This window comes from Nocardia anocheti (genome assembly GCF_029675105.1).
Taxonomy (GTDB): Bacteria; Actinomycetota; Actinomycetes; order Mycobacteriales; family Mycobacteriaceae; genus Nocardia.
The window spans coordinates 169,480-227,150 of the sequence record NZ_JAQQFV010000010.1 but is presented as its reverse complement, the minus strand read 5'-3'; the positions used below and the strand labels follow the sequence as shown (position 1 = coordinate 227,150).

The 57,671-nt window shown below is 70.2% G+C and carries 51 protein-coding genes and 1 pseudogene (1 of these 52 running past the window's edge); 21 read left to right on the top strand and 31 right to left on the bottom strand.

Features of this window, described 5'->3' with window-relative positions; genetic code table 11:
- Positions 1-1,616: the 5' portion of an ATP-binding protein gene (locus tag QC180_RS25755; RefSeq protein WP_278265397.1), read on the bottom strand. It extends 1,510 nt beyond the left edge of the window; only the first 1,616 of its 3,126 coding nucleotides appear in the window; it begins with the start codon at positions 1,614-1,616; its stop codon lies off the left edge, out of view.
- Positions 1,617-1,745: 129 nt separating this feature from the next.
- Between QC180_RS25755 and QC180_RS25750 the strand changes: the two genes are divergently transcribed.
- Positions 1,746-2,387, top strand: coding sequence for a DUF4097 family beta strand repeat-containing protein (locus tag QC180_RS25750; RefSeq protein WP_278265396.1), 642 nt, complete (start codon positions 1,746-1,748; stop codon positions 2,385-2,387).
- 14 nt (positions 2,388-2,401) lie between these two features.
- Here the strand turns inward: QC180_RS25750 and QC180_RS25745 are convergent, their stop codons facing one another.
- The 6 genes from QC180_RS25745 to QC180_RS25720 all read right to left on the bottom strand — a co-directional run bounded on the left by QC180_RS25745 (position 2,402) and on the right by QC180_RS25720 (position 7,933).
- Positions 2,402-3,922 carry a molybdopterin-dependent oxidoreductase gene (locus QC180_RS25745; RefSeq protein WP_278265395.1) on the bottom strand — a complete coding sequence of 507 codons (1,521 nt, stop codon included), beginning with the start codon at positions 3,920-3,922 and terminating at the stop codon, positions 2,402-2,404.
- Between the two features lie 30 nt (positions 3,923-3,952).
- Positions 3,953-4,684, bottom strand: a complete 732-nt coding sequence (locus tag QC180_RS25740) for an anti-sigma factor (protein WP_278265394.1) — start codon at positions 4,682-4,684, stop codon at positions 3,953-3,955.
- Positions 4,681-5,322, bottom strand: a complete 642-nt coding sequence (gene sigK / locus QC180_RS25735) for an ECF RNA polymerase sigma factor SigK (protein WP_278265393.1) — start codon at positions 5,320-5,322, stop codon at positions 4,681-4,683. The genes QC180_RS25740 and sigK overlap by 4 nt, the downstream gene beginning before the upstream one ends.
- Before the next feature lie 116 nt (positions 5,323-5,438).
- Positions 5,439-6,095, bottom strand: a complete 657-nt coding sequence (locus QC180_RS25730) for a fasciclin domain-containing protein (protein WP_474646535.1) — start codon at positions 6,093-6,095, stop codon at positions 5,439-5,441.
- Between the two features lie 111 nt (positions 6,096-6,206).
- Entirely contained in the window at positions 6,207-7,628 is a 1,422-nt protein-coding gene (locus QC180_RS25725) for an FAD-dependent monooxygenase (RefSeq protein ID WP_278265392.1), read from the bottom strand.
- 116 nt (positions 7,629-7,744) lie between these two features.
- Positions 7,745-7,933, bottom strand: coding sequence for a DUF1918 domain-containing protein (locus QC180_RS25720; RefSeq protein WP_278265391.1), 189 nt, complete (start codon positions 7,931-7,933; stop codon positions 7,745-7,747).
- Between the two features lie 193 nt (positions 7,934-8,126).
- On the opposite strand from QC180_RS25720, the gene QC180_RS25715 reads away from it, so the two are divergent.
- Positions 8,127-8,594, top strand: a complete 468-nt coding sequence (locus tag QC180_RS25715; RefSeq protein WP_278265390.1) for a DinB family protein — start codon at positions 8,127-8,129, stop codon at positions 8,592-8,594.
- 9 nt (positions 8,595-8,603) lie between these two features.
- Here QC180_RS25715 and QC180_RS25710 read toward each other — a convergent pair whose 3' ends face one another.
- The 3 genes from QC180_RS25710 to QC180_RS25700 form a co-directional block, all read right to left on the bottom strand.
- The gene (locus tag QC180_RS25710; protein ID WP_278265389.1) at positions 8,604-9,230 is read right to left on the bottom strand and encodes a hypothetical protein; all 627 of its coding nucleotides are present in this window, start codon (positions 9,228-9,230) and stop codon (positions 8,604-8,606) included.
- Positions 9,231-9,353: 123 nt separating this feature from the next.
- Positions 9,354-11,600, bottom strand: a complete 2,247-nt coding sequence (gene katG / locus QC180_RS25705) for a catalase/peroxidase HPI (protein ID WP_278265388.1) — start codon at positions 11,598-11,600, stop codon at positions 9,354-9,356.
- Positions 11,597-12,067 carry a Fur family transcriptional regulator gene (locus tag QC180_RS25700; protein WP_278265387.1) on the bottom strand — a complete coding sequence of 157 codons (471 nt, stop codon included), beginning with the start codon at positions 12,065-12,067 and terminating at the stop codon, positions 11,597-11,599. Before QC180_RS25700 ends, katG begins: the two co-directional genes overlap by 4 nt.
- Before the next feature lie 137 nt (positions 12,068-12,204).
- Here QC180_RS25700 and QC180_RS25695 point away from each other — a divergent pair, with 137 nt between their 5' ends.
- On the top strand, positions 12,205-12,474 hold the full coding sequence (locus QC180_RS25695) for a GlsB/YeaQ/YmgE family stress response membrane protein (RefSeq protein ID WP_278265386.1): 270 nt from the start codon (positions 12,205-12,207) through the stop codon (positions 12,472-12,474).
- An 11-nt stretch (positions 12,475-12,485) separates the two neighbouring features.
- Positions 12,486-12,839, top strand: a pseudogene (locus tag QC180_RS25690) (amino acid permease); the annotation flags it as partial.
- A gap of 280 nt (positions 12,840-13,119) precedes the next feature.
- On the opposite strand, the gene QC180_RS25685 reads toward QC180_RS25690, so the two are convergent.
- Positions 13,120-13,809: a phosphodiesterase gene (locus QC180_RS25685; RefSeq protein WP_278265385.1), complete on the bottom strand. Its 690-nt coding sequence runs from the start codon at positions 13,807-13,809 to the stop codon at positions 13,120-13,122.
- Between QC180_RS25685 and QC180_RS25680 the strand changes: the two genes are divergently transcribed.
- From QC180_RS25680 to QC180_RS25670, 3 genes are all read left to right on the top strand, one after another.
- Positions 13,808-15,112, top strand: a complete 1,305-nt coding sequence (locus QC180_RS25680; protein WP_474646534.1) for an AI-2E family transporter — start codon at positions 13,808-13,810, stop codon at positions 15,110-15,112. The two genes, QC180_RS25685 and QC180_RS25680, sit on opposite strands and share 2 nt — an antisense overlap.
- A gap of 141 nt (positions 15,113-15,253) precedes the next feature.
- Positions 15,254-15,805 carry a DUF2637 domain-containing protein gene (locus QC180_RS25675; RefSeq protein ID WP_278265383.1) on the top strand — a complete coding sequence of 184 codons (552 nt, stop codon included), beginning with the start codon at positions 15,254-15,256 and terminating at the stop codon, positions 15,803-15,805.
- Between the two features lie 113 nt (positions 15,806-15,918).
- Positions 15,919-16,386 (top strand): SRPBCC family protein, encoded by a 468-nt coding sequence (locus QC180_RS25670; RefSeq protein WP_278265382.1) that lies wholly within the window; start codon positions 15,919-15,921, stop codon positions 16,384-16,386.
- Positions 16,387-16,443: 57 nt separating this feature from the next.
- On the opposite strand, the gene QC180_RS25665 is transcribed toward QC180_RS25670, so the two are convergent.
- The 8 genes from QC180_RS25665 to QC180_RS25630 all read right to left on the bottom strand — a co-directional run bounded on the left by QC180_RS25665 (position 16,444) and on the right by QC180_RS25630 (position 23,967).
- The gene (locus tag QC180_RS25665) at positions 16,444-17,148 is read right to left on the bottom strand and encodes an amidase family protein (protein WP_278265381.1); all 705 of its coding nucleotides are present in this window, start codon (positions 17,146-17,148) and stop codon (positions 16,444-16,446) included.
- Between the two features lie 20 nt (positions 17,149-17,168).
- Positions 17,169-17,648, bottom strand: coding sequence for an amidase family protein (locus QC180_RS25660; protein WP_278265380.1), 480 nt, complete (start codon positions 17,646-17,648; stop codon positions 17,169-17,171).
- Positions 17,649-17,705: 57 nt separating this feature from the next.
- Positions 17,706-18,554, bottom strand: a complete 849-nt coding sequence (locus tag QC180_RS25655; protein ID WP_278265379.1) for a PucR family transcriptional regulator — start codon at positions 18,552-18,554, stop codon at positions 17,706-17,708.
- Positions 18,555-18,752: 198 nt separating this feature from the next.
- A complete protein-coding gene (locus tag QC180_RS25650; protein WP_278265378.1) occupies positions 18,753-19,055 on the bottom strand; it encodes a hypothetical protein in 303 nt (100 codons plus the stop codon).
- 29 nt (positions 19,056-19,084) lie between these two features.
- Positions 19,085-19,729: a TetR/AcrR family transcriptional regulator gene (locus tag QC180_RS25645; protein WP_278265377.1), complete on the bottom strand. Its 645-nt coding sequence runs from the start codon at positions 19,727-19,729 to the stop codon at positions 19,085-19,087.
- A 9-nt stretch (positions 19,730-19,738) separates the two neighbouring features.
- Positions 19,739-21,499, bottom strand: a complete 1,761-nt coding sequence (locus QC180_RS25640) for an ABC transporter ATP-binding protein (RefSeq protein WP_278265376.1) — start codon at positions 21,497-21,499, stop codon at positions 19,739-19,741.
- Positions 21,496-23,361, bottom strand: coding sequence for an ABC transporter ATP-binding protein (locus tag QC180_RS25635; protein WP_474646533.1), 1,866 nt, complete (start codon positions 23,359-23,361; stop codon positions 21,496-21,498). Before QC180_RS25635 ends, QC180_RS25640 begins: the two co-directional genes overlap by 4 nt.
- A gap of 132 nt (positions 23,362-23,493) precedes the next feature.
- Entirely contained in the window at positions 23,494-23,967 is a 474-nt protein-coding gene (locus QC180_RS25630) for a hypothetical protein (RefSeq protein ID WP_278265375.1), read from the bottom strand.
- 89 nt (positions 23,968-24,056) lie between these two features.
- Here QC180_RS25630 and QC180_RS25625 point away from each other — a divergent pair, with 89 nt between their 5' ends.
- Complete coding sequence (locus QC180_RS25625; protein ID WP_278265374.1) at positions 24,057-24,698, top strand: TetR/AcrR family transcriptional regulator; 642 nt, start codon at positions 24,057-24,059, stop codon at positions 24,696-24,698.
- Here the strand turns inward: QC180_RS25625 and QC180_RS25620 are convergent.
- Positions 24,686-24,982, bottom strand: coding sequence for a hypothetical protein (locus QC180_RS25620; protein WP_278265373.1), 297 nt, complete (start codon positions 24,980-24,982; stop codon positions 24,686-24,688). The genes QC180_RS25625 and QC180_RS25620 overlap by 13 nt on opposite strands.
- A 268-nt stretch (positions 24,983-25,250) precedes the next feature.
- Here QC180_RS25620 and QC180_RS25615 point away from each other — a divergent pair, with 268 nt between their 5' ends.
- Positions 25,251-26,474: a DoxX family protein gene (locus QC180_RS25615; RefSeq protein WP_278265372.1), complete on the top strand. Its 1,224-nt coding sequence runs from the start codon at positions 25,251-25,253 to the stop codon at positions 26,472-26,474.
- A 15-nt stretch (positions 26,475-26,489) separates the two neighbouring features.
- Here QC180_RS25615 and QC180_RS25610 read toward each other — a convergent pair whose 3' ends face one another.
- From QC180_RS25610 to QC180_RS25600, 3 genes are read right to left on the bottom strand one after another with little or no spacing between them, the layout of a single operon-like run.
- Positions 26,490-27,188: a DUF3108 domain-containing protein gene (locus tag QC180_RS25610; RefSeq protein ID WP_278265371.1), complete on the bottom strand. Its 699-nt coding sequence runs from the start codon at positions 27,186-27,188 to the stop codon at positions 26,490-26,492.
- Positions 27,185-28,600: a condensation domain-containing protein gene (locus tag QC180_RS25605; RefSeq protein WP_278265370.1), complete on the bottom strand. Its 1,416-nt coding sequence runs from the start codon at positions 28,598-28,600 to the stop codon at positions 27,185-27,187. Before QC180_RS25605 ends, QC180_RS25610 begins: the two co-directional genes overlap by 4 nt.
- A 25-nt stretch (positions 28,601-28,625) precedes the next feature.
- Positions 28,626-35,015 carry a type I polyketide synthase gene (locus QC180_RS25600; RefSeq protein ID WP_278265369.1) on the bottom strand — a complete coding sequence of 2,130 codons (6,390 nt, stop codon included), beginning with the start codon at positions 35,013-35,015 and terminating at the stop codon, positions 28,626-28,628.
- A 340-nt stretch (positions 35,016-35,355) separates the two neighbouring features.
- On the opposite strand from QC180_RS25600, the gene QC180_RS25595 reads away from it, so the two are divergent.
- From QC180_RS25595 to QC180_RS25585, 3 genes are all read left to right on the top strand, one after another.
- Entirely contained in the window at positions 35,356-37,584 is a 2,229-nt protein-coding gene (locus tag QC180_RS25595) for an MMPL family transporter (protein ID WP_278265368.1), read from the top strand.
- A 164-nt stretch (positions 37,585-37,748) separates the two neighbouring features.
- Positions 37,749-39,014 (top strand): PucR family transcriptional regulator, encoded by a 1,266-nt coding sequence (locus tag QC180_RS25590; protein ID WP_278265367.1) that lies wholly within the window; start codon positions 37,749-37,751, stop codon positions 39,012-39,014.
- 113 nt (positions 39,015-39,127) lie between these two features.
- The gene (locus tag QC180_RS25585) at positions 39,128-39,724 is read left to right on the top strand and encodes an Rv1733c family protein (RefSeq protein WP_278265366.1); all 597 of its coding nucleotides are present in this window, start codon (positions 39,128-39,130) and stop codon (positions 39,722-39,724) included.
- 42 nt (positions 39,725-39,766) lie between these two features.
- On the opposite strand, the gene QC180_RS25580 is transcribed toward QC180_RS25585, so the two are convergent.
- Both QC180_RS25580 and QC180_RS25575 read right to left on the bottom strand, forming a co-directional pair.
- A complete protein-coding gene (locus QC180_RS25580) occupies positions 39,767-40,744 on the bottom strand; it encodes an Acg family FMN-binding oxidoreductase (protein ID WP_278265365.1) in 978 nt (325 codons plus the stop codon).
- 57 nt (positions 40,745-40,801) lie between these two features.
- Positions 40,802-41,728 carry a universal stress protein gene (locus QC180_RS25575; protein ID WP_278265364.1) on the bottom strand — a complete coding sequence of 309 codons (927 nt, stop codon included), beginning with the start codon at positions 41,726-41,728 and terminating at the stop codon, positions 40,802-40,804.
- 167 nt (positions 41,729-41,895) lie between these two features.
- On the opposite strand from QC180_RS25575, the gene QC180_RS25570 reads away from it, so the two are divergent.
- The 3 genes from QC180_RS25570 to QC180_RS25560 all read left to right on the top strand — a co-directional run bounded on the left by QC180_RS25570 (position 41,896) and on the right by QC180_RS25560 (position 44,246).
- A complete protein-coding gene (locus QC180_RS25570) occupies positions 41,896-42,417 on the top strand; it encodes a hypothetical protein (protein WP_278265363.1) in 522 nt (173 codons plus the stop codon).
- 22 nt (positions 42,418-42,439) lie between these two features.
- The gene (locus QC180_RS25565) at positions 42,440-43,300 is read left to right on the top strand and encodes a universal stress protein (protein WP_278265362.1); all 861 of its coding nucleotides are present in this window, start codon (positions 42,440-42,442) and stop codon (positions 43,298-43,300) included.
- A gap of 121 nt (positions 43,301-43,421) precedes the next feature.
- Positions 43,422-44,246, top strand: a complete 825-nt coding sequence (locus tag QC180_RS25560; RefSeq protein ID WP_278265361.1) for a hypothetical protein — start codon at positions 43,422-43,424, stop codon at positions 44,244-44,246.
- A 52-nt stretch (positions 44,247-44,298) separates the two neighbouring features.
- Here the strand turns inward: QC180_RS25560 and QC180_RS25555 are convergent, their stop codons facing one another.
- Positions 44,299-44,436: a hypothetical protein gene (locus QC180_RS25555; RefSeq protein ID WP_278265360.1), complete on the bottom strand. Its 138-nt coding sequence runs from the start codon at positions 44,434-44,436 to the stop codon at positions 44,299-44,301.
- A gap of 148 nt (positions 44,437-44,584) precedes the next feature.
- Here QC180_RS25555 and QC180_RS25550 point away from each other — a divergent pair, with 148 nt between their 5' ends.
- The gene (locus QC180_RS25550) at positions 44,585-45,778 is read left to right on the top strand and encodes a hypothetical protein (RefSeq protein WP_278265359.1); all 1,194 of its coding nucleotides are present in this window, start codon (positions 44,585-44,587) and stop codon (positions 45,776-45,778) included.
- Entirely contained in the window at positions 45,775-47,049 is a 1,275-nt protein-coding gene (locus QC180_RS25545; protein ID WP_278265358.1) for a hypothetical protein, read from the top strand. Before QC180_RS25550 ends, QC180_RS25545 begins: the two co-directional genes overlap by 4 nt.
- A gap of 1,155 nt (positions 47,050-48,204) precedes the next feature.
- Here the strand turns inward: QC180_RS25545 and QC180_RS25540 are convergent.
- The 3 genes from QC180_RS25540 to QC180_RS25530 are packed head-to-tail and all read right to left on the bottom strand — an operon-like array spanning position 48,205 to position 51,582.
- On the bottom strand, positions 48,205-48,876 hold the full coding sequence (locus tag QC180_RS25540; protein WP_278265357.1) for a LuxR C-terminal-related transcriptional regulator: 672 nt from the start codon (positions 48,874-48,876) through the stop codon (positions 48,205-48,207).
- Between the two features lie 53 nt (positions 48,877-48,929).
- Positions 48,930-51,113, bottom strand: a complete 2,184-nt coding sequence (locus tag QC180_RS25535) for a sensor histidine kinase (protein WP_278265356.1) — start codon at positions 51,111-51,113, stop codon at positions 48,930-48,932.
- Positions 51,114-51,165: 52 nt separating this feature from the next.
- Positions 51,166-51,582: a hypothetical protein gene (locus QC180_RS25530; protein WP_278265355.1), complete on the bottom strand. Its 417-nt coding sequence runs from the start codon at positions 51,580-51,582 to the stop codon at positions 51,166-51,168.
- Positions 51,583-51,864: 282 nt separating this feature from the next.
- On the opposite strand from QC180_RS25530, the gene QC180_RS25525 reads away from it, so the two are divergent.
- Both QC180_RS25525 and QC180_RS25520 read left to right on the top strand, forming a co-directional pair.
- Positions 51,865-52,146, top strand: a complete 282-nt coding sequence (locus QC180_RS25525) for a hypothetical protein (RefSeq protein ID WP_278265354.1) — start codon at positions 51,865-51,867, stop codon at positions 52,144-52,146.
- Positions 52,143-53,828, top strand: a complete 1,686-nt coding sequence (locus tag QC180_RS25520; RefSeq protein WP_278265353.1) for an esterase/lipase family protein — start codon at positions 52,143-52,145, stop codon at positions 53,826-53,828. The genes QC180_RS25525 and QC180_RS25520 overlap by 4 nt, the downstream gene beginning before the upstream one ends.
- Positions 53,829-53,897: 69 nt before the next feature.
- On the opposite strand, the gene QC180_RS25515 is transcribed toward QC180_RS25520, so the two are convergent.
- Both QC180_RS25515 and QC180_RS25510 read right to left on the bottom strand, forming a co-directional pair.
- On the bottom strand, positions 53,898-54,530 hold the full coding sequence (locus QC180_RS25515) for an NAD(P)-dependent oxidoreductase (RefSeq protein WP_278265352.1): 633 nt from the start codon (positions 54,528-54,530) through the stop codon (positions 53,898-53,900).
- A complete protein-coding gene (locus QC180_RS25510; RefSeq protein WP_278265351.1) occupies positions 54,527-55,462 on the bottom strand; it encodes an EamA family transporter in 936 nt (311 codons plus the stop codon). The genes QC180_RS25515 and QC180_RS25510 overlap by 4 nt, the downstream gene beginning before the upstream one ends.
- 78 nt (positions 55,463-55,540) lie before the next feature.
- Between QC180_RS25510 and QC180_RS25505 the strand changes: the two genes are divergently transcribed.
- The gene (locus QC180_RS25505; protein WP_278265350.1) at positions 55,541-56,419 is read left to right on the top strand and encodes a LysR family transcriptional regulator; all 879 of its coding nucleotides are present in this window, start codon (positions 55,541-55,543) and stop codon (positions 56,417-56,419) included.
- 82 nt (positions 56,420-56,501) lie between these two features.
- Entirely contained in the window at positions 56,502-57,656 is a 1,155-nt protein-coding gene (locus tag QC180_RS25500) for a metallophosphoesterase (RefSeq protein WP_278265349.1), read from the top strand.
- The last annotated feature ends 15 nt before the right edge of the window (positions 57,657-57,671 follow it).

Here is a 57,671-nt window from a genome sequence, read left to right as displayed (position 1 = left end):
ACCCGTTCCGCCGCTTCCAGACTCGCGCCACCGGAGAACACCGCGAGCCTGCGCAGCACCCGCCGTTCCGGTTCGCCGAGCAGCTCCCAACTCCAGTCGACCACCGCGCGCAGGGTGCGGTGGTGGGCGATGGCGGTCCGGCTGCCGCCGGTGAGCAGCCGGAAGCGGTCGTCGAGGCGGTGTGCGAGCTGGTCGAGGGACAGGGTGCGCAGCCGGGCCGCGGCCAGTTCGATCGCCAGCGGAATGCCGTCGAGCGCCCGGCAGATGCGGGCCATGGTGGCCAGGCTGTCCGGATCGCCGGGGAGATCGGGGCGGACCGCGCGGGCACGGTCACCCAGCAGCGCGACGGCCGGTGCGGACTCGATCTGCGCGGGCGTGGCGCCATCGGCGGGCAGGGTCAGCGGCTCGACCTGCCACAGCGCCTCCCCGGTGATCCCGAGCGGTTCGCGACTCGTGGCGAGGATGCGCACCCGGAGGCATTCGCCGAGCACGCGATGGGCGAAGGCCGCCGCCGATTCGATGACGTGTTCGCAGTTGTCGAGGACGAGCAGGGTTTCGCGGTCGCGCAGGGCCGCGATCAGCCGGTCCATCGGGTCGGTGCGCGCGGGGCTGCCCAGCAGGGCGTCGCGCAGACCCAGCGCGGTCAGCGCCAGGTGTGCGGGGTCGGTGCCGCTGTCGGTTCCGGCCAGTTCGATCAGCCAGGCACCGTCGGGCAGGTCGTCGAGCATGGTGCGCGCGGATTCGACCGCCAGCCGGGTCTTGCCCGAGCCGCCCGGTCCGGTCAGCGTCGTGAGCCGGTGCGCGGCGAGCAGTTCGCGGACCACGGCGATCTCGGTGTGCTTGCCGACGAAACTGCTCAGTTCGGCCCGCAGGTTGGTGGTGGGCTGTTGGTCGCGGGCCCCGACCTCGCCCCGCAGCAGCGCGACGTGCAGGGCGGACAGTTCCGGGGCGGGGTCGGCGCCGAGTTCGTCGGCGAGTTCCTCACGAATGCGCTGGTAGACGGTCAACGCCTCGGCACCCCGGCCCGCTGCCGCCAGGGCGCGCATGAGCGACGCGGCGAGCCGTTCACGCAGGGGGTGCCGGGCGACCAGATCGGTGAGTTCGGTGACCAGTTCCGGGCCGCGATCCAGCCGGATCTCGGCCTCGTACAGGTCCTCCAGCGCGGCCAGGCGCATTCCCTCGAAACGGGCGATCACCGGGACGGCGGTGTCGCCGAGGTCCTGCAGTGGCGTGCCCCGCCACAGCCGGAGGGCCTCGCGCAGCAGTCGGGTCCGCTGGGTGTCGTCGCCGCCGCGGGCGCGGTCCAGGAGTCGTTCGAATCGCACGGCGTCGACCGCGTCGGGGTCCACCAGCAGGCGGTAGCCGCCCGCGTGCGCGTCGAGGGAGTCGGCGGGCAGCACGCGACGGGCTCGGGAAACCAACGCCTGCAAGGCATTCGCGGCGTCGGCGGGTGGTTGTTCGCCCCAGATCCAGTCGATCAGGGTGGTCTTGGGCACCGCGCGGCCCGGTTCGAGGGCGAGCGCGATCAGCAGTGCCTGGACGCGGGCGCCCGGTATCTGCGTCGATCCGCCGTCGTCCGTACGGACTTCCAACGGTCCGAGCATCCCGATCTGCACGGGCCCATTGTGCCCGGTCGGCCCGGCGACGGTGGATGTCGGCCGGGCGTCAGCGCGGTGTCAGGGACATGTCAGCCGGGGGCGCGACAGTGGTTCCAGCAACGAACACCGACCAGCGAGGAGCCCACCGTGTCCACCTTCCAGACCCCGCGACCCATCGATGTCACCGTCGAGCTGATGTCCGGCGATCTCATCGTCGTCGCGACCGACCGCACCGACAGCGTGGTGGTCGTCCAGCCCGCCGACCCGTCCTCCAAGGCCGACGTCCGGGCCGCCGAGAACACCACGGTCGACTGCACCGACGGCGCCCTGCGCGTGACGACCCCCAAGTCGTGGCGCACCAACACTCCGTTCGGCGGCAACCCGACCATCGTCGTGCGCGTCGAAGTACCCGCGGGCTCCACGCTGACCAGCACCACCGGTGTCGGGCGGGTGCTGGTCGCCGGGGAGATCGGGCGCTGCGATCTCACGGTGTCGCTGGGTGACATCACGATCGAACACCCGCGCGAGTCGGTGACCGCGAAGACCGCCAAGGGCGATATCCGCGTCGGCGAGGCGACCCGGGGCGAATTCCGGTTGGAGACCTCGCTCGGCGAACTGGAGGTGGGCGTCCATCCCGGCAGCGCGGTCCGGCTCGAGACCACGGCGCTGCTGGGCGCCGTGCGCAACCGGATGGTGCCCGTCGACGCCACCGAGACCGCCGACACCGTCGCGGTGTACGCGCGGAATTCCCTGGGCGACATCGTCATCCGGCACACGACCGCCGCCTGACCGCCCCGATCGGCTCAGGAGACGGTGACCACGCGGTTGTGGCGGCCGGTGGCGCCGTCGGGGAACGGGGTGGCGCGGGCCTCGGTCTGCACGGTGCCGGTGCCGTCGACCGCGCGCACCCGCAGGGTGTGGGTGCCGGGCGGGGCGTCCCAGACCCACGTCCACTGGCGCCAGGTGTCCAGGGAATAGGCGGCGGCGAGAGTGGCGGGCTGCCAGTTGCCGTCGTCGACCTGCACCTCGACACCGGTGATCCCCCGGCCCTGCGCCCAGGCGACCCCGGCGACGGTCACCTGTCCGGCGGACAGTTTCGCGAAGGCGGCGGGGACGTCGATCCGGGACGCGGTCTTGATGGGACCGCGTGCGGCCCAGCCCCGCTCGGTCCAGTACGCGCGGGCCCGATCGAACCGGGTGACCTCGAGATCGACCACCCATTTGGTGGCCGAGACGTAGCCGTAGAGGCCGGGCACGACCAGCCGGGCCGGATAGCCGTGCGCGACCGGCAGTGCCGCGCCGTTCATGGCGACGGCGAGCAGGGCGTCGGGATTGTCGACCACCGCGTCCAGCGGGGTGCCCGCGGTGAAGCCGTCCACGCTGCGCGAGAGGATCATGTCGGCGTCGGGCGCCGGTCCCGCTTCGGCGAGCAGCTCGGTGAGCCGGTAGCCGGTCCAGGTGGCCGTGCCCACCAGATCGCCGCCGACCTCGTTGGAGACGCAGGTCAGGGTGATCATCGATTCGACGGCACGGCGCGCACCCAGATCGTCGAAGTCGAGCTCGAGCTCGCGGTCCACCATGCCGTGGATGCGCAGCCGCCAGTCCGACCTGGTGAGCGCGGGCAGTCGCAGGGCGGTGTCGATGCGGTAGAACTCGTCGGCCGGGGTGACGAAGCGGGTCAGCCCGGGCACCGGGAGATCCGTCTCGGGCAGGACCGGTGGGGCCGGATCGGCGACCGCTGGCGGCACGAAAGCCGCACGGTCGGCGGCGATATCGCGCAGACGGCTGCCGAGGTACCGGCCCGCGGCGCCCGCGGCCGCGGCACCGGCCGCCACCCCCGCCACGGCGAGCAGGAACGTCCGCCGGGTCGGACCGTCGCCCGCCTCGCTGTCGACCGGGGCGCGGAACAGCAGCAGGAGCGCGGCGACGCCCGCCGCCGCCCCGACCAGCGCGGGTACCACGAACGCCGGAGTCGCGGTCGGCCGCTGCAGTGCCAGGACCGCCACCACGACTCCGAGCCCGCCCAGCAGGCCCGCCCCGAGCGCCGGACTGCGACGCGCGAGCTGGCCGATCAGCGCGGCCGCCACTACCATGACCACGGCCATGGTGATGGCCAGTGCCAGTTTGTCATTGGTGCCGAACCACCGGATCGCGCTGTCCTTCAACCATTTCGGGGTGTGGTCGACGACCGTGGCGCCCAGGACGTAGAACGGGGAGGCGTCCGGGTCGACGAGCGCGGCGACGAGATGGCCGACGCCGAGCACCACCGCCGCGGCGGCCGTCGCGGCGAGGGCGGCGCCGACGCGGCCCGGTGTGCGGAACATGCTGTCACTCCTGCTGTTTCGGGCCGATCGTCAGCCGACCACCATGCTGACGATCGGTTGCGTGGTCGGCCCCGGCGAGCCACCGGCCGGTTCGACCGTCACCGCGAGGGTGTCGGTGCTGGCGACGGGGGTGACGACTGAGCCCGTGGCGCTCGCGTCCATGACCGCCACCGACTGCGGTGAACCGCCGTCGGGGATCAGCCACAACTGGTAGGCGCGGTCGGTGGGCAGCGCGGGCATGTCCCCCAGCGACACCGCCGCGGCGCCCAGCGAGGTGGACTGGTGCACCGTCATGGCGCCACCGCCGGTGATCGGCACCGACGACGACCGGCTGTCGGGGTCTTCGAGCACCTGCTGGGCGGTGAGGGTCCCCGACGGGTCGTCGACCTGGTTCATCACCACCGCGATCCCCGCTCCGGCACCCACCGCGATGATCGCGGCGGCGGCCACGGTCAGCCAGCGCAGACGCCATCGACTGTCCCGGCGGATCAGCGGACGGACCTGCGGGTCGAGCCGGTCCAGCGCCCGCATCAGGGCCGCTTCGAGCCGGGCCGGGGGCGGCACCGAGTCGACCGCGGTCAGGGAGGCCAGGGTTTCCTGGATGCGGTGCACGGCGGTGTGGAACTGTTCGGTCTCCTCCGGGCCCGCCGCGTCGAGCCGGTGGTCGATGGCGCGGCGCTGCTCGGTGGTCAGTGCGTCCAGGGCGTACGGGTAGGCGTCGTCGAGCCAGGACCAGGGGGTCTGCCGATCTGTCTCGCTCATCGGGATGTTCCTCCGGTCAAGCAGTTCTCGAGTCGTTTCAAGCCGTCTCTGATCCGGCTCTTCACCGTCGGCAACGGCACATCCAGGGTCTCGGAGACCTCGGAATAGGTGCGGCCGCTGTAGTAGGCCAGCGCGACCGCTTCGCGTTGCAGGTCGGTCATCGTGCCCAGACAGTCCAGTACCGATTGCTCGTCGAGCCGCTGGGTGACCTCCTCGGCCACGATGTCGTGGTCACGGCCCAGATGGGCGTGGCCGAACACCAGGTCACGGGTGGTGGCCGACTGCTCGGCGCGCACCCGGTCGACCGCGCGGCGATGGGTGAGCATCATCAGCCAGCCGATCGGGCTGGCCTTGCCGGGGTCGTAGTCGGCGGCCAGGGACCAGACCTGCAGGAACACTTCCTGGGTGACGTCCTCGGCCGCGCCGTGATTGCGCACCACCCGTAACGCCAGCCCGAAGACCCGGGGGCTGGTCGCGCGGTAGAACTCGGCGAACGCGGCCCGGTCCCGGTCGGCGACCTCGCCCAGCAACCGCACCAGCTCGGCTTGCACGGCATGGTCGCGGGGCACCGCTGGACAGGCGGGTGCCGGATCGACCGCACGCAAACGGATCGGTGCGGTACCCGGCCGGTCGGTCATCGTGTCGTCCCTGACGTCGGCATGAGAGGGATTTCGGCCTGCTCCCAGGCCCGGATGGGTGACACCGGGGAATTTCTTCCCCGGTGTCCCGGCCCTCGGCGCCGCGATGGTCGTCGTCACGACGCGGGCGGCATGAGCACGCTGTCGATCATGTAGACGGTGGCGTTGGCGGTGCGGACACCACCGCAGATCACGTTCGCATCGCCGACCTTCAGTGTGTCACCCGATCCGGTGACCGTCACCTCGGCGCCCTCGACGGTCTTGTGGGTGCCGGGGATGTCGGCGGGCGCGATCTGGTTCGGCACCACGTGGTAGGTGAGGATCTTGGTGAGGGTGGCCGAGTCGGTCTTCAGCGATTCGATGGTGGCCGGGTCGATCTTCGCGAACGCCGAGTCGACGGGCGCGAACACGGTGAACTCGCCGCCGTTGAGGGTGTCGACCAGGTCGACTTCCGGGTTGAGTTTGCCCGAGACCGCCGAGACCAGCGTGGTGAGCATGGGGTTGTTGGAGGCGGCGACCGTCACCGGGTCCTGGGCCATGCCGCTCACCGAGCCGGGTCCGCTGGGCACCTGGGCGGCGTATTCCGCGCACCCGGGCCCGACGAGTCCGGCGGCGGCGTCACCGGTGGTGGCGGGCGCCGAGGTCATCGGCATGGAGGTCATCGAGGCGGAGGGGGTCGTGGTGGTGGTCGAGTCGTCGTCGGAACAGGCGGTGGCGCCGAGCACCGAGCCGACCATCGCGGCCACCAGGAGAGTACTGCGCAGGGTTCGCATGGTTTGTCCGTCACTTCCGTAGAGGCGGCGAGGTGCCGCGCCGAGGGGATGTCACGGAGTTCGGCCAGCCCGGTGCCGCGGATGGCTCGGATCGGACGGATTTCTCGACGGTCAGTCGGTGGGTGGGCCGAACCAGCGGGCGAGGTGCTCGTTCAGCGAGGTCTGGTCGTCGCCGATCCAGGCGACATGGCCGTCGGGGCGCAGCAGCAGGGCCGGAACGTCCAGTGCCGCAGTGGGCTCGGTGAGCAGATCGACGCGGTCGGACCAGCCGTCGACGGTCAGGCCCGCCGTGCGGTCGAGGACCGCGCCGCGTCCCTGACGCAGCCGGTCGAAGAGACTGCCCTCGGACAGGTCGAGGTCGGGCAGTCCGCGGCCGAGCAGGTCGGGGCCGGGGCCGAGGTCGTAGCGGATGTCGATCGCGGTGATCTTCTCGATCAGGCGGCGGTGCACCGCGTCGATGTCCATCAGTTCGGTGAGCAGGCGGCGCATGGCCTGGGCGCCCGGTTCGGGAGAAAGCAGGGCGGTCTGGGCGCGGGTGTTGTCCAGGACGGCGGCGGCGACCGGATGACGTTCGGTCTCGTAGGTGTCGAGCAGATCTTCGGGGGCGCCTCCGCGTACCTGGGCGGCCAGTTTCCAGCCGAGGTTCATCGCGTCCTGCACGCCCAGATTCAGGCCCTGCCCGCCGATGGGCGGGTGGATGTGGGCGGCGTCGCCCGCCAGCAGGACCCGGCCGACCCGGTATCGCTCGGCGAGGCGGGTGGCGTCACCGAACCGCGACAGCCAGCGCGGGGAATGCACCCCGAAATCGGTGCCCGCGATCGCGCGCAACTGCTGCCGGAAGTCCTCGAGGGTGGGCGGTCGGGTGCGATCCTCGTCCACCTCGGCGGCGGGCACGATCACGCTGTAGATCCCCTCGCCGAAGGGCCGGAGGGTGAGGCGGCGCGTGGTGCGGCTCAGCTCGGCCATGGCGGCGGAGATCTCCTCGGGCGCCACACCCACCGCCATCTCGCCCATCAGGGTGTCGTTGCGCGCGGGCTCACCCGGGAACCCGACGCCGAGCAGTTTGCGGACCGTGCTGCGCGCGCCGTCGCACCCGACGAGATACCGCGCCCGCACCCGCTCCCCGTCGGACAGTTCGACGCTCACCCCGTCGTCGTCCTGCTCGAACCCGACCACCGCACACCCCCGCCGGACCTCGGCCCCCAGCCCGACCGCGTGCTCCCTGAGCACCTCCTCGATCACCGGCTGCGGAATCCCCAGCAGATACGCCGATTCCAGCCCCTCGGGCACCGGCGCGGCGATCCCGGCGAAGATCCCCCCGACCGGCCGCCGCCGCCCTCGCGCGACCAACCGCTCCAACAGCCCCCGCATCGCCATCAACTCGAGACTGCGCACATGCAGACTCACGATCCGCGTCGACGGCCCCGACCCGGTCTCCTTCTCCACCACGAGCACCCGCACCCCGCGCAACCCCAACTCAGCCGCCAACATGGCCCCCGTCGGCCCACCCCCGGCAATGACCACCTCGACCATGAACCACCCATCCACTCGCTCATCGCCCGGATTTCCGCAGGTCCCGGCCTCGGCCGCCCAGTGTGCGGCACGCCGCGACGCCGCCGCAAGCGAAATATCCGCAGGGTGCGGGTGGGTCAGTTGTCCGGGGAGACGATGACGGCGTCGGGGCCGGGGAACATGAGGCCTTCGTGGCCGTCTTCGAAGCGGACGACGTAGGGGGGTGCGCCGTCGGCGCCGCGGATCTCGATGATCTCGCCGGACTGGTCTGTGCGGCCCACCGTGCGGCCGTGTACCACGAGTCGATCGCCGACATTGGCTCGCATCGAGCTACCTTTCTCGAGCAGTCACTGTGCGCACCCAGTATGGACCGGGTGGTGGGTGGTAGATTCGAAATCGGCTCGCCGGTCCCGCATTCTTCGCCGGGACGCACGATTCCGGGCAGCCGACCTCAAGATTCAGGATCGCGGATTCCGCGATCCCCGGTACCCGTGTCCGCGCTGTGAAAGGAATACCGCCATGCCTCGGTCCGCCGAACGAGAAGTTCTGGAAACCCTGCTCGACCGGTCCCGCGTCGACGTGATCGACACCGTGCGTGGACTGTCCGACAGCGCGGCGCGGCGACGGCTGGTCCCCTCGCTGACCACGCCGATCACCCTGGTCAAACACGCCGCGTTCGCCGAACGGATGTGGTTCCAACGCACCCTCGGACAGCTGCCCGACCACGCCTGCGACGGCCCGCTGTGGGAGCACGGCGGATTCCACGTCGAGGACACCGAAACCGTCGAGGACGTCATCGCGGAATTCGAGCGCGCGAGCGCCAGGTCGCGGGCGGTCGCCGCGGGCATCGCCCTCGACGCCACCCGCGCGCATCCCCGGATGGGGATCGTCAGTCTGCGCTGGATCTATGTGTTCATGACCGCCGAATTCGCCCGGCACGCGGGCCACGGCGACATCCTGCGCGAGCAGATCCTGGCGGGCGACTGACGTCGGTTCTCACACCGGACGGTGCCGCACATCGGGCTTGCGCAGGGGCCGCCCGGGCGTGGCCGTGTCGTCGGGGACGACCACCTGTTCCTCGACCACCCGTTCGCCACCGGCACTCGTGATCGCCTCGCGACGGGCGAACGCGATATCGCGCGCGCTGCGCACCGACAGACGTCCCAGCGAGCTCGCGGCGAAGAACACGATCAGCGCGCCGAGACCGTAGAAGAACGTCAGATTCAGCAGTGCACGTTTGAAATCACCGGTGGCCACGGGGACGCCCACGTCACCGAGACGCAACAGGTCGGCCAGGAACGGCCCGATCACGAACCACGCACCAGCGGCCACCGCGAGCCAGCCACCGAAACCGGCCACCACCCGGTTCCTGCTCATCAGCATGAGCAGACCACCCACGATCGCGACCACCCCGGGCAGTACCTCGAGCCAGCCGCGCGCCGAGGTCCACACCCAGGGGTCGTCCGGGGTGAAGGCGAAATCGAAATACGGACCGAGGAAGGGGATCAGCGCGCCCCACAGGCCCAGCAGCACAACGACCAGGCCACCCAGCGCGCCTCGGCTCCGGGGGATGCGCAAACGCCCGCCCCGGTCATCCGGGACCTTCTCGTCGATGTAGCTCATGATGCCTCCGATCATCGACAACAGCGATGTCTGGCCAATACCCCCTGGCAGCGCGGCTACGCAGCGCCCGGACAAGCAGAAGCCCGGGCCGCCGCGAAAGGCGGGCCCGGGCTCCGGTGCGGGTCAGCGCAGGTCGAAGCGATCGTTGTCGGCGACCTTCACCCAGGCCGTCACGAAATCACGGACGAACCGTTCGCGCGCGTCGGTCTGGGCGTAGACCTCGGACACGGCACGCAACTGCGAATGCGAGCCGAAGACGAGGTCGTTGGTGGTGCCGGTCCAGCGCTTCGCACCGGTGCGGCGGTCCACGCCGTCGAAGAGATTGTCGGTCGACTCCGACGGCTTCCATTCGATCGTCCGATCGAGCAGATTGACGAAGAAGTCGTTGGTCAGCACGCCGGGCCGATCCGTGAGCACGCCGTGCGCGGTGCCGCCCTGGGTGACGCCGAGGGCACGCAGGCCGCCCAGCAGCACCGTCATCTGCGGCGCGGTGAGGTCGAGCATGTAGGCACGGTCCAGCAGCAACCGCTCGAGCGGGGCCTTCTCGCCGGTGCGCGCATAGTTGCGGAACCCGTCGGCGCGCGGTTCGAGGACGGCGAAGCTCTCGACGTCGGTGTCGTCCTGGGTCGCGTCGGTGCGCCCGGGATGGAACGGCACGGTGACCTCCACGCCCGCGTCCGCGGCCGCCTTCTCCACCGCCGCCGCGCCCGCGAGCACGATCAGGTCGGCCAGCGACACCTTCTTGTCCCCGCCGTTCTTGTCCCCGCCGTTGAAATCCTGCTGGATCCGCTCTAGCGCGGACAGCACCCGCGTCAGCTCGTCGGGCTCGTTGACCTCCCAGTTCCGCTGCGGTTCGAGGCGCACCCGGGCGCCGTTGGCTCCGCCGCGCTTGTCGGTACTGCGGAAACTCGCCGCCGAGGCCCACGCGGTCCGTACCAACTCGGTGACAGACAGACCGGATTCGAGCACGGACTTCTTCAGCGCGGCGATGTCCCGCTCGTCGATCAGCGGGTGCTCGACGGCGGGCACCGGGTCCTGCCACAGCTGCGGCTCGGGAATCCACGGCCCGAGATAGCGGCTGACCGGTCCCATATCGCGGTGCAGCAGCTTGTACCAGGCCTTGGCGAACGCCTCGGCCAGCTCTTCGGGATGGTCGAGCCAGCGGCGGGTGATCGGCCCGTAGATCGGGTCCTCACGCAGGGACAGGTCGGTGGTCAACATGGTGGGCGTGCGGGCCGGACCGTCGAACGGGTCCGGGATCAGTCCTTCGCCCGCACCGTCTTTCGGCTTCCACTGCCAGGCTCCGGCCGGGCTCTGGGTGAGTTCCCAGTCGAATCCGTACAGGTTCTTCAGGAACCCGTTGCTCCACCTGGTCGGGGTCGCCGTCCAGACGACCTCGAGCCCACTGGTGATGGCGTCCTTGCCCTTTCCCGTCCCGTAGGCGCTCTTCCAGCCCAGACCCTGCTGCTCGATCGGGGCGGCCTCGGGTTCAGGGCCGACCAGTCCGGCGTCGCCCGCGCCGTGCGTCTTGCCGAAACTGTGGCCGCCGACGATGAGCGCGGCGGTCTCCTCGTCGTTCATCGCCATCCGCCCGAACGTCTCGCGGATGTCGCGGGCCGCGGCCACCGGATCCGGGCGGCCGTTGGGCCCTTCGGGATTCACATAGATCAGGCCCATCTGGACCGCGCCCAGCGGACCCGCGAGTTCGCGCTCGCCGCTGTAGCGTTCGTCGCCGAGCCAGGTGTCCTCCGGGCCCCAGAAGACCTCCTCCGGCTCCCAGATGTCGGGGCGGCCGAAGCCGAATCCGAAGGTCTGGAAACCCATTTCCTCCAGCGCGACGTTTCCGGCGAAGACCAGCAGGTCGGCCCAGGAGATCTTGTTGCCGTGCTTCTGTTTGACCGGCCAGAGCAGGCGGCGGGCCTTGTCCAGATTGGCGTTGTCGGGCCAGCTGTTGAGCGGGGCGAAGCGCTGGGCGCCCTGGCCGCCACCACCGCGACCGTCCGCGATCCGGTAGGTCCCGGCCGCGTGCCAGCTCATCCGGATGAACAGGCCGCCGTAGTTGCCGTAGTCGGCGGGCCACCAGTCCTGCGAGTCGGTGAGCACGGCGGCGACGTCGGCCTTCAGCTCGTCGACGTCGAGCTGGGCGAATTCCGCGGCGTAGTCGAAGTCCTCGCCGAGCGGATTGGATTTCGACGAGTGCGCGTGCAGTACCGAGACATCGATCTGTTCGGGCCACCAGTCCTCGATGGTGCGCGGTCGGCGGTCGGGCTGCGGGGTCGGCGACGGGATCGCCGGGTTCTCGCTCTCGCTGGTGCTCTGGGTGTGGGTGTCGGGCTCGGGTGGTCGGCTGTCGGAGGTCATGGTGGTCATTCCTTCCTGGACGGATCGAGCGGGCTGTGGGCTGGATCGTTGTCGGTGGTGGCGGCGCATTCGGCGCACAGCCCCCAGTAGAGGATTTCGGCCTCGTCGATCACGAAGCCGCGGTCGTCGGCGGCGGTCAGGCAGGGTGCCGCGCCGACCTGACAGTCGACGTCGGCGATCGCCCCGCAGGCGCGACACACGAGGTGATGGTGGTTGTCGGCGACCCGCGTCTCGTAGCGGGCCACCAGGCCGCGGGGCTGGATGCGGCGCAGCAGTCCGGCGTCGGTGAGGGTGTGCAGCGAGTCGTAGACGGCCTGGCGCGAGACCGCGGCGAGCTGGGATCGCACCGCGCGCACGATCGTGTCGGTGTCGGTGTGCGGATGCTCGTGCACCACGCTCAACACCGCCACCCGCGGGGCCGTCACACGTAACGACGCGTCCCGTAGCAGCTGCTGGAATCCCACGTCCGGGGGCACGCTCGCAGTGTTCCCCGCATTCTGGAACGAGTCAAGGATGCCGCGGGTGTGCCGCGATTGACGACCACGCACCGGGGTATGCGCACATCCAGCGGCGCACATCGGGTGCGGGCCGCCCGCACGAAGGGGAGAACACCATGCTCGGACTCGGAATTCTCGGCTGGATCATCATCGGTGGCCTCGCCGGGTGGATCGCCAGCAAGTTCATGAAGACCGACGCACAGCAGGGCATCCTGCTCAATATCGTGGTCGGCATCGTCGGCGGACTCCTCGGCGGATTCCTCCTCAAACTGTTCAACGTCGACGTCGAAGGCGGCGGCCTGTGGTTCAGCTTCTTCACCTGCCTCGGCGGCGCGGTGATCCTACTGTTCCTGGTCGGCCTGGTCACCGGCCGCCGAGGCGCATGACCGCCTGAACCGTGTCCGCCCCGACCACCGTCGCGCTGAAACGCGCGGTGACCACCCCGCTGCTGTATTTCTTCATCCTCGGCGATGTGCTCGGGGCGGGCGCCTACGTCCTGGTCGGCGATATCGCGGCCGCGTCCGGCGGAGCGGTGTGGCTGCCGCTGCTGGTCGCCCTCGGGCTGGCGGCCCTCACCGCCGGGTCGTACGCGGAGATGGCCACCAAATATCCACGTGCCGGTGGTTCGGCGCACTACGTGACCACCGCCTTCGGCCCCGCGGCCGGTTCCTTCCTCGGCTTCTGCATGCTCGCCGCCGGAATCGTGTCCGTCGGGGCCTTGGCGCGCGCGTTCGCCGGGGACTACCTGCGGTGTGGACGCGGGGGCTCCTGCTCGTCGCTTCGGGGCTCGTTCTGGCCGGAGTGAACGCGCTGCGCGTTCGCCGCCACCGTTCCCAGCCGCGGATCACCACTCACGAAGAAGGAGAGTCTCATGCCACGCACCGATGACACCCATCCCGACAAGGACGACAAACAACCTCGGGGTGGCCGCCCCGGCCGCCGACGAGGGCCGCGACGGCGGGATGGCCACGCGCGAAGTCGCTCCCGAGATCGCCGAGACCGAGCACGCGCAGGAACCACCCGACTGAGCGCTAGCTCGATTCGGCCTCGCCGCGGCCGCGGCGGCTGCCGGTGTAGGCGCGTTCGCGCAGGCGGCTCACCAGTTCCGGTAGCAGGGTGACGTCCTCGGGTCGGTTGAGCATCGGATCGAAGAAGTCGGTGCGGTGCTCGCCCGGCTCGGCCAGGCGCAGGTCGAGTTCGCCCATGGCGAGGGTGCGGCCCCAGGCGTCCGCGACCAGTTCGACGCGGATCAGGCCGTCCTCGCCGAGGGTGTGGTTCATCTCGTCGAGCGAGGTCGTGGTGGGGAGATCGGCGGCTTCCAGCGGATCGGCGAAGACCCAGACCGGCTCCGAGTCACCGAACCGGTAGGGCATCAGCGAGCCGAAGCGCGCCCTGGCCCAGCCGCGCGCGGGCGTCACCACGAAGCGGCCGAGGCCGCCGCGCCCGGTGGTGGCCAGGGCGAAATCCCAGGGGCGGTCGTCGCGGTCGAGGACGCGGATCGCCAGGCCGAGCACATCGGGCAGACCCGCCGGGGCGCCGAAGCCCTTCGACAGCCGGGCGATCACCGCCCGGTCCCCCGTCCCGAACCACGGCGAGAACTCCTCGGTCGCGTGGAACCGCCCGGCCAGGCGGATCCCGCGCGGATGGAAGACGCGCGCGTGCCGAACGCGCGCTCCGGTCTCGAAGACGCGCCGCACCACGGCGCCGGAAAGATCGGTCATGGTTGCCCTTTCGACGAACTGCACGCAGCCGCGTGGAGTGCGTGCCGCTTACCCGGTCGGGCCCGGTGGAAACGGAAAAGCCGTTGTTCCGACTCGAGTCGAGCGGCGGCGGCGGGCATGCCAGACTGGCAGCGTGACCGGGCCGGGGAAAGCGACCAGTGAGACGAAGCCGAACGGGAAACCGCGGCGCGACCGCGGGGAAGTGATCGGAGGGGGGTTGCTGTGGCTGGCCAAGTGGTCGCTGTGCATCGTCGCGATCGCGGCGGGCGCGTGGGTGCTCGGCTCGATCGCCGCCCGGTTCTGGGTGGTGCTGCTGCCCGTGGCGTTGGCCATCGTGGTGACCACCGTGCTGTGGCCGCCGACCCGCTGGCTCACCCGCCACAAATTCCCCCCGGCCCTGGCCGCGGCCGTCACCCTGCTCGGCTTCCTCGCGATCCTGGGCGGCATCGTCGCGCTCATCATCCCCTCGGTCGCTGATCAGGCCCCCGAACTCGCCGACAAGTCCACCGCCGGTATCAACCAGGTCCGCGACTGGGCCCAGGGGCCACCCTTGAAGATTCGCGACGAGCAACTCGATTCGGCCGTCGACGCCATCGTGGACCGGCTGCAATCCAGCGGCGCGCAGATCGCCAACGGTGTGTTCACCGGCGTGTCCACCGCGACCTCGGTGCTGATCACCCTGTTCCTCGTGCTGGTGCTGGTGTTCTTCTTCCTCAAGGACGGCCCGCGCTTGCTGCCCTGGATGCACTCGGTGCTGGGCCGGGGCAGTGGCCGCCACCTCGAGGCGGTGCTGGAACGGGTCTGGGCCACCCTCGGCGGATTCATCCGCACCCAGGCCGTGGTCAGCTTCGTCGACGCCGTCTGTATCGGCGCGGGCCTGTTCATCCTCCACGTGCCCCTGGCCATGGTGCTGTCGGTGATCACGTTCATCGGTGGTTTCGTGCCCATGGTCGGCGCGTTCGTGGCCGGTGCGCTCGCGGTGCTCGTGGCGCTGGTGGGCAACGGGTTCACCACGGCGATGATCGTATTGGGCATCGTGATCGCGGTGCAGCAACTCGAAGGCAATGTGCTGCAACCGGTCCTGCAGAGCCGGAGCATGGAACTGCACGCCGTGATCGTCCTGCTCTCGGTGACCGCGGGCGGCTCGCTCTACGGCATCACCGGCGCCTTCCTCGCCGTGCCGGTGGTGGCCATGATCGCGGTGGTCCTGCGCTATATCGGCGAGCAGATCGACGCCGTCACCGCCCCACCGCTCGACCCGGTGGACGACGACCCGGACCCGGAGGTGCGGGCCCCCGCCTAGTTTGGACGGTGTCCAATCCGCGCGGACCCGTACTCTGTTGGGGGCCTGCATGATTGGTGGCCGTAGCCCGTAGGATGGAGCCTGATGGACCACACGGACCCGTACCCCCGCCCTGTTCCGTTCACGGTGCCGAAGCTATTGGTGGGCTTAGGGTCGGCGCTGGTCGTCGCGGCGGCGATCGCCTCCTTCACCTTCACCGCCACCCTCGCCCGCGCGGCCGGTATCCCCGTCCACCTCACCTGGCTGTGGCCGGTGGTGGTCGGTCTCACCGTCGCGCTGCTGGCCGGTACCTTCCTCACGCTGGTCGGCATCCGCGACGATCGGGCGACCTCCCTGGTGCGGGTCTACGAGCTCCTGCTCGTCGCCGCGGTGCTGGCCAGTATCTGCGGCAATGTCCTGGCCGTCTCGCGTGATCCGATCGTGCTGAGCACCCTCGAGATCGCGACCGTGGTCTCGGTTCCCCCGCTGTGCCTGATGGTGTGTGTCGCCAACTACCTGTTGCTGACGGCGGTCGTCCCGGTGCGGATCGTGGCCTCGGTCCGCGAGGACGACTGGCGGCTGCGCGCCCTACGGGTCCCCGCCACCCCGCCACCCAAGAGCACCGACACCGCGCCGCAGGACAGCGCGGCGTGGTGGGACCAGTACCGCAGCGAGGCACGCACACCATCGACGACGCCGACGCCTCGGGCCTAGGAATCGGCGGCGTCCTGTTTGCCTCCACCGACGCCGGGTACCGCGCTCTGTGTACGACACCACCGAATCCGGTCCCGCGGCGACGCCGCGACCAGGCCGGGGAAGGAGTACCCGTGAGCACGGTAGCCGCAACTGTCGATGTGGACGTCCCGATCCGTACCGCCTACAACCAGTGGACCCAGTTCGAAACGTTTCCGCGGTTCATGGAGGGGGTGGAGCAGGTCGACCAGCTCGACGACCGGCACACCCACTGGCGCATCCACGTCGGTCCGTCGACACGGGAGTTCGACGCCACCATCACCGAACAGCATCCCGAGGAACGGGTGGCGTGGAAGTCCGACAGTGGTCCCGAGCACGCCGGGGTCATCACCTTCCACCGCCTCGACGACACCCACACCCGGATCACCGCCCAGATGGAGGTCGACTCGGAGGGCTTCGTGGAGACCGCCGCCGACAAACTCGGCGTGCTGAAGCATCGCGTGCACGGTGACATGAACCGCTTCAAGCAGTTCATCGAGAGCGAGGGCCACGAGACCGGAGCCTGGCGCGGTGACATCCCGCGTCCCGACGTCGGGATCTGACCCGCGACCGAAGGCGGCGACCGGTGCTCCGGTCGCCGCCTTCGGCTGTGTCCGTGACTATTTCGGTGACTCGAAGCCGCCGAGGTGCTGTTCGAGGAGTTCGGCCAGCCGCAACGGGGTGCGGTCCTCGAACATCGGACCGATCAGTTGCACGCCGACGGGCAGTCCCTCGGGCGATCGGCCTGTGGGGACGGCGGTCGCCGGGAGGCCGGGCATGGTGGCCAGTCCGGCCCAGATGATCTGGTCGAAGAACGGGTAGTCGACGCCGTCGATATCGAGGCGACGGCCGAGCAGGTCCGGGTCGTGGTCGTGCGGAAACGCGGGCGTCGGCGTGATCGGGCACACCACCGCGCCGAACTCACCGAACAGCTGTCGCCAGCTGTGGCGGTGGATCTCGCGGCGGTTGTAGACCTCCAGCCAGTCGCGGTGACTCAGGACCATGGCGCGCAGTCGCGTCGCGTCCAGGCCCCGGTCGTCGGGGTCCAGGTCGGCGGCGCGGGCGCGCAGTTGCTCGTAGGCGTCGACGGGGAACCGTGCCACGGAACCGGAGAACAGCAGTTGGGTGTAGAGCGTCGCGGCCTCGGCCAGGTCGGGTAGGAGCGGGCTGTGCCACTCGACGCGCGCGCCGCCCGCGACGAGTACGTCCGCCACACGATGGATGCCCGCGCGGACCGCGGTGCCGGTCGGCAGGAGCGGATGGTCGTCGAGGACCAGCACCCGGAAGTCGTCGAGTCCCTCGTGACGCGGGGGCGGGAGTGTCACCCGGTGTGCCACACCGGAGGTCAGCGGGTCGGGGCCGATCCGCCGGAGGATCCGCCCGAGGCGCGGCCGGAATCCCACGGGTTGGTGGTGGTTCCGTACATCTCGTTGAAGCTCTGCAGATCCTGCAGTCCCGGTGGCACATTGGTCTTGCCGAGGATCACCGCGCCCGCCGCCTTCACCCGCGCCACCTGCACCGCGTCCTCGGCCGGATGGAAGTCCCGGTATTGCGGCATACCCCAGGTCGTGGGCAGCCCGGCCACGTCATAGGACTCCTTGACGGTGATCGGAACACCCAGCAGCGGCCGATCCTCTCCCCGCGACACGTCGGCTTGCCGCGCCGCCGCCCGCGCCCGCGCGAAATCGGGCACCCAGATCGCGTTGATCACGCTGTCGTCCCGTTCGATCGCCGCGATCGCCGCCTCGGTCGATTCCAGCGAGGACACCTCACCGGCTCGCAATGCCAGCATGAGTTCTCGGGCCGACCGCAGATTCCATTCCATGTTTCCGACGCCAACGACACTCGGGAAAAGCCATGAAATCCCTTTTCCCGCAATGGTTCAGGCGCGGATCTCCGCGTGCGCGACGAGACGTGGGCCCGCACGATAGATCCTGCCCTCGGAGCATCCGCGCACCGGCCGCCATCCGCGCACGGCCTCGTCCGGGTGCAGGTAGTCGTGCACGATGAGTGCCGCGTGCAGCTGCCACATCGTCGCGCTGTCGAGGATGTCGAGCGCGGTCAGTTCCGCGATCCGCTTGAGCCGGTGGTCCACGGTGTTGGGGTGGATGTAGAGCGTGCGCGCGGTGACGCCGCGGTGCAGGCCGGACCGCAGGTGGGTACGCAGAGTGATGAGCAGGTCCGGCTGCGCGGCGACGGGGGCGATCACGGTCGCCAGCCGGTCGCGTCCGGGCCCCGGGCGGGTGAGTTGGTGTTCCAGGGCGAAATCCGTGAAGGGATACAGGCCGGGCGTCCCGTAGACGGTGTTCACCACCTCGAGCAGTTCGTGGGCCTGCCGTCGGGCGGTCGCGATGTCACGCCGCGACGCCGCCAGGGACACCACACTGAGCGCGGATTCCGCGACGACACCGTCGATCTCGCCCAACACCTCGGTGTCCGGGACCAGGATCGTCCCGCCCCGGCCACCCAATACCGCGGGCACCGGTCGGCGACACGACGCGGTGATCCACCGATGCAGGTCACTCGGCGACACCGGCCCGAGCTCATCCGACACAGCGGACACAGCCAGGACGACCGACCGCTCCGGCACCGTCAGCCCGTGCCGGTGGCTGACCTCGGCGACCCCGCGATCGGCGAACATCGCCCGCGCCAGTTCGGCGGGGCCGGATCGATCACGGTGATACCCGACGGTCTCGACGCCCAGGGGGCCCACATACTCGATGGCAGTCATTCGCGGTGCTTTCCGTAGAGCCACCGCCGATCGAACGACCTCCGTCGCTTCCGCCGGAGCACTCTGGTGCACGTACCAGGCGAAACGGTGACCTGCACCAGTGTGCGTGACACTGTGTAACACTGTCACTGCACGCAGCCACAGCCTTCCGCCACACTGTGTTGTCGCCCGCGCCAAGAACCTTCGGCGGCGGGGAGGTCAGCTCGACTGGCCGCTGTAGACGGCGAGGTTGATCAGCATGGCGGTCATCAGCGCGAGCAGACCCAGGAGGCCGCCCACCACCGCGTCGGCGCGGTTGGTCGCGATACCGCGGTCGACGCGGTCGACGCGGTCGTAGCCGATGTAGGCGGTGATCAGCGCGGCGACGGCGCAGGGGATCGCGACGAACTCACCGGTGAACGGGATGAACGACAGGGCGAGGCCCAGGATGCCCAGGACCAGTGCGGCCAGCCCGACACTGTTGCGCGGCGGGGGCGGGTATATCCCGGAGTCGGGTGGCACGATCGCGAGCATAGCGCCGGGAGCGGGTATCAGATCTCCGGCCAGTCGTGCTCGAGCGCGGAGATGATGAAGCGCACCTTGACGTCGGTCGCGCCGCGGTCGATCCACGATTCCCGCGGCTGCATGACAGAGGTGTTGTCGCCCAACGCTTCCCGGACGCGTTGCAGACCGCTGACACCGGCGGGGTCGACGGTGCGCATGGACTGCACCCCGAGGTGGCAGGCGAACACGGTGTCGCCGAGGAAGTCCAGCGCGAACATGGCCTGGGCCGGGGTGATGCCCTGGGCGGTCAGGTTCGCCGCGTACGCCTCGAGGATGTGGGCGATGCGGGTGAAGGCGGGGGCGAAGGAGTAGACCACGCGGGTGAGGCCGGGGTTCTCCTCGCACACCCGCCAGCATTCGTCGGACCACAGCCGCAGGGTGTCGCGCCAGTCTGCGCCGGGTTCGGGGTAGCGGATGGTGGCGGCGATGACGTCCAGGCAGCCGACGACGATGTCGTCGCGGGAGCCGAACAGCCGGTAGATCGCGGTGGTGACGACGCCGATCCGGTCGGCGACGGCGGCGAGGGTGAACTTGTCGATGCCCTCGTCCATCGCCGCCCGGATCACGTCCTGCTCGGTGAAGGCGGGCTTGCGACCCACCTTCTTGCCCGTCGCCCGTCCCGCACCGCTCATGCGGACAGGCTAATGGTTCGTCAGGCGCCACCCTCGCGTGCTGTGCAGGTGCCGCCAGAACCGCGCGTAGGTGCCGTCGGCGGCGAGCAGTTCCTCGTGGGTGCCGTGGGCCGCCACGGTGCCGTCGGTGTCGAACTGGATGATGTGGTCGGCCCGGGCGATGGTGTCGAGCCGGTGCGCGATCACGATGACCGTGGCCTGTTCCCGCAATTTCTCGACCGCCGCGACGACGTGCGCCTCGTTCTCCACGTCGAGGGCCGAGGTCGCCTCGTCGAGCAGGACGATGGGCGCGCGTTTGAGCAGCGCTCTGGCGATGGCCACCCGCTGACGTTCACCGCCCGACAGTGCCCGACCACCCTCCCCGACCCTGGTCTCCCAGCCGTCGGGCAGGCGTTCGGCGATCTCGGTGACCCCGGCGAGATCGGCCGCCTCGCGCACCTCCCGCGCGCTCGCGTCCGCGCGCCCGACCGCCACATTGGCAACCAGGGTGTCGTCGAAGAGGTAGACGTCCTGGAAGACCATCGACAGCTGACCCATCAGCTGCTCGGTGGTCTGCGCGGTGACCGGGGTGCCGCCCACCGAGACCGTGCCCGCCTCGATGTCGTAGAACCGGCTGATCACCCGCGCGACAGTGGTCTTCCCACTGCCGGACGGGCCGACCAGCGCGGTCATCGATCCGGCGGGCACTGACAGCGACACCTCGCGCAGGGCGGGTGCGGCGTCGGGGGCGTAGCGGAAGGTGACCCCCTCGAGCGTCACGCTGCCGGGCGCGGGGAGCACGGCGGGCGCGGCCGGTTCGGGCAGTGGTTCGGCGGTGAGCACCTCGTCGAGGGCGTCGAGCAGTTGGCGCCGGGATTCCAATGCCACCGCGTTCTCGGTGATCGAGGACAACGTGGAGGAGAACCGCAGGGTCAGGCCGATGAAGGCCAGCGCCGGGATCGCCTGCAGCGTGCCCGCGACGGCCAGCGACCCGGCCGCGCTGATCAGGGCGACGACCACGCCCTGGGTGACCATCCCGCCGAGCAGCAGACCCGCCGACTCGAACCACAGCCCACGCGTCTTGGTGCGGTAGGCGCGATCCAGGTCCGCCGACAGCGGCGCGAAATCCGCACTACGACCGCAGGACCGCAGCGCGCCCTGGCACTGCGCGTATTCGACGATCCGGTCGGCCAGGGCGATCTCGGCCGGTTCGTGGATCGTTCGGCCGCGACGCATGAGCCCCGTCGACACCAGCGTGATCACCACGAACACCGGCACCGCCACGGTGAGGATCACCCCGAGCAGCGGGTTCCAGAGCCAGGCCGCGACGATGATCACCGTCGCCGAGGTGACGCGGGCGACCAGCGGCCCGAACATGTGCGCGAAGATCTCGCCCGCCGACATCAGTTCCGTCGACACCATGCGCGAGAGCCGTCCCGCCACCGGCCGGGAGAACCAGCCCAGGGGCTGCTTGGCGACCTGGTCGCCCACCAGCCGATGGATGCTGACCAGGAAGTCGAGGGCGACGGCGTAGTTCTTGCCGCTCTGCAGGTAGTTCACCGCGAAGCTGGCCACGGCCAACCCGGCGAGCACCCACAGCCAGCCGCCCAGGTCGAGACCCCAGACCGGGCCGTCCTCGGCCAAGGCGCTGATGGTGGGCAGCAGCGCGGCCAGCGCCAGACCTTCGACGAGTCCGGCCAGCACGCTGACGGCCAGGGTGACGCGGATCTTCTCCGGACGCGACACCATGCGGCCCATCCGGGGCCCGATGTCGAGCAGGGGCAGGGTCATCGCCGGTCTCCTTCTGGCGTGGTGGTGGCGCGTGCGGCGCCGCTGGAGCGCCACAGCTGGGCGTAGCCGGGTTCGGCGAGCAGTTCGTCGTGGGTGCCGGTCGCGACGACGCGGCCGGAGTCGATGAGGATGATCTGGTCGACGCCGGTGATCACCTCGGGACGGTGCGCGATGAGCAGCACGGTCCGGCCGCGCGCCAGCGCCGAGAGGGCCTGCTGGATCTCGTGCTGGGATTCCGGATCGGTCAGCGCGGTGGCCTCGTCGAGGATCAGGACCGGCGCGTCGACGAGCAGGGCCCGCGCGATGGACACGCGCTGGGCCTGTCCGCCCGACAGCGCGGTGTCCTTGCCGTAGACGGTGTCGAATCCGCGGGGCAGCGCGTCGATCTCGTCGAGGATCTGGGCCGCGGCGGCGGCCGCGCGGATCTCGTCCTCGGTGGCGTCCGGGCGACCGAGGGCGATGTTGTCGCGCAGGCTGATCCGCAGCAATTGCGGGTCCTGCAGCACGAATCCCACCCGCGAGTACAGGTCCGCGATCCGCGAGACCGGGACTCCGCCGATCCGCACGGTGCCCGAGCGCGGGTCGTCGAAGCGGGCCAGCAGGGTGGCGATGGTGGACTTGCCCGAACCCGAGGGACCGACCAGCGCGGTGACGGTCCCCTCCCGCAGCGTGAAGCTCACGTCCTCGATCGCGAGACCGGAATCCGCCGCGGCCCCATAGGAATAGCTCACGTGATCGAAGACCACTTCGTGGCCCTGCGGCTGTTCGCGCTCATCCTCGTCGGCCAGCACCGGCGTGTCGAGCAACTCGACCAGCCGCAGGGCCGCGCCGCCCGCGAGTTGCTGGGCCCACATCGAGTTCATCAGCACTTCCAGCGCGTACGGGATCAGCAGCGCGATCAGGGCCGTGGCCAGCACGTCGGCGGCTGTGACCGCCCCGTTGTGGACCAGCACGGACCCGACGCCGATATTGATCAGCAGCACCAATGGCACCGCCAGGAACGAGGTGCCCAGCGCGGAGACGCGGATGAGCGGTCGCACCCAGTCCAGGTAGAAGGCGTAGAACTCGTCGGCGGCGTCCTGGTAGCTGCGGTGCGCGCGGCCGACGCGGCCGAATGCCTTCACCACCGCGATCCCCGTGACGAATTCGACCATCCTGGCCGACACGCTCGACAGCCGCTGATCCATCTCCACCGTCTTGGCGCCCATGCCGATCATCGGCAGCATCATCGCGCCGACATAGAACGGCAGTGTCGCGATCGTCAACAGGCCCAGCCGCCAGTCGATGACGAAGGCGTAGACCATCAACGCGAGCGGCATCACCACCGCGTTGGTGCCGTCGACGGGTTTGTGCGCGATGAGCTGGTGGACGGTGCCGATCTCGTCCTGCAGCGCTTTGCGCACCCGCCCGGAGTTGGTGGAGGTGAACCAGCCCAGGGGAATTCGCGCGAAGCGCTCGACCATGCGCAGCTGGACCAGGTGGCCGAAGCGCGCGTCGGCCAGGTGCGTGAGGAACAGGGCGACGAAGTAGATCACCAGGCGGAGCAGGAACGCGCCGAGCAGGATGCGCAGCCAGCGGTCCACCGCACCGCCGTCGACCGGCACGCCCGCGGCGTGCGCGTTCAGCAGCACCTCCCCGATCCGCACCAGGGCGATATAGGGCACCACCGCGACGACGCCCGAGACCACGGCGAGGAGCCTGCCGACGGTCAGCGTGGTCGACACCGGTTTCAACAGGGCGCGCAGCGCGCGGGCGCCCGCCTTCTGCTGTTGCTTCATGTCGCGGGTCGTCCGCGGTGCGCCGGTGTCCTCGGCGTCTTCCGGGGGTGCCGGACTGTCCGCCGACGAAATCACTGTGGTCATGGCCGCTCCTGGATCGGACGCAAGTTAGGTTTGCCATACTTAATAATGAATGGAGTTCACATTAAGGGAGCACAGCAGCGTCCGCAAGAGCTCGCGACTCGAAAACCCGTGCCGCAGGGCCTTTCGGGTGGGTCAACTTCCGTAGGCGGTGCCCTCGGGCAGCAGGTGACGGCGCACCAGGTGGCGCCAGCGCCGTTGGCGATACCGGAAGATGCCGGTCGCGACGACCGCGACGAGTGCGGTGGCGGGGCCCGCGTCGATCTCGATGGTGTCGGTGTAGTGGCAGGTGTGGTCGGTGCGGGCTTCCACGTGCAGCGTGTGGTTCCAGGACCGCAGCGCGCCGCCGTGTTCGTGGGTGCGGATGGTGCCACTGGCTTCGTCGACGTCGAGCACCTCGATGGTGTGCCGGTAGAGCGGCAGGACGTGGAAGGCCCACAGCCAGGCCGTCCCGTGTTCCCCGGCACGCAGCGGTTCGACCCGGCCCGCGAGCATCGGGATGCCGAATAGGCCCCGGCACACATGGAGGAAGGTCGCCGGGGCGAGCATGGCGCGCCAGACCCGGTCGGCGCTTGTCGGTAGTTCGGTTCCTATGCAGACTGTGCGCATCTACCCTCGTCTCCCGCGGTGTGGACCTCCCCTGAATCCTGGGCGCGGCGAGGGCCGATGACTACTCGCATTCGACAGCGGAGACGACCATGGCACCCACGGACCGGTTCAAGCCACGTAAACAGCCCAAACAGCGGCGCGCGGCCGAGACCCGGGAGTGGATCCTGACCGCGGCTGCTCAGGTTTTCGCCGAACACGGCTACGGGGCGGGCACGACCAATCGCATCGCCGAGCGCGCCGGAGTCTCCATCGGTTCGCTGTACCAGTACTTCCCGAACAAGGACGCCATCCTGCGCGCCCTCATGGACGGACACATCGACGCGGGCACCCGCCTCCTGGGCGAACGCCTCGCCGATGGACTCCCGGACTCACTCGACGACATCCTGCGCCTGTTCGTCCGCGCCACCATCGACAACCACCGCGACAACCCCCGCCTGCACCGCGTCCTGTTCGAGGAGGCCCCCCGCTCCCCCGCCCTGCTCGAGCGCCTGCACGACACCGAGCAGTTCGCCGTCGCCCTGGTCACCCACCTGCTGACCGACCACCCCGAGGTCACCGTCCCCGACCCCCACCTCTCGGCCCGCATCGTGGTAGCCACCGTGGAATCCCTCGTCCACCGCCTCATCGCCACCACCACCCCGGCCCGACCCGACCAGCTCGAAGACGAGATGGTCGTCCTGCTCGGCACTTACCTCCGGTGCCCCACCCGCGACCCCGGTCAGTGCCCGTGACGATGGCGGTGCCGGTACCGGTGCTGGTTCCGCTCGTGCTCACTGTCGGTGCATTCAGCGTCCTCGGTCTCGGCGCCACTCGGGCACAGCCGCTGCGGCTCGTCGTCCTCGGCCTGCGCGACCGCGGCACCCGGCGGCATCGCGGGGGCGGGTGACACTTCGGCAACCATCGAGAAAACCGCGGCGGACAACGCCACCACACCGACGAGCGCGGCCAGACGAACACGTGATCCGGGAGTTCGGGACATGCGGATCTCCTCCGTGTAGAAGTGATCGAACGGCATACCGCCTTCACATCCTGCCGTCGGCTACAGTACCGCAACCAAGATCGACAACTGTGCTCCGAGACACCTTCGAGGTGAAACGATGATGCCCCGCACGAGCAGCAGGCCGATGCCGCCCCTGTGCGAGTCGACGGCAGATCTGGACCCGCCCGCGACGCTCCCGCCCGGCCCACCGACAGGCCGAGGCACCGAAACGCCCGCCCGCCCCGTCGCGGATCCGCCGACATCCTGGAATCCGTTCACCCGCCTCGCATTCCGGTTCTGTTTCTTGTACTTCGGACTGTATTGCCTGCTGTACCCACAGTTGGTCACCGATCTCGCGGGGTGGCTCGCTCCCGACTGGCCTTCGACGTGGCAGCTGCACCTGCTGCAGCCGTTCCTCGAGGGGGTGGGACAGCGGGTGTTCGGCAGCGCCGAGGTTCCGGTGGTGACGACCGGCGGCCGGGATCACCTCATCGTGTGGCTGCTGCTGTTCTGCGTGCTGGTGGTCGCCGTCGTGGGGACCGTGGTGTGGACGCTGCTGGACCGGCGGCGGGAATACCGACGGTTGGCGGGCTGGTTCTTCGTGTTCATTCGGCTGTGCGTCGCGGGATCGCTGATGAACTACGGGCTGGCCAAACTGATTCCGACCCAGATGCCCGCGCCGCCGTTGAGCGCGTTGCTCACGCCGTACGGGGACCTCACCCCGTTGGACGTGCTCTGGTATCAGGTCGGCGTCTCACCGCCCTATCAGATGCTGCTCGGCGCCGCCGAGGTGCTGGCCGCGATCCTGTTGTTCGTTCCCAGGACCAGGACGGCCGGTGCGCTCCTGGCGGCGGTCGACATGTCCCTGGTTCTCGTGCTCGACCTGTGTTTCGGCGTGCACGTGCGGACTCTGTCCGGGCATCTGCTACTGATGTCGCTGCTCCTGCTGGCACCGGAGGCCCGGCGGCTGGTGGCCGTGCTGTTCCTCGACCGGCCGGTCGGCGCGTCGACCGCTCCGTACCCGTTCCACACCCGGCGATCCCGACGCATCGCCGCCGCTGCGCAGATCCTGCTGGGGATCTGGATGGCGACGGCGTTCCTGCCGTTGAGCGTCGACTACTGGCGTGAGCAGCATCCGCCGCGATCGCCGGTCTACGGCATCTGGACCGTCACGACATTCGTTCGTGACGGTGTCGATGTCGTGCCGTCGACCACCGACCGGACCCGCTGGCGCAGGCTGGTTTTCGATGAGCCCGACTGGGCCACCTACCAGCGCATGGACGACCGACTCGTCGACGTGCGGGCCACGATCGATGCCGCCACGCACCGCATCGACCTGTACCCGTCGCGTGGGACCCGGCGGGATCCGCTGGCGAGCTTCACCTTCCGGAGCCCGGGTGCCGACCGGCTGACGCTAGACGGCACCATCGATGGTCACGCGGTGACGATGACTCTCGATCGCGTCGACGTGGATCGCCTGCCCTTGCGCGACAACACTTTCCGATGGGTCGATCCAGCCGGGTCGTGAACCAGGCGCGGTCGGTCAGGCCGTCAGTTCCAACACTGCTCTGGGTGAGGACAGGGAGAGTTGGGTGGGGAAGCTCATGCGGATCAGGCGGTGGGGTGGGGTGGTTTCGAAGTGGGCGACGAAGGGTGGGAGGAGGCCGCCGATGATCTTGTCCAGCAGGGAGTTCACCTGGGCGAAGCCCGGGCGCATGCGGACCTGCCAGCAGGGCACGGTGCCCGCGGGGACCTCGATGGTGGTCTCCTTCTCGACCCGCACGAGCAGCGGCCAGTGCACCGAGAAGGCCAGCCAGACGTCCAGGGTCTCCACCGCGCCCGCGGTGAAGTCGAGGCCGCGCAGCAGGGTCAGGCCACCGGCGATGGGCATGAGGTTGAGGGGGAACGGTGCCGGGCCCGCGCCGAGTTGCAGGTGCACGGTGTCGGTGAAGTTGGCTTCCTCGCGCGAGACCATCGCCGAACCCGAGCGGGTCTCGGCCCGGTAGTGCTCGGCGAGCAGGCGTCCGCCCGCGCGGCTGAACCGCTGCTCGATGCTCATCGTGAGGTCGGGGACGGTGGGGCGGCCGCTGTCCAGGCGCGCGTCGAGGGTGGTGCGGTAGCCGCCGCGTTCACGCGCGACGACATGGACCAGTTCGACATCCTGGGCTTTCCCCTCCACTCCCACGGTGTAGGTGGATTTCTCGCCGTCGGGGATGAACGGGTCGCGAAACACGGGGATCACTGCGGTTCCTGCTCTCGGCTCGGGTCACCGGACGCGGCGATGGTGTGGAACATCGAGCGCAGCGCCGCGAGATAGCGGCCCACCGAGTCGTGGGCGATCTCGGTGTCGGGATAGATGACACTCAGCGTGGTCGCGGTGGGCAGCCGGTTGATCCACATCAGCACCTCCTCGGAGGAGGCCCGGTTGGCATACACGCCCGCGGTGATGTCGTCGAAGAACTCGTGACCGACGAAATCCCTGGCGTCGATGAACGAGATCATCGGCGTCACCCAGCCGGGCTCGACCTGGATCTCGGAGTCGGCGGGCAGCAGTTCCAGCACCCGATGGAAGGAGGTGGGTGCCAACAGCAGCCCGGTCTCATAGGCGCGCTGCGCCATCGCCACCGCGCGCGCCACGGTGGTGCGGTGTCCGAGCGGGAACGCCACCGGCACCAGGGTGACATACCAGCCCACCGACGCGTTCTGGGCGGCGCTGGCCCGTGTGCTGATCGGGGTCATCCCGAAGTAGTAGTCGCCGCCGGTGAGTTCCCGTTCGGCCATGGCCGCCGCCGCGAACACGCCGCCGGTGAATTCCGCGCCCGCCGCGCGGCAGGCTCGTTCGAACCGCTGCCCGTTCGCGGTGTCGAGCAGTTCGATGGTGCGGTGCGCGCTGCGCGTGTAGCCGTCGGCGTGTTTGCCCAGGTCGAGAGGGAAGGCGGGCAGGCGGTTGTCGTTGCCGCCGAGCAGGGCCAGCCAGCGTTTGACGCCCGGCGAGGCGAGGGTGAGTTGGTCGCTGTGGGCCCGCTCGGCGACGCAGTAGTCCAGGTAGCTCGCCGCGGGGGGCAGCGGCGGGGCGCCCCAGGCCCGTGCGGCGTACATCTGGACGAAGTCCGAGGCCGACAGATACTGCCCCAGACCGTCGCTGTGCAGGTGGTCGACCGCGAGGTAGACCGTGGTCGCGTCACCGTGTTCGATGGCACCGAAGGTGAAGCAGTCCCACTGGAACGGGCCGGGGGTCGTCTTCTCCACGTGGCGGCGGATCGCGTCGGGTTCGTCGATCCAGCCGTATTCGCCGGGAACGAACTCCACCGCCTCCTCGGGCACCAGGTGTCTGCGCAACTCGCCGTCCTGGAGGTCGAACCAGGTGCGAAAGGTGTCGTGGCGCAGCAGGAACTCGTTGATGACGGCGGTCATGACCTCGCGGTCGAGGTCGCCGGTGGGAATCCGGGCGGTCACCAGCAGCAGCCCCGAGAAGCGGAAGTCCGCGCCGGAGTGCCGCGCGGCCTGGCGCAGATACTGTTGCTGCTGCAGTGACGGCGGCGCGGGATGCACCGGCGCCCGCGCGGCGGCCCGCACCGAGTCCGCTGACGCGGTCCAGGTGACCAGCCTGCCCGGCGGCGGTGCCCATTCGTCGATCAATCCGAAATCGACCACGTCGACTACCTCGTTTCCTGGGACATCACCGCGACCCGACCAGGGTCCGGTCGTCGGGGGCGGTCTCCGGCAGCGCCGCGCCCGGCTCCGGAAGGGGTGGCGCGACAGTGGGTTCGGCGGCCAGCACCAGTTCGGCGACCTTCGGACCCGCCTGTTCCAGGCTGAACGAGCGCCCCATCTGCAGCGACATCAGGTCGATGCCGAGGGTCTTGGTGACGCGGGCGCCCAGTTCCACCGCCATCAGCGAATCGAGGCCCAGTTCGGGGACGGGGACCGTCATGTCGATCGTCTCGACCGCCACCCCCATCACCACGGCCAGTTCCTCGGCCATCTTGCGGGCGATGAACGGCCCGCGCTTGTTCTCCTCCATGGCGGCCAGTTCCTCACGCAGCTGGGCCAGCTCCGAGGTGTCCTTGGCCGAGGCCTGGGCCAGCGCGATGGTGCGGCCGGTGCGAGCCAACTGGGGGAAGGTGCCGGTGAGCTTGGCCCAGTCGGTCGGGATGATCGCGGCGCGGGTGGCGCCCAGGCGCAGGGTCTGCTCCAGGTAGGCGGTCGCGTCGGCCATGTCGATCGGCCCGAAACCGACGAGATCGAGGTACTTCTCGGCGGTCTCGTCGGCGGCCATGCCGCCGGTGGCGCCGGACAGATGTCCCCAGCCGACGCACAGCGCCCGCTCCCCGGCGCGCGCCCACCGCTCGGCCAGCGCCTCCACGGCGACATTGGCCGCGCAGTAGTTGTACTGACCGTAGATGCCGTACATCGACCCGCCGGAGGAGCACAGCACGAACATGTCCAGGTCGATGCCCGCCGCGGCGACCGCGTCGTGCACGACCAGCGCGCCGTGCACCTTGGGGCGGTACACCCGGTCGAGTTCGTCGAATGCCATTCTGTCGAGCCGATTGTCGGCCACGGCGCCCGCGGTGTGGAACACCCCGCGCAGCGGGTACCCGGCGGTGTGCGCGCGGGCCACCACGGCCGCGACGGCCTCGGCATCGGTGACGTCGGCGAGTTCCTCGACGATCTCCACGCCCATGGTGCGCCACGCCTCGATCTGTCGTCGGGCCTGCGCGGTGGTGGCCCCGCGCCGTCCGAGCAGCACCAGTCGACGCGCGCCGCGCAGCGTGAGCCAGCGGCCGATCGCGAGACCGAAGCCGCCGAAGCCACCGGTGATCAGATAGGTGGCGCTGTCGTCGATGTCGAGGGTGGGCAGGTGGGGGCGGACCGAGGGCACGGGTGCGTCGATGCGCAGGGCGATGCGGGCGGGCCGGGTCGAGCGCAAGGTTTCCTCGAAGGCCCTGCTCACGTCGTCGGTGTCGAACATCTGATACGGCAGCGGCTGATAGGTCCCGTCGGAGACCTTCTCGAACACCCGCTCGAGCAACCTGGCCAGTCGACGCGGATCCACCGCGACCAGCCGGTCGAGATCCATCGAGAAGTAGGACAGATTCTTGTCGAATCCGGCGAGTTCGAGCAGTCCGCCGGTGTAGATGTCGGCCTTGCCGACCTCGACGATGCGCCCGAATTCGGCCGCGGCGTTGAAGTTCTGGCGCAGGATCTCCCCCGGCGCGCTGCTGACGATCACATCCGCGCCGCGACCGTCGGTGAGGGCGAGCACGTCGTCGACGAAGTCGAGCGAACGCGAGTTCACCGCGTGATCGGCGCCCGAGGTCAGCACGTGCGCGCGCCGTTCCGGCGTGCTCGCGGCCCCGATGATGCGGGCGCCGATCGCCTTCGCGACCTGGATCGCCGCCGTGCCGACACCGCCCGCGGCGCCGTGGATCAACACCGTCTCCCCGGGTTCGAGGCGGGCCAGATCGCGCAGCGCGTACTCGGCCGTGCCGAAAGCGATGGTGCTGGTGCAGTATCCGGGATCGGTGCCCGCGGGCAGCACCACCACCAGCTGCCGGTCGACCACCGCGAACCGGCGCATCATCCCCTTCGACGCCACCGCGACCAGATCACCGACCGCGACGTCGTCGACCCCGTCGCCGACCCGCACCACGGTGCCGACCCCCTCCATGCCCGGCACCGTGCCGAAATAGGTGGGGGCGAGCTCGCGTTCGCCGAGCAGGCCGATGATCTTGAGCGGGTCCTTGTAGTTCAGTCCGATCACGTGCATCCGCAGCTCGACCTCGCCGGGCCCGGGTTCCTGGCGCGGGCACTGCCGCCAGGCCAGCTGCGAGAGCAGTCGGGTGCGCGGGATGTCGAGGCCGAAGTCGGCTTCCGGGTCGGTGAGCGGCGCGGCGGTGTCGAGCGCGTCGAGGCGATCGGGCAGCGGCTTGGTCACCACCGGCGCCCAGCGGGTGCCGCCGCGCAGCACGATCTCGTCGCAGTTGTCGTGCGAGAACGCGCCGGGTACCGCGAGTTCGGCGAGCAGGTCCGTGGCCGGGGTGGTGGGTTCGATGTCGACCAGGCGCCAGCGCAGCGAGGTCTGCTCGTTGAGCAGCACGCGACGCGCACCGGCCAGGGCGGCGTGACGCGGGTCGGGGGCGACGGTGGAATCGGGCAGGGTGAAGGCGCGTTCGGTGACCAGGGTGCAGTGCGTCGTGCCGTCACCGAAGACCGACCGCGGGCCCCGATCGTCCTCGTGCGGGTCGGCGTGTTCGGCCACCGCGACCGCGATCCGTTTGAGCGCCCACAGGAACGCCAGATCGTCGGTCACGTCCCCGATCACGACACACACGTGCAACCGCTCGGTGGGTTCGGTCGACGCCGCACGCAACCGGATCCCCAGTCCCTGTTCGAGATTCGGGTCCTCGGGATGGGCGACATAGACCTGCGCGGACGGGATCGCGGCGGCGAGTTCGGTGCTGCGACGGGTGTCCCCCAGTTCGACGATCAGCATCGAGGCGGGCGCGGAGGGCAGTGTCGCCGGGTCGATCGGCGCCCGTTCCTCCATCGTGTCCGCGTAGTAGAAGTCGGCCATCCGGTGCAGCGGGTCGTCGCCGGGCTTGAGCGCGCCGATCTGCAGCCCGCTCAGGCGCACGATCAGATTGCGGTCGGCGTCGAGCAGGTCGACATCGGCGCGCAGCCGGGCGCGCGGGTCCCGCCGCGCCACCACGGTCACCTCCTCGGGGATCTCGGCGAGCAGCCGCACCGCCGACACCCCGACCGGCACCATGACGCCTTCGTTGATGCGCTCGTCGGCGAAGAGCATGGCCGCGCACTGCATGGCCGCGTCGACCACCGCCGGGTGCGCCGGATGGCCGGACGCGGCGGCGATACTCCCGTCGACCGTGGCCACGACGACGTCCTTGCCGACCCGCACCGAGGTCACCCGCCGGAAGCTCGGACCGTACTGCAGACCGGCCGAGGCCAGGCCCGCGTAGAACATCTCGGGGTCGACGTCGACACCCACCTCCACCTCGGGGACCACCCCGCGCCGCTGTTCGTGACTGCCGGTCAGCGTGCGGCCCGAGGCGTGCACCGTCCACGCCGTGCCGGTGGCGCTGCGCGAGCGGATCAGGAACCGACCGCTGGCCTCCTCAACGCTCACCGACACCAGCGGCACGTCGGGCGCGCCCATGATGAGCGGGGCGACGAAGCGGACCTGTTCCAGCGCGACCTGTTTCGATCCGGTCCGCACCGCGGTGGCGCTGAGCGCGGCGTCGAGATAGGCCGCGCCGGGCATGATCTTCACCCCGTTGACGACGTGGTCGGCCAACCACGGCAGCAGCGCCGCCCCGACCTGGAGCAGCCACTGCGACCGACCCTCGAGATCGGGGTCACCGAGCATCGGGTAGCCGTCGGGGGTGCCCAGGCGCGCCTGCTCGAACAGCGGCAGCGGCGCGTGCAGGCGGGTCCGCTGCCAGGGATACCGAGGCAGCGGAACGTGCGCGACGGGGGCACCACCCGCCGGGAACAGGACGGTGCGGTCCAGCACGCCCGCGGCGTGCAGGCCGAGCAGGGTGCGGCGCAGACTCACGTCGTCGGCCCGTTCGCGGTCCAGGGTGGCGACGGTCGTGCCGTTGACATCCGCGTCGAGCAGCGCCTCGCGGATATTGGCCGACAGCACCGGATGCGGACCGACCTCGAGGAACACCCGACTGCCCGCCGCGATGGCGCGCGCGACGGCGTCGAAGAAACGCACGGGCTCACGGACATTCGACCACCAGTACCGCGCGTCCCAGTCGCCCGTGGTGACCTGCTCACCGGTCACCGTCGAGTACACCGGCACGGTGGGTGGTTGCGGATCCAGATCGTCCAGGCACCGGCGCAGTTCGGCTTCGATCGGTGCCATCAACCGGCTGTGATAGGGCACCTCCACGCGCAGTCTGCGCGCGAAAACGCCTTCCTCGGTGACCTGTTCGGCCAGTTCGTCGAGGCGGTCCTCGTCACCGGAGAGGGTGACGGCGCTGGGACTGTTGATCGCGGCGATGTCGACACTGTCGTCGTCACCGAGCAGTTCCAGCGCCTTGTCCCTGGTCAGGCCGACGGCGAGCATGCCGCCGGTGCCCGCGGTGGTGGCCTGCAGGCGGGAGCGGTGATAGGCGACGCGGACCGCCTCGGGCAGCGAGAGCATGCCGCTCACATAGGCCGCCGACACCTCACCGACACTGTGCCCGATGATGGCCGCGGCGGTGATGCCGCGCGCGGCCAGCTCGCGGGCCAGACCCACCTGGACCAGGAAGTTCGCCGGTTGCGCGACTTCGGTACTGGTGACGCGGGATTCGTGCTCGGGGCGGCGCAGTTCCTCGATGATCGACCAGCCCGACAGCGCCCGGAACTCGGCGTCGACGAGTTCGGCGGTGTCGGCGAAGATGCCCCCGGCGTCGAGCAGCTCGCGGCCCATCCGCCAGTGCTGCGGTCCCATGCCCGAGAAGACGAAGACCGGTTCGGCGACGGCCGAGACCACGGTGCGGGCGGCGTCGCGGCCCTCGCCCGCCGCGAAATCGCGCAGTTCGCGCACCACCTCGTCGGTGGAGTCGCCGATCAGGACACCGGTGCGGAACGGGTGATGGGCCCGTCGCGTCCAGGCCGCGGCGGCGAGCCGGTCGAGATCGGCACCGGCGTTGAGCGCGTCGGCGTAGCGACCGGCCAGTTCGCGGGCGGCGCCGGTGCCGCGCGCGGAGACGGGCAGGATGCCGAGGTGGTGGGGTGGCGCCGGATCGGCCGGTGCGGTGGGCCGGTGTTCCCGCAGGATCGCGTGCGCGTTGGTGCCGCCGTAGCCGAATCCGTTGACCGCCACCGCCATCGGGGCGGCGCCGACCGGCAGGACCTGTGCCTCGGTCTGCACGTGGACGCCCAGTTCGTCGAACGGGATGTCGGGGTTGGGGGTGTCGAGCCAGCCCTGTGGGGGCAGCGTCCGGTGCTGGATCGCCAACGCCGCCTTGATGACACTGGCGATCCCGGCGGCGGCTTCGGTGTGCCCGATGGTGGCCTTCACCGAGCCGACCCCGATCGTGCCGCTGCGCCCGGAGCGTGCGCCGAACACCCGGCCGAGGGCCCGCAGTTCGACCGGATCGCCGACGAGGGTGCCGGTGCCGTGCGCCTCGAGGTAGGTGATCTCCTGTGGCGACAGTCCCGACCGGGCGCAGACCGACCGGGCCAGCGCCTCCTGCGAGTCCACATTCGGCACGGTGATCGCGGTGGTCCGGCCGTCCTGGTTGGCGCCGGTCGCCTTGACCACGGCGTAGATCCGGTCGCCGTCGCGAACCGCGTCGTCGAGTCTCTTCAGCGCCACCATGCCCGCGCCCTCCCCGCGACCGTAGCCGTCGGCGGCGGCGTCGAACGACTTGCAGCGGCCGTCGGTGGCCAGGAACCCGCCCTTGCACATCAGGACGAAGGTCTCCGGCTGCAGCATCACGTTCACGCCGCCCGCCAGCGCGACCCGGCAGTCACCGTTGTCGAGCGCCTGGCAGGCCAGGTGGAAGGCCACCAGCGAGGACGAGCACGCGGTGTCGACCGTGATCGCCGGGCCGACGAGGTCGAGCGCGTAGGCGATCCGGTTCGACAGCATCGTGTAGGACGCGCTGGCCGGGGTGTGCATGTCGGTGTGGAACAGCGCCGGTCCCACCACGCCGACGACGGACTGGTCGACCACGAACCCGCCGACGTAGACGCCCACCGGATCGCCCGCCACGCCACCGGCGATCCCCGCGTCGTCGAGGGCCTCCCAGGTGACCTCGAGCAGCAGCCGCTGCTGCGGATCGAGCACGGTGGCCTCCCGCGGGGAGATACCGAAGAAATCCGGATCGAAGGCCCACGGATCGATCGTCATGAACGCGCCGCGTTTGGTGTAACTGCGGCCGGGGGTGCGGGGTTCCGGGTCGTAATAGCGACGGAAATCCCACCGGTCCGCGGGAATGTCGACGACGCCGTCACGTTTGTCGACGACGAAGTCCCAGAACGACTCCGGCGAATCGATTCCGCCCGCAAACCGACATCCGATACCGACGATGGCAATATCCGACACGCACTTCCTCCGGGTTCGAGCTTCGGTGTCCGGCAATTCCTACCGATCTCGGTCAACGTAAGAGCAAGAGTTCCGTCGGTGACCGGATCGGGCCGAGACTGGCAACTCCGATGGGAATTCCGGGAAAGTGTTGTGAGCGCCCCCAGTTCGCTCGACAACGGATTTCGGCGCCCGAAATGGCCGACCACAAACAATGTCTTCCGACATTGTGATCGGCCGCAGTCCTGCCGTTTCCCGGCCGTTCCCGTGGTGGCCGCTCGTATCGTGCGTCGGACTCGTCCTCGGCCCGCGCGGACCGGACACCGGACGGCACGGGCCCGCGCACAGACTGGAGAGAGCCGTGTTCGCCGAGCTGACCCGATGGGCCGATGTGGTGGTCCGACGCCGCTGGACAGTGATCGTCGGGGTGAGCGCCGTGCTGCTCGCACTGAGCGGGTACGGAGTCGGTCTAGGCCCGGAGCTGAGCGCCGAGGGCTGGGACGATCCCGGCTCGGAATCGGTGCGCGCGGCCCAGGTCCGCGACCGCGCCTTCGGCCGCGACCACAGCAGCGACGTGCTGCTGCTGGTCCACGCCCCACCGGGCACCACCATCGACGACCCGGAGTTCGCCGCCACCGTCGTGCGCGGACTCGACGCGCTACCCCAGCGCTTCCCGGACCACATCGCCCGGATCAACGGCGCCTACTGGCCCACCGCTACCGGCGTGACCCTCCCGGAGGTCTTCGGCACCCCCGACCGCGCGCACGCGTTCGCCTCGATCGCCGTCCGCGGCGAGGACACCACCACCCAGTTGCGCAACTATCGCGCGGTCGCGGCCGAACTCACCATTCCCGGCGTCGAGGTCGAGGTCGCCGGGGCGCAACCGGTCGGGGCCGCGCTCACCGACACCATGACCAACGATCAGCGCCGCATGGAACTCATCGCCATTCCGCTGGTGGCGATCCTGCTGTACCTGTTCTTCGGCGGGGTGGTGGCCGCCGCGCTGCCGCTGATCGTCGGCGGGCTGACCGTCGGGGCCGCCTGGGGTCTGTTGCGGCTGCTGACCACCGTCACCGAGGTGAATTCGTTCACCGCGCCGGTGGTCTCGATGATCGGACTCGGTCTCGCCGTCGACTACGGGCTGTTCGTGCTGAGCCGTTTCCGTGACGAACTCGCCGACGGGCACGATGTCGACGAGGCGGTGCGCCGCGCGGTGACCACGGCGGGACGCACCGTGCTGTTCTCGGCGGTCATCGTGGCCGTGGCGGCGGCGGGCATTCTCGTGTTCCCGCAGGGTTTCCTACGTTCGTTCGCCTTCGGTGCCGTCATCACCGTCATCGTGGCCGCGCTGACCTCGATCACCGTGCTGCCCGCGCTGCTCGCCGTGCTCGGTCGCCGGGTGGACCGCCTCGGTGTCCGCTGGTTTCGTGGCAGCGCCGAGCGCGAGCACGCCGGAACGAACCTGTGGGGCCGGGTGGCCGGTGCGGTGATGCGCAGGCCGCTGGCCGTGGCGGGCACGGTCTGTCTGGGTCTGCTGCTGCTCACCACGCCGATCCTGCACCTGGCCTTCGGGTCCATCAACGAGCGGTTCCTGCCCCCGGACGACCCGACCCGCCTGGCCCAGCAGCATTTCGACGAACTGTTCCCGCTGCGCAAGATCAACCCGATCGACCTGGTCGTGATCAGCGTCGACACCCGCGCCGCCGGGACCGTGCTGGCCACCGCCAACCGAGCGCCCGGGATCGCGGCGCCGTTCCCGGAGTTGATGCGCTGGCCGGACCAGCCCACGGTCCTCACCAGTCAGACCGTGCTGTCGGCCTCGGCCGATGTCGACCGCACCGTCGACTACCTGCGGTCGATGCCGTTGCCACCGGGCACGATCGCGCTGGTCGGCGGGCAACCCGCCATCGAGAAGGACAGCATCGACGCGTTGATCACCCGCCTGCCGCTGATGATCGCGTTCGTCTTCCTCACCACCACCGTGCTGTTGACGCTCACCTTCCGATCGGTGGTCCTGGCGTTGAAGGCGGCCGCGCTGAACCTGCTCGGTCTCGGTGCGACCCTCGGCATCCTCACCTGGATCTTCGTCGAGGGACACGGCGCCGCCACCCTGGGCTTCACGCCGCAGCCGATCATGGCCCTGGTGCTGGTGGTGATCGTGTCGGTGATCTACGGGCTGTCCACCGATTACGAGGTGTTCCTGCTCTCGCGGATCGTCGAAGCTCGGGCGGCGGGAGCGTCCACCACGGTGGCGATCCGCGGCGGGGTGGCGCGGACCGGTCGCATCATCACCGCGGCCGCGCTGATCCTGCTGCTGGTCACCGGCTCGTTCGCGCTCTCGGATCTGCTGATGATGAAGTACATCGCCTTCGGCCTGGTCGCGGCCCTGCTCATCGACGCGACAGTGCTGCGCGTGCTGCTGGTTCCGGCGACGATGCGGTTGCTCGGCGAGTGGTGCTGGTGGACCCCGCGTCGCCCGGAACGAAAACTGAGCACTATTCCCAAAAGGCACGTTCCAATTCTCTCGACTGAGCCCCAGAGGAACCATCTGCGCAGCTCAGAGCCTCGACACGCGGTCGACGACACATGATCGAAACAAGAGTAGAAGGTGAGCGGCCGCTCACCCTACAGTCGTGATCACCAACACACCGGAGGCGTCCCCCGCTTCGGCGACGGAGCAGTGCGCGTTGCCTCCGGAGCAGTAACCGCCGATCGAGCCCGTCCGGCCCGCGGCGTGCAAGTAAGGAGTCAACGATGACGATCCAGCTGAACGGCGCGCCGATGTGGCGGCCCCTGCGCGACGTGCACACCCTGACCGGCCAGCTCGTCGATCACTTCCTCGACAATGTCGCCGTGTGCCGCACCCTGCCCGGGGACGCGATCACCGGCGACGTCACCTCCGTCACCCGGATGTGCCTCGAGATCGCGGGCGGCCTGCTCGACGGAGTGGACGTCTCCGGCAAGCTCGACCGGCTCTCGGTCATCGCGCAGGGCTGGGCCCGCGAGGGCGTCCCGGTCGACGCCATCCTGCACGCCTTCCACGAGGGTCTGCGCCTGAGCCTGGAACTCGTGCACGACGCGTCCACCGGGACCGACCCCGACACCCTCGTCGACGGCTTCCGCACCGCCATGCGGATCTCGGACCTGCTGTGTACCACCGTGACCCGCGCCTACGTCCGCGAGCACCGCGATGTCGCCGCCGAACACCACACCGCCGTGCACACTCTGGTCTCGACCCTGCTGGCCGGACGTCCGACCGCAACCGCGGCGCGCGAGTGCGGAATCCATGTCGCCCCGGCGTATTCCGTGCTCGCCGTGTCGCTGCCGCATCATCCCGACGAGCACGACCCGCGCTTCGACGGCGCCGTCGTCGCGCGCCGCAAGCTGCGTCGGGTGCAGACCGCGCTGGCTCAGCACTGCGGTGAACGGGCCCTGTCGATGCTGTCGGTCGACGGCGGAACCCTGCTGATCCCCGCCGATCTCCTGGCCGAGGACGCCCTCGACACCCTGATCGAGAACCTGTCCAGGGCCGCCCGCGTCGACATCTCCGCGGCCGTGGTGCCCGCCGTCACCGCCGAGATCCCCGACGCGGCCCAACGCGCCCACGAGGTGCTCGACATGGTCGAGCGACTCGCCTGCCCACCCGGCCTGTTCCGCTTCGGCGACCTCGCCCTGGAATACCAGCTGACCCGCCCCGGCCCCGGCCGCGCCCGCCTGGGCGAGCTGCTCGTCCCCCTGGAAGCCCACCCCGACCTCTACGAGACGCTGCGAGTGCACCTGGGCAACAACCTCAACCGCCAGCGCACCGCGCGTCTGCTGCACATCCACACCAACACCGTCGACTACCGCCTGCGCCGCGTCGCCCAGCTCACGGGCCTGGACCCGAGCCAGTCGACCGGCCTGTGGCAGCTGCGCTCGGCCATGATCGCCCACAGCTTCCAATCCGGCCAGACCCCACCCCGCACCACCCACCGCCCCCCACCCCACCCGGCGTTGCCCACCATCCCCCGCTCGGCCTGACCCCCGACCGAGGACTTTCCCCTCCCCGGCAATGACTTTCGCCCCTGCCCACCGACCGTGGATACGACGATGCTCGGTAGCGAGCCGTGTTCCGGTGGGAAGAGGTGGCTGCGATGACATCGTCGACGTTTCGGACCGACGCGGTGGTCGTGTGTGTGCGGCGGTGGTGGCGATGCCTGCCGTGCAGCGGCAACCCGCTGATGCGCTGGCCGGACCGTTTGGCGGCCACGGTCCGGCTGCTCGGCGCGCTACTGGTGCTCGCCGCCGTGCCGATCGCCGGGGCACTGGGCACCGCCGCCTACAGTGACGACGCCGCCGCCATCCGCGCCGAACGCGCACAGGCGATCTCGGTCGAGGCGGTGATCCTGGATCGACCCGTGTACACCGTGGGTCATCTCCGGGAGGCGCCGGTGCGGTGGGACGGCACCAACGGCGTGGTCGAGCGGACCGTCCCGGTCTCACGCACCGCCGCGCAGGGCGATCGGATCACGGTCTGGCTCGACAGTTCCGGCGCCGTGACCGACGCGCCCCGCACCCCGGCTGCCGCGGTCCTGAACGGCATCGGTGTGGCGGCGACGGTATCGACGGGTGTCGCACTGTCGATGTGGGGCCTGGTCCTGCTCACCGACCGGGCCGTCCGACATCGCCGCGATGCCGAGTGGGATCGGGAATGGCAGGCGATGGACCGAACGGCCAAGGGCGAGCGGTGAACTCGGTGGATCGCCCGTCGGTGGCGAGGGTGTGGAGTTCGTTCATCGGTCGACCTCGAGAATGCGGTCGATCGGCAGGCGGGGGGTGCGTGGGGGTGGTGGGGTGCGGGCGGTGCCGATGCGGACCAGGACTTGGGGGTGGGGGTGCCCGACCAGGTCGGCCAGTCGCGCTCGCGCGGCGGGGAGTTCCACGACGTGGGAGACGGTGCATGTCGACAGGCCCTGCGCGGTGCACTCGATGAGCACCGCCGACAGCGCGTATCCGCAGTCGAGCAGCTCCGCGGCCGTATCGCCCTCGGTGCACAGCACCACGACCTTCGCGGCGTCCTCGCCGTCGGCCTCGGCGGGTGCGGCGGTTCCGGCGGGGAACTCCCGGCCGACGGGAACCCGGCCGCGCTCGCCCGCCGAGGGTCGGGCGTCGGCGGGCACCCCGGCGTCGCCGTGTTCGGGCCCCGCGCTCCACCACGCCAGCTCGGTGCCGTAGCGCGGATCGTAGCGGCGCAGACGTGCCGTGAGCTGCGAGATCCGGCCCAGCTCGGCGACCGCGTCCTCGTCGAGGGACATCACCTTCGTGCGGGATCGGTCGCCGAGGAAGTCCAGGACCTGCGCCGTGGTGGTCCACTCCGGGGGCGCGTCCATGGGCATCCGGTCGCTGTAGCGGGCGTCGACGGCCCGGCCGAGGACCTGTTCGGCCTCGCCGGGCGGGTGCGGGCGCCGAGGTTCGAGCGTGGCGAGGTGGGCGCGCACGGACGGGTCGGGAAAGCGGGTCAGGTGGGGTTCCCAGCCCGCCGCCGCCCAGGCGAGGTCGGCGTGATGCAGCATCACCCCGCACGCGAGGACACCTTCCCGGTTGAACATGTCGGTCGCGGGCAGCAGCCGGTCGGCGGCCACCAGCAGCGCGGCGGTGGAGCCGTCCCAGCGCCATCGCCACGGCTGACTGTTGTGCAGCGACGGCGCGCGCGCCGCCCGCTCGAACACCGCGCGCACGGTGGAGAGGTCGGGATGTGGCTCGATCGTCATCACTCACACCTCGTCGTCGCAGGGGCAACAGCCGACAGGGGGCTCGCGATCGTCTCGTCAACGACGGTCGCGCACGACGATAGTCGGGATCTCCGCCGAATGCAGCAGCGCGTTGCTGGTCGACCCGAGCAGCATGCTCGAGAACCCGCCGCGACCGCGACTGCCGACCACCAGCAGCTGCGCCGACATCGATTCGTCCAGCAGCGACCGCACCGGATGGTTGGCGACGACGATGCGCCGCACCGGCACGTCCGGGTACTTCTCGCCGTACCCGGCCAGGGTCTCGGCCAGATCCGCCTCGGCCGTCTGCCGACCCACCTCCCAACCGAACGCGGGCAGGTCCAACGCGGAGGAATCGCTGAACGCGTGCAGCGCGACCAGTTCCACCTTGCGCCGCGACGCCTCGTCGAAGGCCAGTTCCACCGCGGGCACGCTGTGGGCGCTGCCGTCGACACCGACGAGCACCGGCAGCTTCGCCGAGACCGGATCGATGGCCGCCATGCCGTGGATCACCGCGACCGGGCAGTGGGCGTGCTGGGCCACCGCGCGACTGACCGAGCCGAGCAGCCCCCGCTGGAACGCGCCCAGCCCGCGACTGCCGACCACCAGCAGCCGCACGTCACGGGATCGTTCGATCAGCAGCGGCGCGGCCAGCTCGAAGCTCACCTCGGTGGTGATGGTGAGGTCCTCGTCGGCGACGGCGGCGCGCGCGACCCGTTCGGCTTCCCCGACGACGCGTTCGGCGTCGTCGCGCAGCCATTCCAGATCCGCCTCGCCCAGGGACATCCCCGGCCCGATCCCGGTCTGGATCGCGCCGGAGGTGAGCAGGTGCAGGGGCAGGTGATGCAGGGCGGCTTCGGCCGCCGCCCACGCCGCGGCCTGATACGAGCTCGATGACCCGTCGACCGCGGCCAGCACGATCGGGGAACGGTGTTCGTGGGCACCGTGTTCGTTGTCGCCCATCATCGCTCCTGTCCTCGTCACGATCGCCTCGTCGTCTTCGAGCATCGTCGTGTCCGGGCCGCCCGGTCAGGGGCCAAGGTCCTCGGCCGGGTGGACCTTCGCCCCTGCCACCGTCCGGCCCCGCGCGCGAGGGTGATGAGCAGGATCTCGACCCATCCGCGGGAGCTTCCGCCACCGAATCGAGGAAGATGATGCGCGTTCTGATCGTCTACGAATCCATGTTCGGCAATACCGCCGTGGTCACCGAGGCCGTCGCCGCGGGCCTGCGACCGTATGCCGAGGTGACGATGTGCCCGGTCGCCGAGGCCGCCACCCGGCCCGCGCCGCTGGTCGACCTGCTCGTCGTCGGCGCGCCCACCCACGCGTTCGGACTCAGCCGCGCCGCGACCCGCCGCGACGCCGCGAGCCGCACCGAGTCCCCGGTCGAGGTCGAGGTCGGCGTGCGCGAATGGCTCGACGCCGCGCTGCCGCTGCCCACCCCGCGCCTGGCCGCCGCGTTCGGCACCAAGATCGCGCGTCCGCCGTGGCTCCCCGGCTCGGCCGCCAAGGGCATCGGCAACCGCCTGCGCCGACTGGGCTATCACCTCGTGACGCCCCCGACCGACTTCTACGTCGAGGACATGACCGGCCCGCTGCGCACCGGCGAACTCGGCCGTGCCACCTCGTGGGCGGCGCGGCTGGCCACGACCCGATCCGCGCTCCCGACCTAAGCCCCCGAGAAAGGCACCCACCATGTCCTCCACCCCGAACCCGCGGACCGTCGTGGTCGGCGTCGACGAGTCCGAGCAGTCGCGGATCGCGCTGCGCTGGGCCGCCGAACACGCCCACCGGCACCGCGCGCCCCTGCGGATCGTCTACGCCATCGATGTCCCGGTCGAGTTCGGTCCCGGCGTGGTCGCCCCGCTCTTCGACACCGAACGCCTGCGCGCCCACGGCGAGTCCGTGGTGGCGGCCGCGGCGACGCAGGCCGCCGAACACGCCGAGGTGACGATCTCGACCCTCGCGCAGGAGGGTCCGCCCGTCGCCGTGCTGCGCGAACAGAGCAGGTCCGCGCTGCTCGTCGTCGTGGGCAGCCGGGGCCTGGGCGCGCTGCGGCGCACGCTGCTCGGTTCGGTCAGCACCTCGCTGGCCCGCCACGCCGAATGCCCGGTCGCGGTGATCCCGGAGACCGAACCCGGCGCCCGCGGCGCGGTGGTCGTCGGCGTCGACGGCTCGGCGTGTAGTGCCGAGGCGGTCGCCCTCGCCTTCGACGAGGCCGCCCGCCGCGACGCCCGCCTGGTCGCGGTGCACGCCTGGTCGGAGTTCTTCCGATACGACGCGCGTCCCACCATGCAGACCCAGGGCGAATCGGTCCTGGCCGAGAGCCTCGCCGGATACGCCGAGAAGTATCCCGATGTCGCCGTCGAACGCGTCGTGGTGGAAGACCGCCCCGCCGCGGCCGTCCTCGCCGCTGCCGCCGACGCCCAACTGATCGTGGTCGGCAGCCACGGCCGAGGCGGTTTCGCCGGGATGACGCTCGGTTCGGTCGCCCAAGCCGTCCTGCACGGCGCCGACTGCCCTCTCATCATCACCAGGGGCGAATCCCGTCCCTGACCGAACTCCGGATCTTCCCTGTCGCGCCGAACCGCTCGCGCCCGCCATCGCTTCTCTGGTGCAGACGGCTCGCACCGGAGCAGGCGCGCGCCACAGCCACGGCACACCATGGGGAGCGCACATGCCCGCACAGAAGAGCGAGGCGATCCGATCGGTGGCGATCGCCGCGGCCGCCGTGCACAGCACCGGCGCCCAGGCCCGCGACCTGCTGCACGCGGCGGCGGCGAACACGCACGAGCAGGCCTGTCGGCTCCGGCGCGCGGCCGACGCCGAGCACCTCCGGGCGACGACCGCCGCCGCAACCGCCGCCACCCTGCGCATCCGGACACACGCCACCACGGCCGCGAACGCCGCGACCGAACTGCTCGATCGCGGCTACCTCGCCCTGGAAGTCCTGCATTTCGAGTCCGGCCCCACCGTCCCCGTGGTGATGCCCGGCCACGCCGATCCCGCCGGAGGCGTGATCGCCCTGCTGCTCAACCGCGTTCACGACGAGGCCATGGGCCGACACCTCGCCTTCCGCTGCTTCGACCCGACGCGCACCGCCAACTACCCGCCACCCACGGACGCACCGATCCTCGACGCGCGCCCCCACGACTACGACTCCTATCTCCTGGCGCTGAAGGGCATCGCCGCCGAACTCCGCCGACTCGACGAACTGATCGTCGACGCCGACCGGCGATGGCAAACCACGGACGCGGCCATCGCCCGCTACGTCCTCGAATCGGAAACCCGCCACCGCGTCCACACAGCCCTGCTCGTCCACCAGGAAGCGGTCGCCGCGAGCCTCCTCGCCCGCGTCGACCCCACCCACCGCCACGACTCCCCCACCCCGGCAACCCCGTCACCGATGCTGACGATGGAAGGCCTGATCGCCACCCACGAACTCGCCGTCCACCAACTCCGCCGCAGCGTCCGCGCGTACCTCGACGCGCACCGCGAGTGATCCGACGAACCACCCGCGCTGGCGAGTTCGACCACCCCAGCGTCACGGCATTTCATGCCCCACCACGGGTTTCGGCGGGCATCAGCAGCTCTTCAACCGGCCCGCGTGGTGTCGCGGCCACCGGCCCACCGCTGGTCGGCGCCCAACCGATACGGATGAAGACCTGCGCGCAGCCGTCGAGCGTGTGCACCTACCTCTCCGCGGAGCGGGCCGAACAGTACGCCGCCGAGTTCGAGACGCTCTTGGTGGAGGCGACATCCCCAATCAACACCACCGATAGAGCCTGTCCCCCAGCGTAATCCAGACTTCCGGCCACCTTCGAGCTACTGTCTTCGCTCATGGACGCGGTGCAAGTGCAGAAGAAGCTCGAACTCTCTCCCGACGAGGACTTCGTTCTCACCGCGTGGCAGTACCGGATGATGCAGCGCGACATCGCCGCGTCCAAGGGCAAGCATCTTCCGGCCAAGCGCGAGGTCCGCAACACCTTTCGCGTCAACGCGGTGGGCGCCATCACCCAGCGCGAGCAGGACGACTGGTCGCCCGTGGTCGCGGAGGTCGTCGGCCGGATCGGTGCCGACGGTGAGTCCCCGAACCTCGAGGCGCTCGAAGCCGCCGGGCCGGAGATCTCCTCGGTCGTGACGCGGCGCTCACGGGCCCTGCTGCTGCTCATCGACCTCTACGGGTTCGAGCCGTGGCTCGAGGGCAAGTGGGACAAGGCCGTTCGCGCCGAGGCGCTCAGTGCCGCGCACGCGTCGATGGATCAGCTGCATCCCGAAGACCTCCAGGCGGTGGAGACCGCGTACAAGGACGCGATCAAGAAGCTGTCGAAGGCCAGCAACTGGACCAAGTACGCGCTGCTCGCGGGCGCGGGCCTCGGACTCGGCATCCTCACCGGCGGCCTCGCGGCACCGGCCATCGCGGGCGCCTACGGTGCGCTCGTCCTCGGCTATTCGGGCGCGGTGGCCACCTCGGCGGGTTTGGCCGCCCTCGGTGGCGGTTCCCTCGCCGCCGGTGGTCTCGGCATGGCCGGAGGCGCCGCCCTCATCACCGGTTTCAGCGGCGCCCTCGGGGCCGGTGCGGTGACGTTCGCGGGGAAGGCCGCCGGGTTCACGGCCGCGCGGATCGCCGCCGATGCCATCCGTCTGCACGTCGTGACCCAGCTGGTGCTGCGCGATGTCGACGGCAACGAAGAGGCGGCCAAGGCCGTCATCGTCAGCCTCCGCGAGCGGGTCACCACTCTCGGCAAGACCGTCGTGACTCTCGCCGAGCGCATCGACACCCTGCGCGCGGAGCTCGAAGCCAAACAGGCGGAGGTGAACGCCGAGCGGGAGCGGCGGGTGGAGGCAGAGGATCGCGTGGCGCGGTTCCGCGTCGTCGCCGACCGGCTCAAGGAACGCGTGACGGGCCCCGGTGACGAGGAACTCCAGGCCCTGCTCACCGAACTCGAGGGCCTCGAGGACGAGAAGAAGACCGTGGAAACCCTGGCCCAGGGCGTGTCCGTGCTCGCCGACGACCTCGAGGAAGCGGCGTGAGCACGACCGGCGACCGGCCGTCACCGGTCGATGACGATGTCCTCGGCAATCTCGACGCCCTCACCCGCGATCTCGACGACATCGAGAAGCTCGCCGCCGCGGCACTGGCGGACACTTCCCTCGACCACGCGGCCGCCGAGCGCGTCACCAGCACTCCGGCGGAGCTCACCTATGCCGAACTCACCGCACACCACCGGCAGCGTCGCGAGGTCGAGGGCTGGGGCGAACCCGAGCTCGCCGACATTCTCGACCCGATCGCGCTCGCCCAGCTCGACGGTTGGCGAGCGGCGCAGCGATTGTCGTGGGAGCGCGGCGATCTGGTGGTCGTCGGGCTGTCGGCGCTCATCGGCGCCCTCGGCAATCTCTACGACGAGCACGTGGACGCCACGGTGCTCAGCGGCCTGTCCCACTTGAAGAACAGCCACTTGCTGCGCCGGTGGGAGAAGCAGACCGCCCGCCTCCCGATCGACTACACCGGCCCGAAGTTCGGCGGACCCGCGCACCGTGTCCGGTCCGCGGGCCACGACATCGGCCGGTTCTTCGCCGCGCTCCAGCAGATCCGCTCCGGAACCTTCGAGGGCACCTGGTGGGAGGACGGCCAGCGAATGATCGTCCCGATCACCGAGACTCGCTCCGGCCTACCGTTCGCGCAGGAATCCGCGCCCCATCTCGCCGTCGCCCTGCTGCTCAAGCACTGGGCGGCCGACTTCGTCACCCCGATGAGCCTCCCACTGCCCGGCTGGTCCCTCCTGTGCGAGATGCCCAGCCACGACCTGCGGACCTTCGCCAACAACGCCTACGCGGGCACGAACTCCGGCGACGGCCTGAATCTGCGCTCCGGCCTGCTCACCCCGGGTCTGGGAATGCTCGCCACCGAAGTCGTCCTGCGAACCCACACCCACCTCGGTGCCTACCGCGCCACCGGCACCGCCCGCCTCACCACCGCGGCCGCGGCCAAGCACACCGAAATGCTCCTCGCCGCCCACTCCGCGGCCGGAGCGATCAGCCTGTCCAAGACCGCCGCCGCGGCCCTCGCCGGTGAAACCGTCACCGCCGCCCGCCATCTCAACATCCCGGTCCTGCTGCGCATGGGCATGCTCGCTCTGAAAGTCCGCTCCGACGCCCAGGCCCGAGCACAAGCCGGTGCACCCTCGTGGGAGCGACTCCTCGCCGACGAAGCGGCCACCTGGACCTTGCCCGAGGCGATCACCCTCGCCGACCTGCTCACCGACTCACCCGACGGCGAGGTGCGCTCGCCTTCGGCGACGTAGGTGCCGATCTGGCCTCGATGATCGTCTTGCGCCGTCGAACTGCGGCACGGAGTCTATGCGGGTCGACGCGGCACCACGATGCGGGCTCGATCGCTGTGGCAGTACATCATCACGTCATCGCGAGTGTTCACGTTCGAGTCGTATTCGCACCTCCACGGCGCGATCGCCGACCGGCCCTCGGTGGTGAACGTCCGAACGATCCGGAGCGCCTCTCCACAGTCCACCTGCCCGGAATGGGTTCGCACCGTCAGTGGGGCATGTCCGAGCGGGGACGGCACCTCACCGCAGACCTCGCCGAATCCGAGTGTGCTCGTCGACGGGCAGAGATGTTCGACCGCGAGCCAGTTGAAGTCGCGAAACATCATCAGACCGTCGGCGAATCGCTGGGGGTCCTGCGCACGCAACATCCGTGCGGAATTCTCGAAATCCGTGCGGATCTGGCGTGCGATCTCGGATTCATCGGGACCCGCGCGCATCCCGGCGAGCGCTTTCTCGATCTTCTGGATTTCGCCGAGGATGAAACCCGCTGGGTCCGCCTGCGCCGCGATGGCTTGCCGGTCGACCTCCTCGAGATAGTCCTCGGCGGTGTCTTCACCGATCGACCCGCACACCATGCGCCCACTGGCACGCAGCAGGTGCGGTGTGACCGCGATCAGGCGCTCGTCCTCCCACATCATCCCGATCTTTCGGAAGACCGCGGCGTCGTAGCCACAGACCGCTTCGGCGAAGCGCGCGTCACCACCGGCCGGAACCGCGGTGTAGAGCTGCTCGATGAGCGCGGCGCGGATTCCTTCGGGCGAGGTGTCGATCGTCAGTGGAAGGCCGGACAGGGTTTCGAAGGTGTCGACGGTGGCGCGCGCCTGTTCCGCCACGCTCGTGCGGCTCCCGTTCCGCGGATCGGTGAACGGCGCGTTCATCATCGCCTCGACCATCTGGTCGACCGTCGAATTCGCCCCTTGCGCGTCGACACAACCCCGGTCGGCGCTCGAACTCTCACCGGCGATGCCGACCCCGGCGCACGAGACGAGCACCAGCAGCAGCATCGGTGCGAGGCATACGAAGGCGGTTCGACGCGACATGCTCGAAGTCTCCCGCGCGGGAACGACTTCGTCTGTAGAGCGTTCGGCCGACAGGCGATGCCGTGGCCCGATCCGCTCAGAGATCGTTCGGGTCGACCAGTCCGTCCTGGATGGCTCGGGCGACGAGGGCCGCTTTGGTCGACGCGGGTCTACCGATCTGTGCGTACTTGGTGCGAATCCGTTCCAGATGCGTGTTGACCGTGCCCGGGGCGATGAAGAGCCGCTGTCCGACAAGCGCTTTGGATTCGGTCTGGAACCACGCGAGCAGCACTTCGCGTTCGCGCGGTGACAACACCGGCCTGCTGGGACGGATGTCCTGTGTCATCGCCTGCGCCATGGTCGGGCTGAGATACGGACGGTCGGCGGAGGCGGCGTGGAGCGCGGCGACCAGATGGTCTCGACCTTCGAGTTTCGACAGGTAGGTGACCGCACCGAGGTCGAGACAGTCCAGCACGATGTCGCCGCGGGTGTGTTGGGAGAAGATGACCACCCGAAAGCCCCGCTGGACCAGGGTCGCGAGCGCGGAGAGGTCCGCGGTCTGTTCGCCGAACTGGAGATCCAGGACAACCGCCGAGACGGTGCTCGGGTCGACGGCGGAATCGGTGAGGAATTCCGTCGGGGTCGTGTAGTTACCGAGCAGTCGGATCGGACTGTCCGCGGTGGCACACCACCCGGCGATACCGGCGTGCACGACGGCATGATCGTCGATGACCGCCACGGTCACCGGCTCGTCGCCGCTGGGGATCACACCATCACCTCGATCACGCGCAATCCTTCGCTCGGTGGGCGCCGACCGCCGCGTCAGGTCAACGCGATGGTCGCCCACACCCACTCGCCGGAGTGAACCACGGTTCCGTCCGGTGCCACGCTCTGGGCCGCGCGCCGCACGGCCGGATCACAGTCACAGGTGATGCTGAGCGTCGGCTGTGCGGGTGCGGCGGTGACCACGATCTTGGCGTGGGTGTGCGCTCCCGCGAGCAAGATTATCGCTACGGTCAGCACCCTGGTGCGTTCTGCGGGATCGAGGTCGGGAATCACCCCGACGACAAGTGTTCGCACTGCCACACCACGCGATTCGGCGGTGGTGACGGCCGGAGCCAGTTCGTCGAGGAGGCGATTCCCGCCGGGGTCGTCGGTACCGAACAGGCGGCGCAGCCGCACCGATTCCAGCAGACAATGCGCGCGCGTCGTCGGGTCTCCGACACTGTCGGGGCGCTCGGCGAGTCGGTGCAGCAGCGGCAGCAGGCTGCTCGAGAAGCGGTGGTAGCGGTCGCGTCGATCCTGGCGCACCGCGTCCTCGGTCTCCGTGCGGATCCGGAGGTCGGTGATCTCGGTACTGATCTGCTCGGTACGGGCGACGGCGTAGCGCACGAAGTCGCAGAACCCGATGGCGACGGCCTGGATGACGGTCACGCTGATCACCGTGTACAGCACCGACGACGACCCGATTCCCGTGCCCGCTGTCACCGCGGTCGTCGCGATGCCAGTGACCCACAGCGTCGCGAGCAGGACGAAACCCCGTCGGCTGCCACGGGTTACCGACAGCGCCGCCAGCTGCCAGCCCAGCGCGGCCACCGCCCAGTTCCGGCTGGTCGTCAGGTCTTCGGTGTCCAACAGCAGAACTTGCAGGGACCCGAGGGCCACCACGGCGACGGCGGTAGCCCACCACACCGGCTCGGGTAGTCCGAACCGGATATCGGCGAACGCCAGCAACGTCGCCGTCATGGCCGCGGCGATGATCGCGGCTTGACCGACGGGATGCGCGGCCGCGAGTGCCGTGTGCCCCTGCAATCCGGTGACCAGGAACGCGATGAGGACGAGCCCGTATCCGTAGCCGTTCAACAGACGACGAGCGACATCGGCTCGCGCTCGGATCGGCACCGGAGTCGCACGGCCCCAGCGGATGTCGATGATCGTGCCGAACCCCGGCCGGGAGCTGAGCTCGACCTGGACGCCGACTCCGGCGAGCCTGCGCAGGATCGAATGGCGCACACCGTAGTGCCCGGTCAGGAGGGCGGGATCGTCGATGTCGAAGCCGATGCCGTCATCGCGCACCCGCACGAAATCGTCCCCGAGCTCGATGACGACACTGTCGGCCCCGGCGTGCCTGTCGACGTTGGTCAGCGCCTCCCCCACCGCGGCGACGACGGCCATCTGCGCGTCGGGGGCGAGCGGCGTCGTCATCGAGCCGATGAAACGCACTGGTGTCGTGGACCATTCGGCTCGTTCGCGGAGTCGAGCTTCGAGATCTCCGCCGTCGATCAGGTCGACACCGTGTTCGACGGCGCGCAGGTCACGCCGCAGTTGTTCGGTGAGCCGGTCGGGGGCGAGGATCGCACCCTGGCCGAGCATCATCAGTGTCGATGCCGCCGTGTCGTGCAGGGTCGCCCACTGTTCGGCTTCGGCGGCGGTGCGGGCCTCGGCCACTTCCGTACCGATTCTGACGGCGGCCAGTTCGGTCAGCGCGTTGTCGGTCAGCGATGCCGCGCGCAGCACCAAGATCCGCAATGCGCCGGTCGCCGCCCACTCCACGATCAGGAAATCGAGACTGAAGATCGTCCACGGACGGTCGACCTCGGGCACGAAGGCAGCGCCCACCGCCCACGAGCCCATGACGAGCAGCGTCGCGGGCAACGACCACCGGTACGGCCGTGCCATCGAGAACGACACCACGGCCGTCCCGGCCACCGCGAGCATCGGGCTTGCCGCACGGGTGAATTCGGCTCCCGTCACCAGCCATGGCGTGCACAGCAGGTAGACGGCGACGACTCCCAATTCCCACGCGGGTCGCCACCGGCCGAGTCGCCAGTTGATCAGCGCCCACAGCAGCAGGGACAGGTGCACGACCGCGGCGACGGTCCAACCGGGGCGCTGCATCAGGGACACGACCGCGACCAGCGCCTCGATACCCCACAACACCGTCGCCGCGATGCGGTCGATCCTGGCCCGGACCGTGGCGACGGTCAGCGGCTCGGCGAGGGTCATGTTCGATATTGTCCGCACGGCCGCCCCGTCTGTCCGCCGGACGGACCCAGGCTCAGGACGATCCGGCCGAACCGGTTCCCACCCCGGTGCCCGGCGTCGACGGCGCGGAGCCCTGGCGCGGCACCGACCCCGCCAGCGGGGAACCACTGACGGTCACCGTCCGCTTGCCCTGCTCGAATCCCCGGCACGACCAGTTGATCACGTAGCTGCCCGCTGGCACGTCCACGAAACCCACCGATGCCGAGCCGCGGGCGGGCACCCGGGTGGCCGGTGTCCGGAACGAGACGGGCCCGGCCGCGTACGCCTCACAGGTGGTGATGTCGTTGTCGTTGTTGACGAAGGTGAAGGTCAGGCTGTTGGCACCCGTCGCGGTCTGCAACGGGACGGCGGCCTGCGCGGCGGGTGCCAGCAGGATCGGAATACCCAGGGCGCCAGCGGTGATCATCGAAGTCCATGTCGTCTTTCGCATGAACCCATCGTCGGCGGATCGTGCGATCCGCTGTATCCGCCGGTCGACCGACAACCCGCGGCGACCCACCTGCGCCGCCGTTCCGTTGTTCGACGGATACCGCGTCACACGACAACGCCCCACCATGAGGACATGAATAGGTGGCAGGCACGCCGCGCGACGACAGCGGCAGCCGCGTTCGTCGCAACCGCGGCGGCGATTTCCGCTGGGTGCGCTGCGGAGAGAACAGAGAGCCCGACCGATGGTCTCGGGGCGACATCGGCTCCCGCTGGTGTGCCGCAGGTGAATCGAGAAGTGGCCGATCGGATCAATGCTGATCTCGCGGCGGGTTCCACGACCTCGATCCTGCTGCCCGAGGGAGTCGTCGCGCCACCGGAGACCGTCGCCGCCCTGACCGCCTCGGCTCCGTGGGAGTTCGACCTGTCCGGGGTCCGATATCTCGGCGACGACTCCGCCGCCGTCGCGGTGCACACGTCCGGGCCCGAGGCCGCGTCCTGGCTGGTCGTCCTGGTTCTCCAGGAGGGTGCCTGGCGGATCGCGACCAGTCACCCGGTGCGGCGGTGACGCCGAAAGCGGTGGCGGCCGCCTTTCTCGCGCTGATGATGCTGCTCGGCTCGGCGATCGTCATGTCTCCGGTGGCCCCGGCCGCACCGACGTGCGACGACGCCGGACACGACGACCAGATCTCCCGGCTGCGGCCGGATCGACATCCGCTGGTCTTCGTCCACGGCTGGCTCGGCGACGGCAACGGCTGGTCGGTCACCGCGGAGATGATCGAGGATCGGTTGCCGGACACCTTCCTCACGATGTCGTTCGATTATTCGGCGGCCAACTCCGAGTGGGCGGCGTCGCCGCGGATCGCGGGCTGTCTGGCGCAGTATCTGCGGCGGATATCCCGTGCGCAGCAGGACATGGGTGGCGCGGGCAAGATCTTCGTCGTCGGCCATTCCCTCGGTGGTCTGGCGGCCCGGTTCGCGTCGAGCGCAGACTACGGCGGCTCGCCCTCCGTCGGCGCGGTGCTGGCCGGGATCACCACGATCGCCACGCCGCACCTCGGCTCCGCGTGGGGCGACACCCGCATGGCCGCGGCATGGCAGTCGTGGCACGAGATTCCGGCCGGAAAGGTTCCGGGATTTCTCCGGAGCCCGGACTCCCACGCGGCGCGATGTCTGGCCCGCCACGACGAGCAACGCCGCCTCCCTGACGGCTGTGCGTACCCGCCCTACGCGCCCCAGCGTGTTCCGGTGAGCCAGATCGCGGGAAACACGGTGCTGCACCGAACTCTGCTCGGCGAGCCGTTGCACGATCTCGATGTCCACGGTGACGGGATGGTCACGGTCCGCTCGGCGACCGGGTATCTGCCCGACTCCGGCGCGCCGGGTGTCCCCTCGCCGACGCCGAACGGACTCGTGCGCACCGTCACCTGCCGCCAAGACACCGAGGTGGCGCCGGACACCCTGCGAGGCGGCGGTATCGCCAAGGATGTCGCCTTGCGCGCAGTCGCCCAAGCCGTCGCGGCGAACGACGCGTTGGTCGATCTCGGGAGCGGATCCGATGAGCTCTGGCCGTCGCGAGCCGGAATGCTGCTGGCCGTCGCGACACAGCTGGAGTGCGGCCACAACCAACTCGTGTACCACCCCGGCGCGATGGACGGGTTGGCCGACGCGTTGCGCGCGCAACTGGCCGAGCTCGGGAAAGCGCCGAAGATCATCACCCTGCGCCCGTTCGCCGCCGACGGACAACTCGCCCCGGAGTGGACCGTCGACAGTCGCGATCCGGGCCCGATCGATTGCGGGACCGGTCGCGCCGCGACGGTGTCGGTCGAGGACGGCATCTACCAGTGCGCACCGGACGCTTCCGGCGTGAATGCCTGCGTGGTCGCCGGTTACGAGGCGACCTGTCTGGGCGATCCCTTCACCAAGACGGTGCTGCGGGGCCCTTCGACCCGACGACCGCCCGGAGGTGTTGTCGCCCCGGCCGATCCGGTTCCGACCGCGGTCGTTCTGGACGACGGGACGCGGTGCCGCCTGCGGGTCGGCGGTTCGTGGCCGGTCCGCACCGCGACTCCGGCCCTCTCCGGCCGCTACTTCTGCCCGGGCGGCACCGGATTCCGCGCCCTGTGGAGCCGCGGCCCCGGCCCCGGGTACACCGAGACCGCCGACGGCTGGATGGTCGAAATGGGCGGCACCACAGGCATTCTGGAACCTCGCCGCATCGTAGAGGCCTATTACGTCGGCCTGCGCTGACCCGATCGCGGACCACCGCCGTACCGCCCACGAAAGATGCCGTCACGGGTTCTCCGGGCTCGTGTCGGTTCAGTAGGCCACGGTGAAATGGGTTTCCGGGTGGGGGTTTTCGAGTTCGTCGAGGACTGCTACCGCCAGGTCCTCGGCGGAGATGTGGGAGGTGCCGGTCGGGGTGGTGAGCAGGGTGGTGGTGCCGCGGCGGTAGGTGGCGGTGCGGGGGCCGGGTTCCAGCAGGGCGGGTGGGCTGAGGTAGGTCCAGGGGGCGGGGTGGGGGCGGCAGGCGTTCAGTTGGGCGAGGCTGGCGGCGGCGATGGGGCGGAGGGGTGGGGGGACGTGGTCGGGGCTGTCGAGGACGAGTAGGTCGGCGGTGCCGGGGACTCGTAGGGGTGCGGCGCCGCCGATGACGAGGATGCGGGTGTCGGTCGCGGCGGCGGCGTCGAGTAGGGCGGTCGTGGTGGCGGTGACGTAGTGTTCGTGGCCGGGGGCGGGGCGGGTCGCGGCCACGATGGCGTCGGCGCCGTCGAAGAGTTCGCGCATCCGGTCGGTGTCGGTGGCGTCGCCCACGACGGCGACGGCGCGCGGTGGGAGCGTGACCGGTCGTTCGGTGCGGAACACCGCGATCAGGTCATGACCTCGGTGGGCGGCCTCGGTGATCACGCGCGAACCGACCATGCCCGCGGCGCCGACAACGGCGATCTTCATCGAATCATTCCTTTCGGTAGGGACTTCGGGACAGTGCGGACGGGGGCGGGGAGCTGACCCGCGACGATCGCGGCGAGCGCGAGCACGAACCCCGTGAGCTGGAGGGGGCCGAGGGTTTGGCCCAGTAGGACGGCGCCGAGGATCGCGGCCACCAGCGGAGACAGCAGGACGAGCACCGCGACGGCGGTCACCGGGAGTGCGCCGACCCCGCGGAACCACACGATGTAGGCGAACAGCCCGCCCACCAGGCCCATCCAGAGGTAGCCGAGGGCCGCGTCGGCGTCGATCGCGGGCGGGGCGCCCTCCAGCACGAGGGTGAGGGGCAGCAGGAACAGGCCACCGGCGGTGAGTTGCCAGCCCGCGAAGGCGGTGGGTCCGATGCCGGGTGGACGTCCCCAGCGTTGGGTGAGCGTGAGGGCCAGCGCCATCGCTCCCGCACAGCCGAGACCGGCCACGACGCCGACGAAGTCCAGGTCGGCGTCCGGCCCGATCACCACGAGTCCGACCCCGGCCACGCCGATCAACCCCCATGCCAGCCGCCAGGCCGACAGGCTCTCGCGCAGCACCGGCACGGCCAGCAGCGCCACCGCGAGCGGCTGCGCGGCCGCCAGGGTCGCGGCGACTCCGCCGGGGAGGTGTTCGGCGGCGAGGAACAGTAGCGGGAACGGCAGGCCGATGTAGAGGACCCCGAGTGCCACGGCCCGCCACCACCAGGTCCCGCGCGGCAGGATCCGGGTGCACGCGAGGGCGATCAGGCCCGCGGGCAGTGCGCGCAGCAGGCCCGCGAACACGGGATGGCCGGGCGGGAGGAGTTCGGTGGTGACGATGTAGGTCGTGCCCCAGGTGATGGGGGTGAGCGCGGTCAGCGCCGTCAGCGGCAGGTTCCCGGAACCGGTCCGGAGGGAAACCGCCTCCGCTGCTGAACTTTTCATACCTCCATCTCACCGGGATCCGATCCATGAATCCAACACATGTTCGTCACCGCAACGATCGTGATCCAAGATGGATGGATGGAGCTTCAGCAGCTGCGCTATGTCATCGCCGTCGCCGAGACCAGCAGCTTCACCCGGGCCGCCGAGCGATGTCTGGTGGTCCAGTCCGCGCTCAGTCACCAGATCGCGCGTCTGGAACGGGAACTCGGCGCGCGGCTGTTCGAGCGGACCAGTCGTCGGGTGCGGTTGACGCCCGCCGGGGAGGCGTTCCTCCCGGCGGCCCGGCAGTGTCTGGAGGCGGCCGAGCGGGCGGCCGCGGAGGTCGCGGCGGCGGTGGGTGAGGTTCGGGGGCGGCTCGCGGTGGGGCTGATTCCGTCGGTCACCGCGGTGGACGTGCCCGCCGCCCTGCGCGCATTCCGGGTGCGGCATCCGCAGGTGCGGATCAGTCTGCGGGCGGGGGCCAGCGAGCGACTGACCGAGCTCGTCGCGCAGGGCGGCCTCGATGTGGCGTTCCTGGGGCTGCCGCCGACCGCCCCGCCGCGCGGGGTCAGTGCTCACGAACTGGTCCGCGACCTGCTCGTCGCGGTGGTCGCGCCGACCCATCCGCTCGCCGACGCCACCGCTGTCGACCTGCGCGCCCTCTCGTCGGAGGTCTTCGTCGATCTGCCGCCGGGGACCGCCGGACGCGCCCAGTCCGACCTGGCCTTCGCCGCCGCCGGGCTCGACCGTGACGTGGCCTTCGAAGTGACCTCCGCCGACTACATCGCCGGTCTGGTCCGGCAGGACCTGGGGATCGCCCTGCTCCCCTCACGCTGGGTGCCGCAGCTGAGCGGGGTGGTGACGGTGGAGGTCACCGACGGGCCTACCCGGGTCGAGTACGTCGTATGGGGACGATCCACTCACACGCCCGCAGCGGCGGCCTTTCTCGATGTCCTGGATGTCCCGGTCGGCGGCTAGTCGGCCGGACCGGACATGATGGGGCCATGCGTTCTGGTTTCGTCGCCGCCGCGGCGGCCGTGTCGTCGGAAAGGTCGCGCCCGTGCTGCGTCTCGTGATCGCCGCGGCGGTCCTCGGTCTGATCCACCTGCTGCTGCATCGTCGGCTCGTCCGGGCCACCGGTCTGCGCGGACGTTGGGCGGTGGCGGCCGATGGTGTGCTGGTCGCCGGTTGGGTGCTGGCGATCGCCGGAATCCTTGTCGGCGCGGAGATCTCACCGCATCCGTGGCGGCCGCTGGGATTCCTCGGTCTGACCTGGCTGGCGGTGGTGTTCTACCTGGTGCTCGGCCTGGCCGTGCTCGGCGTCGTGCTCCTGATCCTGCGACTGGTGGCCCGATTCCGGGGTGAACCCGGTGCGGACGGGCGGCGGCGGTTCCTGCGGGTCGCCACCGCGGTGATGGTCGTGGCGGCGGTGGGCACCACCGCGTATGGCGTGGTCGAGGCCGCCGCGCCGCGGGTGGTGCGTCAGACGGTGGCGCTGCCCCGGCTGCCGGAGGAATTCCGTGGTGTGCGGGTGGCGGTGGTCAGCGACATCCATGTCGGGCCCGCGCGGGGCGCCGAGTTCACCCGGCGGGTCGTGGAGATGGTCGAGCGGGAGCGGCCCGATCTGATCGCGGTGGTCGGCGATCTCGCGGACGGCACCGTCGGCCGGGTCGGCGACGACCTGCTGCCGCTGTCGGAGCTGCGCGCGCCGCTGGGTGTCTTCGCCGTTTCCGGGAACCACGAACAGATCTCCGACGATGTCGGCGACTGGATGCAGTATTGGAAGTCGCTCGGGCTCACCGTCGTGAACAACTCGCGTGTGGAGGTCCGGCGCGGTGCCGCCGTCATCGACGTGGCCGGGGTCTACGACTACAGCAACCGGGCACCCTACGAGCCCGATCTCGACGCCGCCCTGGCCGGTCACGCGCCGGACCGCTTCGTCCTGCTCCTGGCACACCAGCCCAACCACATCGCCACCGCCGCCGCGGCGGGCGTCGACCTGCAGGTGTCGGGGCACACGCACGGCGGACAGATGTGGCCGCTGCGGAGCATCGTCGAGTGGGTGCACGACACCGAGGTCACCGGTCTGGACACCGTCGAGGACACCACGCTGTTCACCACCTACGGCGCGGGAGCCTGGGGCCCGCCGGTGCGGGTCGGCGCGCCACCGGAGGTCGCCATCCTGGAACTGGTGCCCGCGCCGAAGTCCTCCTGAGGCCACGGTCGGTTC

Excerpts from the sequence above, each read along its gene's own strand:
- QC180_RS25745 (WP_278265395.1), bottom strand. The coding sequence starts at position 3,922 with ATGTTCCGCACACCGGGCCGCGTCGGCGCCGCCCTCGCCGCGACGGCC.
- QC180_RS25740 (WP_278265394.1), bottom strand. The coding sequence starts at position 4,684 with ATGAGCGAGACAGATCGGCAGACCCCCTGGTCCTGGCTCGACGACGCC.
- sigK (WP_278265393.1), bottom strand. The coding sequence starts at position 5,322 with ATGACCGACCGGCCGGGTACCGCACCGATCCGTTTGCGTGCGGTCGAT.
- QC180_RS25730 (WP_474646535.1), bottom strand. The coding sequence starts at position 6,095 with ATGCGAACCCTGCGCAGTACTCTCCTGGTGGCCGCGATGGTCGGCTCG.
- QC180_RS25725 (WP_278265392.1), bottom strand. The coding sequence starts at position 7,628 with ATGGTCGAGGTGGTCATTGCCGGGGGTGGGCCGACGGGGGCCATGTTG.
- QC180_RS25720 (WP_278265391.1), bottom strand. The coding sequence starts at position 7,933 with ATGCGAGCCAATGTCGGCGATCGACTCGTGGTACACGGCCGCACGGTG.
- QC180_RS25715 (WP_278265390.1), top strand. The coding sequence starts at position 8,127 with ATGCCTCGGTCCGCCGAACGAGAAGTTCTGGAAACCCTGCTCGACCGG.
- QC180_RS25710 (WP_278265389.1), bottom strand. The coding sequence starts at position 9,230 with ATGAGCTACATCGACGAGAAGGTCCCGGATGACCGGGGCGGGCGTTTG.
- katG (WP_278265388.1), bottom strand. The coding sequence starts at position 11,600 with ATGACCACCATGACCTCCGACAGCCGACCACCCGAGCCCGACACCCAC.
- QC180_RS25695 (WP_278265386.1), top strand. The coding sequence starts at position 12,205 with ATGCTCGGACTCGGAATTCTCGGCTGGATCATCATCGGTGGCCTCGCC.
- QC180_RS25680 (WP_474646534.1), top strand. The coding sequence starts at position 13,808 with ATGGTTGCCCTTTCGACGAACTGCACGCAGCCGCGTGGAGTGCGTGCC.
- QC180_RS25685 (WP_278265385.1), bottom strand. The coding sequence starts at position 13,809 with ATGACCGATCTTTCCGGCGCCGTGGTGCGGCGCGTCTTCGAGACCGGA.
- QC180_RS25660 (WP_278265380.1), bottom strand. The coding sequence starts at position 17,648 with ATGGAATGGAATCTGCGGTCGGCCCGAGAACTCATGCTGGCATTGCGA.
- QC180_RS25655 (WP_278265379.1), bottom strand. The coding sequence starts at position 18,554 with ATGACTGCCATCGAGTATGTGGGCCCCCTGGGCGTCGAGACCGTCGGG.
- QC180_RS25645 (WP_278265377.1), bottom strand. The coding sequence starts at position 19,729 with ATGAGCGGTGCGGGACGGGCGACGGGCAAGAAGGTGGGTCGCAAGCCC.
- QC180_RS25640 (WP_278265376.1), bottom strand. The coding sequence starts at position 21,499 with ATGACCCTGCCCCTGCTCGACATCGGGCCCCGGATGGGCCGCATGGTG.
- QC180_RS25635 (WP_474646533.1), bottom strand. The coding sequence starts at position 23,361 with ATGACCACAGTGATTTCGTCGGCGGACAGTCCGGCACCCCCGGAAGAC.
- QC180_RS25630 (WP_278265375.1), bottom strand. The coding sequence starts at position 23,967 with ATGCGCACAGTCTGCATAGGAACCGAACTACCGACAAGCGCCGACCGG.
- QC180_RS25625 (WP_278265374.1), top strand. The coding sequence starts at position 24,057 with ATGGCACCCACGGACCGGTTCAAGCCACGTAAACAGCCCAAACAGCGG.
- QC180_RS25620 (WP_278265373.1), bottom strand. The coding sequence starts at position 24,982 with ATGCCGTTCGATCACTTCTACACGGAGGAGATCCGCATGTCCCGAACT.
- QC180_RS25590 (WP_278265367.1), top strand. The coding sequence starts at position 37,749 with ATGACGATCCAGCTGAACGGCGCGCCGATGTGGCGGCCCCTGCGCGAC.
- QC180_RS25585 (WP_278265366.1), top strand. The coding sequence starts at position 39,128 with ATGACATCGTCGACGTTTCGGACCGACGCGGTGGTCGTGTGTGTGCGG.
- QC180_RS25580 (WP_278265365.1), bottom strand. The coding sequence starts at position 40,744 with ATGACGATCGAGCCACATCCCGACCTCTCCACCGTGCGCGCGGTGTTC.
- QC180_RS25570 (WP_278265363.1), top strand. The coding sequence starts at position 41,896 with ATGATGCGCGTTCTGATCGTCTACGAATCCATGTTCGGCAATACCGCC.
- QC180_RS25565 (WP_278265362.1), top strand. The coding sequence starts at position 42,440 with ATGTCCTCCACCCCGAACCCGCGGACCGTCGTGGTCGGCGTCGACGAG.
- QC180_RS25560 (WP_278265361.1), top strand. The coding sequence starts at position 43,422 with ATGCCCGCACAGAAGAGCGAGGCGATCCGATCGGTGGCGATCGCCGCG.
- QC180_RS25550 (WP_278265359.1), top strand. The coding sequence starts at position 44,585 with ATGGACGCGGTGCAAGTGCAGAAGAAGCTCGAACTCTCTCCCGACGAG.
- QC180_RS25535 (WP_278265356.1), bottom strand. The coding sequence starts at position 51,113 with ATGACCCTCGCCGAGCCGCTGACCGTCGCCACGGTCCGGGCCAGGATC.
- QC180_RS25530 (WP_278265355.1), bottom strand. The coding sequence starts at position 51,582 with ATGCGAAAGACGACATGGACTTCGATGATCACCGCTGGCGCCCTGGGT.
- QC180_RS25515 (WP_278265352.1), bottom strand. The coding sequence starts at position 54,530 with ATGAAGATCGCCGTTGTCGGCGCCGCGGGCATGGTCGGTTCGCGCGTG.
- QC180_RS25510 (WP_278265351.1), bottom strand. The coding sequence starts at position 55,462 with ATGAAAAGTTCAGCAGCGGAGGCGGTTTCCCTCCGGACCGGTTCCGGG.
- QC180_RS25505 (WP_278265350.1), top strand. The coding sequence starts at position 55,541 with ATGGAGCTTCAGCAGCTGCGCTATGTCATCGCCGTCGCCGAGACCAGC.